The sequence below is a fragment of the Streptomyces virginiae genome (assembly GCF_000720455.1).
In the GTDB taxonomy this organism is placed as follows: domain Bacteria; phylum Actinomycetota; class Actinomycetes; order Streptomycetales; family Streptomycetaceae; genus Streptomyces; species Streptomyces virginiae.
In genome coordinates, this window is the sequence record NZ_JOAK01000004.1 from 1 (window position 1) to 55632 (window position 55632).

Sequence of the window (55632 nt, forward strand, 5' to 3'; positions counted from 1 at the left end):
CCCGAAGCCCCGCCCCGCCGACACCCCGCCGCGCCCCCGCCCGGCAGCCGAGACCCCCCGCCTCAGCCCACCTCAGGGGGGCCCGGTCGGCCCCAGCCCGCCCCGGCCCGCCTCAGCTTCCCTCCGGCTTGGGTGCCTTCAGGACCTTGCTGACCCACTCCAGGGAGCCTTCCTTCATGCCCCGGACGTAGTGCCAGCCGTTGTGCTCGCCGTTCTGGATGTCGCGGATGGTCATCTTGACCGGGCCCTTGCCGTACTGCTGCTGGAACCTCACCATGCGGTCCTTGCCGGACTCCTTCGTGCCGACCTGGAAGTTGATGTAGACCTCCGGGCCCTTGGTGTCGATCAGCTTCTGCGCGAGCTTCTCCGGGTTGTTCGCGTCCATCTCCGCCTGGTGGCCCTTCCACAGCGGGGAGTCGGGGACGATCTCGCCGCCGCTGGCGATGACGGCCTTGAACTTGTCCGGGTGCTGCAGGACCGTCTTCATGCCGACGAAGGCGCCGGAGGACGAGCCCATGAAGGCCCAGCCGTCACGGGACTTGTAGGTGCGGAAGTTGGCCTTGGCGAAGGCCGGGACGTCCTCGGCGATCCACGTGCCCATCTTGGCCTGGCCCGGGATGTCGGAGCCGTCGTAGTAGTACTTCGCATCCGGGTTGAGCACCGGCATGATCACGATGTACGGGAGGCTGGTGCCGGCCTTGACGCCCTCGGTGATGGCCTTCTGGAGGCCGAGGCTGGTGTCCGCCCAGTAGTTGTTCGGGAAGCCGTTGCCGCCGGGGAGCGCGATGAGCACCGGGAAGCCGCTCTTCGCGTACTTCGGGTCGTCGTACTGCTTGGGCGCCCACACCCACACGTCGCCCTCGAAGCCGGACTTCTCGCCCGCGAGGCGGGTCTTCGCGATGATCGTGCCGTCGTCGAGCTTTGCGGTCTGCTTGAAGTCCGACTTCGGGCCGGTCGGCATGAGCACGTCCGGGTCACCGGAGGGCTTGGCCTCGGCGCTCGGCGTACCCGCGTCGGACGTGCCCGCGGCCGGGGGCGCGGGCGGGTTCTTGCCGAAGGTCACCGCCTCGCCGTTGCCCGAGAACCAGTCGAGCTTCCAGGCGGCAAACCCGCCGCCGAGGAGGAGTGCGAGGGCGACCACGGCGCTGATCCATATTCGGCGCCGGGACCGCTTGGGCTGCGGGGGCTCGGTGTCGTGCGGGTACCCGGCCGCGGTGGGCGGCTCACCGTACGGCGGCCGGCCCGGGTAGGGCGAGGGCGCCTCGTACGACGGCGCGTGCTGCTGTTGGTGCTGTTGGCCGCCATGCCCCTGGGGCGGTATGTCCTGGTACGACTGCTGGTCGTCAGGCCGCTGGCGCTGCGGGTACTGGTGCACGAACTTCGCTCCGAACGGTCTTGACTGCCCCCGAGGGCAGAGCGGCTGGTCTCCCCTAAGTCCTGATGAGCAAACCACCCGCACAGTTCCAAATTCGAGCAAAAAAAACATAGGTGGATCCGTGCGGGCGGAGAGGTCACCGCTCGGCGTCGAGCGCCTCCGCGCACCGCCCGAGCAGCTCGATGAGCAGCTGGCGCTCCTCCTCGGTGAACGCGGCGGCGAGCGCGCGCTCGACCCGTACCGCACCCGCGTCCGCGAGTTCCATCGCCGCGCGCCCCGCGTCGGTGAGCCGCGTCTCCAGCACGTTGCGGTGCCACTCGTGCGGGGTCCGCTCGATGAACCCGCGCTCCTGGAGGTTCTTCAGCACGGTGTTCATGGTCGGCGGCGTCACCCCGCACAGGCGGGCGAGCGCGGCGGCCGAGATGCCGGGCTTCTCGGCGAGCCAGAGCAGGGCGGCGTACTGCGGAACCGTTACTGCGGCGGGCTTGCAGGCCGCGTTCTTCGCCGCGAGAAGTGCCTGCTCGGCGCGCTTGACGTGAGAGCCGATGCGCTCCTCGGGGGCCATGGAGGTCATGGCCGCATCCTACGGCCCTTGCATGCATTAGAGCTCTAACATACATTCACCCTCACATGATCGGTAGAGCACATCGAATGAGGCATGTGATGATGCAGAAGCAGCAGAAACAGCAGCAGAAGGCGCAAAGGACGCAGAAAACGCAGAAGACGGCCAAGAGGGCCGCGGGGACGACGGCGACGACGGCGACGGCTCCCGGGATGCGGCCCGCCCTGGCGGCGGCGTCACTGGCCGGGGCCCTCGCACTCGCCCTCGCAGTCGGCGCGGCGGCGCCGGCTCCGGCCCTGGCCCTGACCGGGGCGCAGGCCCCGTCGGGCGGCGACGCCCGGATATCCACCGCCTTCGCCCTGCCCGGCGCGAAGGTCTATCCGGAGGGCATAGCGGCGGATCCCCGCACGCACACCGTCTACGTGGGCTCGTACGCGGACGGCACGGTCTACCGGGCCCGGCCCGGCCGGTCCGAGGCCGAGGTGTTCCTGCCCTCGGGCACCGACGGCCGCCGTACCGCCAACGGCCTGCGGGTCGATGCCCGCGGCAGGCTCTGGGTCACGGATTCCACCACGGGCGTGGCCGTCTACGACACCGCGACCGGGAGCCGGCTGGCCCACTTCGAAGTGGCCGCGGGGACCTCGGCGCGCTTCGTGAACGACCTAACCCTCACCCCGGACGGCACCGCGTACCTGACGGACAGCAGCCGCGGCGTGATCTACCGCGTGACCCCGCGGCAACTGGCCGCCGGCAGCGGCGTCCTGACCGAGGCCTACGACCTCGCCCCGGCCCTGCGCCCGCGCCCGGCCGGCTCCTTCAGCCTCAACGGCATCACCTCCGACCGCGCGGGCCGCTACCTCCTGACCGTCGACATGACGGCGGGCGACCTCTACCGCGTCGACCTGCGGACCGGCGCCGTCCGGCGGGTCGCCCTCACCGGCGGTGACCTCAAGGCCGCCGACGGTCTGGACCTGGCCCCGGACGGCACCCTGCGCGTGGCGCACAACGCCACCAACACACTGACCCGGTGGCAGGTCGGCGCGGACGGCACCCGCGCCAGGTTGACCCGTACGGTCACGGACCCGTCGCTGCAGATCCCCACGACCCTCGCGCGCGTCCCGGGGCGCACCCTGGTGGTCCGCTCGCAGTTCGACAAGGGTGGCCCCATGGACCCGGGCGCGGGCACGGGCGGCGCGGGCACCCCCACCACCTTCACGGTGGCCTCGGTGCGCGGGCTCTGAGCGGGGTGCGCCGTCAGGCGGCGGCCTTCCTCCTGGCCCGTACGTCGGCGACGGCGTAGGGCAGCCCGGGCAGCAGCAGGAGGGCCGCCGCCCACAGCGGCACCGTGAGCACGGCGGCGTCGCCGGCGAGCCGGCGGGTGAGGATCGCCGCGGGCAGGGCCACGCACAGACCGATCCCCCAGCTGCGGAGCATGCCCAGACTGCCCCGGCGCAGCTCCCAGACGACCGTGGCCACTCCGAGGACGGCCCAGAAGGCGATGTTGCCGGGGGTCACGGCCGACTCGGTGGTCCAACGGGTCAGGCAGGTCAGCAGCAGGAGGCAGCCGAGCACGAAGGCGCCCAGGCACACCATGCGCAGCACCCTGCGCGGGAGCGGGGAGCGGGCCCTCGCCCATGCGGCGGCGAAGGTGCGGACGTCGTGGCCGATGACGTCCTGCCCGGTGCGGCCGGCCGCCTCCGCGTCCGCCAGGTGCGCGGAGAGCTCGTCGAGCATCTCCCTAACGGACGCGTCGTCGATCCCGCGGTACTCCCAGTTGCTGCGGCAGGCCGCGAGTATCTGCGCGTTCGTCATGCCGTGTTCTCCCCCGTGGATGGCGTGGTGGTGGTCAGGATCCGGCCCACCGGTCCGGCGAAGGCCTGCCAGTCGGCGCGGCCCCGGCCGAGTGCGGCGTGCCCCGCCCCGGTCAGCCGGTAGTACTTGCGCGGGGCGCCGCCGCTCGGGGACGGGGCGCGGTACGAGGAGATGAGCCCCGCCCGCTCCATCCGGGCGAGCAGCGGATAGATGCTGCCGTCGCTGACGAGTTCCAGCCCGCCGGCCGCGAGTGCCTCGGCGAACTCGAATCCGTACCGGGGCCGTTCGGCGATCAGGGAGAGCAGGCACAGGTCGAGCACCCCGCGCAGGAGCTGGCTGCGCCGTTGGTCACCGGTCGTGGGCAGCTCCTTTGTCATGCGGCACAAGATAGTCGCGGACTACCTTGCGCCACAAGACAATGGGCGCCCGCCCCCTACCGGGAGGCGGCGATGCGGCGGGTGGCGGACCGCATGACGAGGGCCATCACCACTTCGAAGACGCCGAGCAGGACGAGCCACAGGCCCAGCAGACGCGTCAGGGCGACCGCGGAGTCCACCGGGAAGCAGAGGACGACGATTCCGGCGACGGTGCCGAGCGCGCCCAGGCCGAAGAGCAGCCCGCGGTGGAGGAGGAGCCGGTCGGCGATGGCGACGTACGCCGTGAGCACGCCGGTGATCAGCCAGAACACTCCGACGATCAGGGACAGCGCGCCGATGGTCTGCATCGGGTGGCGCAGGACGAGTACGCCCGCCAGGAAGGCCAGGATCGCGATCAGCACGCTCGCCAGCCGGCTGCCGCCGGCGTCGTTGCTGTGCGAGAAGGCCGACACGAAGCGGAACCCTCCCGCCACCAGGAGCTGCAGCCCGATGATCACGGCGAGGATGTGCAGCGTCTCGTCGGGCCAGACGAGCACGAGGATCCCCGGAATCAGGGTCGCGAGGGCGACACCGAGCGCCCAGTGCCACGAACTCCCGAGCTGGTTGAGCGTGTCCTCGGGATCATGCTGCGCGCGCTGCGGCGACGCGTCGGGCCGTACGGACATCACGCCTCCCGGAACCCACCAGAAGTACCTTTACCCTCACTTTATGCCGGTATGAACCAACCCGCGCTCCCCCTCATGGCGACGCCGGAGGCTTCTGCTGGCCCTCGCCGAGGAACTCCCGGGCCCCACGGAGCCTGGTGCTCAGTCGCCGCTGCGTGGCGCGGCTGTCGAGACGCACGTCGAGCGGCCCCGGCAGGCGCGTGTCCGCGCGGCGCCCGGACGGCAGCCTCGATGCGTCGAGCCCGTCACGCCGGGCGATGCGCACGCCGAGGTCGTAGCGGCTGAGGGCGTCGGGGCCGGCCAGGTGGAAGAGACCGGCCGCGTTGGACCGTGCGAGTTCCCACAAGGCGGCGGCCAGGTCCTCGACGTGCACGGGGCAGCGCACGTCGTCGCTGAAGAGGACGCCTTTGCCCGTTCCGGCGATCAGCGCGTGCGCCAGTCGTTCGTGTTCGGACCGCCCGTTCCCGATGATCAGCGAAGTGCGGGCGACGGCCGCGTCGGGACACAAGAGCCGCACAGCCGTCTCGGCGGCGGCTTTCGCGGCCCCGTACGGGGTGATCGGGTCCGGGGCGCAGGTCTCGTCGTAGTGGACCCGGCCGCCGGAGAAGACGGCGTCGCTGGAGACGTGCACCAGCCGGATCCCGAGCTTCGCGGTGGCCAGGGCGATGTGGACGGAACCGTCGGCGGTGACCTTCCAGTCGGCCCCGCCGCTCGTCACGTCGATCACGGCGTGCGGTGCGACCGCCGTCAGCACGGCCTGCACCGCTGCGGGATCGCGTACGTCCAGCTGATGCCAGGCGGCAGCCGCGGGGTCACCGGGACGGGAGTGGAACGTCGCAGCCGCCTCCCGACCCTCCGCACGCGCCGCGCCCAGCAACGCGGTCCCCAGGAACCCACTGCCTCCGATGATGAGCACCGTCATGCCCCAACACGCTAGGCGACGCCGCCGCGCCCCGACGCAGAATCGAAAACCCCCGGCGAGCACCGCGTCGTCCACACGATCGACAACAGGAGCGATCGTTGGCTCTCCGGCTTGAACCGCGGGCCGCTCCCGTGAGGCCATGACCGCACTGCCCGACTGGATGCGCCCGCCTCGCGCGGAAGGCTGGTTCGCGGAGGATCTGGACAGTCTCCCCGAGGCACCCCGCCACACTGAACTGATCGATGGGGCCCTCGTCTGTCTTCATGGTGTCGCCCCAGCGGTCCTGGCATGGCCGCCTCGTCACCGCCCTGACCAACACGCTCATGACGCAGGCGCCGGCCGGCTTCGAGGTTGAGCGCGAGATGACGATCCGCCTCGCCGCCCGCAACCGCCCCGAGCCGGACCTTCTGCTGACGAACCTGCCCTATGACCCCGACCGCACCTGGTACGCCCCGGAAGACGTCAAGCTCGTCGTGGAGACGGTGTCACCCGAGTCCGCGCATCGCGATCGCACAGTAAAGCTCCGCAAGTACGCGGAGGCCGGCATCCCGCACTACTGGTGCATCGAGGACGAGGACGGGGCAGCCGTCGCACACGTCTACGAGCTCGACGAACCCACGGGGGCCTACGCGCCCACCGGGATCTTTCGGCCCGCCCTCCAGCGCCCGGTGCCGTTCGAAGTCGGCCTGGACCTCGACAAGCTCACACCGCCCCGAAGCAGCTGAGAAGTCGGGGCGGGAACGCAGAAGGGGCCGGACTCGCCAGAGTCCGGCCCCTCGATTCGAAGCAGCTACACGTTGAAGCGGAACTCCACCACGTCGCCGTCCTGCATGACGTAGTCCTTGCCCTCCATGCGGGCCTTGCCCTTGGCGCGGGCTTCGGCCACCGAGCCGCAGTCGACCAGGTCCGCGAAGGAGATGACCTCGGCCTTGATGAAGCCGCGCTGGAAGTCGGTGTGGATCACGCCGGCCGCCTCCGGGGCCGTCGCGCCCTGCTTGATGGTCCAGGCGCGGGTTTCCTTCGGGCCGGCCGTCAGGTAGGTCTGCAGGCCCAGGGTGGCGAAGCCGACGCGGCCGAGGGTGGCGAGGCCCGGCTCGTCCTGGCCGACCGACTGGAGGAGCTCGAGGGCCTCCTCGTCGTCCAGCTCGGAGAGGTCCTGCTCCAGCTTGGCGTTGAGGAAGATCGCCTCGGCCGGGGCGACCAGCGCGCTCTGCTCCGCCTTGAAGGCGTCGTCCGTCAGCTCGTCCTCGTCCACGTTGAAGACGTAGAGGAAGGGCTTCGTGGTGAGCAGGTGGAGCTCGTGGAGGAGGTCGCCCAGCTCCGTGCCCTTGGTGATGCCCTTGGAGAAGAGGGTGTCGCCCGCTTCGAGGATCTTCTTGGCCTCGACGACGGCGGCGAGGACCGCGACCTTCTCCTTCTGGAGGCGGGACTCCTTCGTCAGGCGCGGCTCGGCCTTCTCGATCGACTGGAGGTCGGCGAGGATCAGCTCGGTGTTGATCGTCTCGATGTCGTCCTTCGGCGAGACCTTGCCGTCGACGTGGACGACGTTCTCGTCCTTGAAGGCGCGGATGACCTGGCAGATGGCGTCCGACTCGCGGATGTTCGCGAGGAACTTGTTGCCCAGGCCCTCGCCCTCCGAGGCGCCGCGCACGATGCCCGCGATGTCGACGAAGTCGACCGTCGCCGGGAGGACCCGCTGGGAGCCGAAGATGCCCGCGAGGACGGCCAGGCGCGGGTCCGGGACGCCGACGACGCCGACGTTCGGCTCGATGGTGGCGAACGGGTAGTTGGCCGCCAGCACGTCGTTCTTGGTCAGGGCGTTGAACAGGGTCGACTTGCCGACATTCGGCAGGCCGACGATTCCGATCGTGAGCGACACGTTGGCGACTTCCCGTAGCTGGAGGGGGCGGCGGCCCGGGAGTGGGCCACCGGACAGTTTACTTTCCGATGAGTGGCGGTGGATGTACGCGTGTCCGGGCCCGGATCCGGCCGCCCTCCCGCCTAATTTGGTGGGGTGGAGCAATACAGGACGCGACCGGCCCCTCACCCGCAGCGACCCCCTGCCCAGCGCAGGGGCCCGCGGCCCGCGGGCGTGCCCGCGCAGGGCGGCGCCCCGCGGCCGGCGCCCGTGCGCCGGATGCCCCGGCCCCGGCTGACGGGGCTGGGCGGCGGGCTGTTCGCGTGCACATCGATGGTGCTCGTCGCCGGCATCTGCTGGCTGCTCTTCGACTCTTCGCTCTTCGTCTACGGGCTGCTCTTCCCGCCCGTCGCGGCCGCCACCGCGCTCTGGGTGCGGCCGGCGGACCTGATCACCGCGCCGATCGGCGTCCCGATCGCCTTCGCCGCCGGAGTGTGGCCCATCTCGGGCGGCTCCGGCGGCTTCGGCGGTCAGCTGATGGGGCTGGTCTCCGCGCTGTCCCTGCACGCGGGCTGGCTGTACGCGGGGACGCTCGTCGCCGCGCTCATCGCGCTGGTGCGCAAGGCCGTGCTCATCGGCCGGCGCCGTCTCCCCCGCCGCGTCGCCTGACCGGCCGGAGGCACCTCCCTCCCCCTTCGCCGCCATCGCCGCTCCGACGATGCCCGCGTTGTTCTGCAGCCCGGCCGGGACGATCTCGGCCCGGACGCCTTCGATCAGGGGCAGGAACTTCTCCGGCTTGCGGCTGACGCCGCCACCGAGGATGAACAGGTCCGGGGAGAACAGCATCTCCACGTGCTGCATGTACTTGCTCAGCCGGTGCGCCCAGCGCTCCCAGGTGAGGTCCCCGTCCTCCTTGGCCTTCACCGACGCCCGCGTCTCCGCGTCGTGGCCCTTCAGCTCAAGATGGCCCAGCTCCGTGTTCGGGACCAGCCGCCCGTCCGTGAAGAGCGCGCTCCCGATGCCCGTGCCCAGCGTGAGCAGGAGGACCGTGCCGCCCCGCCCGCGTCCGGCGCCGTAGGTCACCTCCGCGACGCCCGCCGCGTCCGCGTCGTTCAGCACCGTCACGGGCCGGCCGCCGAGGCCGCGCGAGAGCAGGGCCGCCGTGTCCACGCCGATCCAGGACTTGTCCATGTTGGCCGCCGTGCGGGTGACCCCGCCCGTGACCACGCCCGGGAAGGTCACCCCCACCGGGCCGTCCCAGTCGAAGTGGCGCACCACCTCGACGACACAGCCGGCCACCCCGTCGGGGGTGGCCGGCTGTGGTGTCAGTACTTTGTGGCGCTCCTGCGCCAGGTCGCCCCGCTCCAGGTCCACGGGAGCGCCCTTAATCCCGGATCCGCCGATGTCCACGCCGAAGATCTGCATGGACATACCGTACGAAACGAGTTACTTGTCGGCGACCAGTTCCGCAGCCTCGGAACGCAGGTCGCGGCGGAGCTCCTTGGGCAGGGAGAAGGTGATCGACTCCTCCGCCGTCTTGACGATCTCCACGTCCGCGTAACCGCGCGCGGCCAGCCACTCCAGGACCTCCTCGACCAGGACCTCCGGCACCGAGGCGCCCGAGGTGAGGCCGACGGTGGTGACGCCCTCCAGCCAGGCCTCGTCGATCTCGCTCGCGAAGTCGACGAGGTACGCGGCCTTCGCGCCGGCGTCCTTCGCGACCTCGACCAGCCGGATCGAGTTCGAGGAGTTCTTCGAGCCGACCACGATGACCAGGTCGGAGTCCGCGCCCATGACCTTGACGGCGGCCTGCCGGTTCGAGGTGGCGTAGCAGATGTCGTCGCTCGGCGGCGAGACGAGCAGCGGGAACTTCGTCTTCAGCGCGTCGACCGTCTCCATGGTCTCGTCGACCGACAGCGTGGTCTGCGAGAGCCAGACGACCTTGGACTCGTCGCGGACGGTGACCTTCTCCACGTCGTGCGGGCCGTCGACGATGGTGATGTGGTCGGGGGCCTCGCCGGAAGTGCCGATGACCTCCTCGTGGCCCTCGTGGCCGATGAGGAGGATGTCGAAGTCCTCGTTCGCGTACCGGATGGCTTCCTTGTGGACCTTGGTGACCAGCGGGCAGGTCGCGTCGATCGTCGCGAGCCTGCCGCGCGCCGCCTCCTCGTGGACGACCGGGGCGACGCCGTGGGCGGAGAACATCACGATGTTGCCCTCGGGCACCTCCTCCGTCCGCTCGACGAAGATGGCGCCCTTCTTCTCCAGGGTCTGGACGACGTACTTGTTGTGCACGATCTCGTGGCGGACGTACACCGGCGCCCCGTACTGCTCAAGGGCTTTCTCGACGGCGATCACGGCTCGGTCCACGCCCGCGCAGTAGCCGCGGGGCGCGGCGAGCAGGACACGGCGGGAAGCGGGAGCAGGGGCGGGAGCAGTCATGTGCTCCATCGTACGGGGGTCTCCAGCAGGCCGGACGTCGCCCGTTCGGCACAGACTGACCGGGAGGCTCCGTAACAACGTCCCACCCGTCACCCGGAGGAATGATGGCGTCCGCCACGGATTCCAGCAGGGCCCCGGCAGCCGCGGCACTGCGGCGGAGTCTCGGCTTCCGGGACCTGGTCGTCTACGGGCTGCTGTTCATCGCCCCGATGGCCCCGGTCGGGGTCTTCGGCACGCTCGACGCCAAGTCGCACGGCGCCGTCGCGCTGGTGTACCTCGTCGCGACGGTCGCGATGGCCTTCACGGCCTTCAGTTACGCGCAGATGGTGCGGGTCGCCCCGCAGGCCGGTTCGGTCTTCACCTATGCCCGCAAGGGCCTGGGCGAGGGGCCGGGGCTGATCGCGGGGTGGATGGCGATGCTGGACTACCTGCTGATCCCGGCGGTCGCGTACCTCTTCTCGGGGATCGCGATGAACGCGCTGGTGCCGGAGGTGTCGCGGTGGGCGTGGACGGCCCTGGCCGTCGTGGTGACCACCCTGCTCAACCTGTGGGGCGTACGGGTGGCCGCGCGGGTGGGCTTCGCCGTGCTGGCCATGGAGATCCTGGTCCTGGCGGTGTTCGTGGTGGCGGCGGCGGTCGTGCTGGTCCAGGACGGGCCCCGGCGCGGCTGGCTCTCGCCGCTGACCGGTGACGGCTCGCTCGATTTCAGCACGGCCGCGGTGCTGGGCGCGGTGTCGGTGGCGGTCCTGTCCTACCTCGGCTTCGACGCCATCGTCTCCTTCGCCGAGGAGGTGACGGGGGGCTCGGAGCGCGTGGCGCGGGCGGTGCTGTTCTGCCTGGCGCTGGCGGGGACGCTGTTCGTCGTCCAGAGCTACCTGGCGGCGCTGCTGATGCCGGTGTCCGCGGCGGAGCTGGCGGCGGATCCGGTGCGGCAGGGCCCGGCGTTCTACACCGCGGTGGAGTCCTCGGTGGGTTTCTGGCTGCACGACCTGGTGGCGATCAGCAAGGCGGTCGGGGCGGCCTTCGCCGCCCTGGCGGGGCAGGCGGCGGCCGGCCGGCTGGTGTTCGCGATGGCGCGGGAGCGGCGGCTGCCGCGGGCGCTGGCGCGCACCTCGGACGGCACACCGCGGGCCGCCCTGCTGGTGACGGCGGCGGCCACGCTGGTCGCCGCCGTGTGGGCGGCCCGGCGTGACGACGGGCTCGACCACCTGGTGTCCGTGGTGGACGTCGGTGCGCTGGTGGCCTTCACCCTGCTGCACGCCTCCGTGGTGGGCTGGTACGTGGTCCGGCGGCGGGAGGGTGCGCCGAACTGGTGGAAGCACCTGGTGGTCCCGGTGCTCGGGGCGGCGGTGACCGTCACGGTGATCGTCGAGGCGTCCCGGACGGCGCAGCTGGTGGGAGCGGTGTGGCTGGCGGTGGGCCTGGGGGTGCTGTTCGTCCAGCGGGGCCGCCGATCCGGCGATCCGGCCGGGGCCGCGGGAGGGTCGGGGCACGACGGGTGAGCCTGGGCCGCGAGTGAGCCAGGGCCGCGAGTGAGCCAGGGCCGCGGGGGCGCCAGGGCCGCGGGGGCGCCGCGGCCGGGGAGGTGCGTGGCGGTCCGCCCTTCCGACACCGGCACGGGAGCCTGACGTACTGTCGGCGGCTCCGGATAGCCTGCGCACATGGGTCTGAATACGTCGGCCGAGGCGCCGCTGCCGGTGGGCCAGGTGTCCCGGCTCATCGGGGGCTGGATCGAGCGCCTCGGCCAGGTGTGGGTGGAGGGGCAGATCACGCAGCTCTCGCGGCGGCCGGGCGCGGGGGTGGTCTTCCTGACGCTGCGCGATCCGTCGCACGACATCTCGGTCAGCGTGACCTGCTTCCGCCAGGTCTACGACGAGGTCGCGGACGTCGTCTCGGAGGGCGCGCGGGTCGTGCTGCTGGCCAAGCCCGAGTGGTACGCCCCGCGCGGGCAGCTGTCCCTGCGGGCGACCGAGATACGGCCGGTCGGCATCGGGGAGCTGCTGGCCCGGCTGGAGCGGCTCAAGCGGTCCCTGGCCTCCGAGGGGCTCTTCGCGCTGGAGCGCAAGAAGCCGCTGCCCTTCCTGCCGCAGCTGATCGGGCTGGTCGTCGGGCGGGCCTCGGCGGCCGAGCGCGACGTCCTGGAGAACGCCCGGCGCCGCTGGCCGGCGGTCCGCTTCGAGGTGCGCAACGTCGCCGTCCAGGGCGTGCACGCCGTGCCGCAGGTGGTCCGGGCGGTCAAGGAGCTCGACGCCATGGACGAGGTCGACGTGATCATCGTGGCGCGGGGCGGCGGCAGCGTGGAGGACCTGCTGCCCTTCTCCGACGAGGAGGTCGTGCGCGCCGTCGCGGCGGCCCGTACCCCGGTGGTCTCGGCGATCGGCCACGAGCCGGACTCCCCGCTGCTGGACCTGGTCGCGGACCTGCGGGCGTCCACGCCCACGGACGCGGCGAAGAAGGTGGTCCCGGACGTCGGCGAGGAGCTGGAGCGGGTACGCCAGTTGCAGGGCCGGGGGCTGCGTGCGGTGAGCTCGATGCTCGACCGGGAGGAGCGGGGGCTCGCGCACGCCCTGGCCCGGCCGGTGTTCGTCCACCCGCAGCGCATGGTGGAGATGCGGGAGGACGAGCTGGACGCGCTGCTGGCGCGCAGCAGGCGCACGCTGGGGCACCTGCTGGACCGGGCGGACTCGGAGCTCGCCCACACGCTGGCCCGGGTGGTGGCGCTGTCGCCGGCCGCGACGCTGGAGCGCGGGTACGCCGTACTGCAGCGGGCGGACGGTCACGTGGTGCGTTCGCCGCAGGAGGTGTCGGCGCGGGAGGTGCTGCACGCCAGGGTGGCGGAGGGCACGTTCACCGTGGAGGTCGCCCCGGAGGGGGCTTCGGAGTAACGACACACCGCCGCAATCAAGTGGTCGCACTACACACATAGGGTGGAAAAGGGAATGACAGAGGCCGAGACGGCGCTGGGATACGAGCAGGCCCGCGACGAACTCATCGAAGTGGTCCGCAAGCTCGAAGCCGGAGGGACCTCGCTGGAGGAGTCCCTCGCGCTCTGGGAGCGCGGCGAGGAGCTGGCGAAGGTCTGCCGGCACTGGCTGGAGGGGGCCCGGGCCCGGCTGGACTCGGCGCTGGCGGCGCGCGAGGCGGCCGGGGAGGAGTGATCCCGGTCACGGCCACACCAGTTTAGTTGAAAATTCATCTAATTCGGCCGTAGAGTCGGGGACATCGCTTCACCTCCGTATGGAAGAAGGCTTTCCGATGTCTCTCGTACTTGACTCCGCCGCGCAGGACCTGCTGTTCCGCGAGGCCCGCACCGCCAACTCGTTCTCCGACGAGCCGGTGACCGAGGAGCAGGTCCAGGCGATCTACGACCTGGTGAAGTACGGCCCCACCGCTTTCAACGGCACGCCGCTGCGCATCACGCTGGTCCGCTCCGCCGAGGCCCGCGAGCGCCTCGTGCAGCACCTGGCCGAGGGCAACCAGGCCAAGACCCTCGCCGCGCCGCTGGTCGCGATCCTCTCCGCGGACAACGAGTTCCACGAGGAGCTGCCGCGCCTGCTGCCGCACTTCCCCCAGGCCAAGGACCTCTTCTTCGCCGAGCGCCCGGCCCGCGAGCAGTCCTCGCTGGTCAACGCCGCGCTGCAGGCCGCTTACTTCATCGTGGGCGTCCGCGCCGCCGGTCTGGCCGCGGGCCCGATGACCGGCGCCGACTTCGCCGGCATCCAGAAGGAGTTCCTGGACGACGACCACACCCCGATCATGGTCGTCAACATCGGCAAGCCGGGCGAGGACGCGTGGTTCCCGCGCTCCCCGCGCCTGTCGATCGACGAGGTCATCACCACCGTCTGAGCAAGGCCGCGGCCCCACGGCCGCAGCACGCGAAAAGGGCCGTGCGCCCCGGGATCCCGGGGCGCACGGCCCTTCTCGCCGTGGAGGCCGCGCACCGCCGCCCGCCACTGCGCGTCGGACGGCTGCGGAGGATGATCGTCCTGGGGCACGCCCCGGTCCGGCGGTTCATGGCCGGCGAGGGCCGGGCCGCCGAGGAGTAGCCGGTAGGGGGCGAGGCGGTAGGGCGGTAGCTCTACCGGCCCTGCTTGAACTCCAGCGCCGCCGCCAGCGTGCCGAGCTGCTCGAAGGAGGCCGTGCCGGTCACCACCGTGACGTGGCCCTGCTCCCGCCGTACGAGGGCGTCGTACTTCTCGCCCTCCCAGCGCTCCCAGGCCGCGTCGCCGACCTGCTGCGTCTGCCCGGAGGCCGTGGCGTTCCTGGTGACCCGTTCGAGGTACTTGACGGAGGTGTCGCTGGACTGCTCGACCGCCGCGTACTGCTGCTCCGGGTCGAGGAAGCCCAGGTGCCAGGCGTCGGCCTTCGTGCGCTCGTACGTCACCGAGGTCGCCCGCCACTGCTCCGGCAGGCCCACGGGGGCCGCCACCGGGTACGGGGCCGCGCGCCGGGCCGTGAGGGTCTCCACCCGGTAGTCGACCGTGCGCGTGGGATCGGCCTTGTCGTCATGCGGGACGAAGACGTAGATCCCGGCGACGACGACACCGATCACCGCCAGCGACCGGACCATGTCCCAGACCGTCTGCTTGCCTTTCATACCTGCCACGGCACCATCGTCCCGCATCACCGGGCGGCGATCACCGCCGGGGTCGCGCGGGCGCGCCGCACGGCGCACCCTTGAGTCGCCCGCCGAGTCCCCGAACGGGCGCGCAAGGCGTCCGCTCAGGACAATCGAATGACCGATATTCCGCTCATACGTGACCCGCCCTGCTCAATATGTCGACGTACCGATAGAGTTCCAGCACCCTCACTTCCCGGCCGTCGCCGTACAGAAAGGTGCGCTCCGATGACCGAGCACAACCTGCCGCCCCAGCTCGAAGTCTCCCCGGAGGCCCCCGACCGCAACCTCGCGCTCGAACTCGTACGGGTCACCGAGGCGGCCGCCATGGCCGCCGGCCGGTGGGTCGGCCGCGGCGACAAGATCGGCGCGGACGGCGCCGCGGTCAACGCGATGAGGACCCTGATCTCCACCGTCTCGATGAACGGCGTCGTCGTCATCGGCGAGGGCGAGAAGGACGAAGCCCCGATGCTCTTCAACGGGGAGCAGGTCGGCGACGGCACCGGAGCCGAGGTCGACATCGCCGTCGACCCGATCGACGGCACCACCCTGAACGCCAAGGGCATGCCGAACGCCATCGCCGTCCTGGCCGCCGCCGACCGCGGCACGATGTTCGACCCGTCCGCCGTGTTCTACATGGACAAGCTGGTCACCGGCCCCGAGGCAGCCGACTTCGTCGACATCAACGCCCCGGTCTCGGTGAACATCCGCCGGGTCGCCAAGGCCAAGGGCATGCACCCCGAGGACGTCACGGTCGTCATCCTGGACCGCCCCCGCCACGAGGGCATCGTCCGGGAGATCCGCGAGACCGGCGCGCGCATCAAGTTCATCTCCGACGGCGACGTGGCCGGATCCATCATGGCCGCCCGCGAGGGCACCGGCGTGGACCTGCTCCTGGGCATCGGCGGCACCCCCGAGGGCATCATCTCGGCCTGCGCCATCAAGTGCCTGGGCGGCGTGATCCAGGGCAAGCTGTGGCCGAAGGACGACGCCGAGCGCCAGAAGGCCATCGACGCCGGCCACGACCTGGACCGGGTGCTCACCACCACCGACCTGGTCTCCGGCGACAACGTCTTCTTCGTCGCCACCGGCATCACCGACGGCGAGCTGCTGCGCGGCGTGCACTACCGCTCCCAGACCGCGACGACGTCCTCGCTGGTCATGCGCTCCAAGTCCGGCACCATCCGGAAGATCGACTCCACGCACCGCCTGTCGAAGCTGCGCGCGTACAGCGCGATCGACTTCGACCGCGCCCAGTAGGGGCGGGGGCACAACGCGAGAGGGGCGGTCACCCTGTGCGGGGGTGACCGCCCCTCTCGCGTGTCCGCGTACGAGGCGTGGGGGACGTCCGGGACACCCACGGCCTGCCTGGGCACGGCACGCCTGGACGTGGCATGCGTGGACGTGGCGTGGCGTGGCTGGACGTGCGTGACGTGCGACGCGGACCGGGACCTGCCCGCCGGGGCGGCAGCCGGCTCAGCCCGCCGCGGCTATGGGTCCCGCTCCGGGGGCCTGCCGCAGCTCGGCGGAGCGGCGCCGCATCCGCGCCAGCACCACGCGGCGCTCGGCCGCGGTGAGCCCGCCCCAGACCCCGTACGGCTCGGGCTGCAACAGGGCGTGTTCGCGACAGGCGACCATCACCGGGCAGCGGGCGCAGACGCGCTTCGCGGCCTCCTCACGGGAGAGCCGGGCGGCCGTCGGCTCCTTGGACGGCGCGAAGAACAGCCCCGCCTCGTCGCGGCGGCACACCGCCTCCGCGTGCCATGGGCCGTCTTCCGCCGCCCTGGCCGGCACCCGCGGGCTCGGCACGGCCGACGGGCGTGCCCCAGGACCCTGAAGGCTCTTCACGGCGGCTACCTGCAGGGACTGATGCGGCGGATGCGGCACGGTCTACTCCTGACGACGTATACGTGAGCGAGAGACGACGCACCTGTCCCTACCCGCTGTACGCGCCCCTATGCACCGCGTGCCACGGGGCGCCCGGGGTTCGTCCGAAACGAGACCCTCCGCATCCGGATGCGCCGGCAGCGCGTTTCAGCCGCCGGCCCGCCGGCCTGTAGCCGCTAGCCGTCGAGGTTCTTGCGGAGCTTGCGCGCCAGGTCGACCAGGCGGGCGCCCGGCTTCGGCCGCGCCTCGATGTTGCCGAGCAGGGAGAACCCCCGGACGATCACCACCGGCGCCTGCGGGTCCGTCTCCCCGCGGCTCATGCCGCGCACCTCGAAATTGCCGAGGATCCCGCTGCCGTAGCCGCGCAGAGTGACGTTCTCCGGGACCAGGACCTCCACGTTGCCGAGGACGCAGGTCACGTTGATCTCGGTGACCTGCTGCTCGAAGACCGCCTGGGTGAGGTCGATGGTGATGTCGCCCATGACCGAGACCGCACGGGTGTGCGGGCCCGGCCGCCAGCGGCCCTTGCGGCTGGAGCTGCTGCACACGGCGACGATCGTCTCGGCGGCCGGGCCCGCCGCCCCCTCGTACGAGGACGCGGACGGGGACGGGGACGGGGCATGGGCGCCGCCGGGCGCGGGCAGATCCTGTACGAGCACTTCCAGCTCGCCGACCGTCTTGACGGCGTACAGCGTGTCCAGGCGCTCGGAGTGCTCCTCGGCGGTCAGCCTGCCTTCGGCGACGGCGTCCCCGAGGATCTGCGCGATCCGGTCCCGGTCGGCGTCGGAGGCGCGCAGCCCGGCGGGCGCGGGGGCGGGGGCGGCGGGGTGCTTTTCCAGGTCCACGACGCCAGCATAGCGAGACACGATAGATCGCGATACTACCGAGTGAGCCCTACCTCACAAACACACGCCGGGCGAGAGGTCCTACGCTGGTGGACTGCGCTGCCAATTTGGTCGTCAGTGCTGTCTGCCGAGTGAGGAATGGCCCCAATGCCGGAGTTCGCGTACACCGACCTGCTGCCCCTGGGCGAGGACACCACCCCCTACCGGCTGGTGACCGCCGAGGGCGTGTCCACCTTCGAGGCGGACGGCCGTACGTTCCTCAAGGTCGAGCCGGAGGCGCTGCGCAAGCTCGCCGAGGAGGCCATCCACGACATCCAGCACTTCCTGCGCCCCGCTCACCTCGCGCAGCTGCGCCGCATCATCGACGACCCCGAGGCCTCCTCGAACGACAAGTTCGTGGCCCTGGACCTGCTGAAGAACGCGAACATCGCGGCGGCCGGCGTCCTGCCGATGTGCCAGGACACGGGTACGGCGATCGTCATGGGCAAGCGCGGCCAGAACGTGCTCACCGAGGGCGGTGACGAGGCGGCCCTCTCCCGCGGCATCTACGACGCCTACACCCGCCTCAACCTGCGCTACTCGCAGATGGCGCCGATCACCATGTGGGAGGAGAAGAACACCGGCTCGAACCTGCCCGCGCAGATCGAGCTGTACGCGACCGACGGCGGCGCGTACAAGTTCCTCTTCATGGCCAAGGGCGGCGGCTCCGCCAACAAGTCCTTCCTCTACCAGGAGACCAAGGCGGTCCTCAACGAGGCCTCCATGATGAAGTTCCTGGAGGAGAAGATCCGTTCGCTCGGTACGGCGGCCTGCCCGCCCTACCACCTGGCGATCGTCGTCGGCGGCACCTCCGCCGAGCACGCGCTCAAGACCGCGAAGTACGCCTCCGCCCACTACCTGGACGAGCTGCCGCGCGAGGGCTCCCCGCTGGGCCACGGCTTCCGCGACGAGGCCCTGGAGCAGCAGGTCTTCGAGCTGACGCAGAAGATCGGCATCGGCGCGCAGTTCGGCGGCAAGTACTTCTGCCACGACGTCCGCGTCGTGCGCCTGCCCCGCCACGGCGCCTCGCTGCCCGTCGCCATCGCAGTGTCCTGCTCTGCGGACCGCCAGGCCACCGCGAAGATCACCGCCGAGGGCGTCTTCCTGGAGCAGCTGGAGCGCGACCCGGCCCGCTTCCTGCCGGACACCACGGACGAGCACCTGTCCGAGGCCTCGGACGTCGTCTCCATCGACCTGAACCAGCCGATGGACGACATCCTGGCGACCCTGACCAAGCACCCGGTCAAGACCCGCCTGTCGCTGTCCGGCCCGCTGGTCGTGGCGCGCGACATCGCACACGCCAAGATCAAGGAACTGCTGGACTCCGGCGCGGAGATGCCGCAGTACCTGAAGGACCACCCGGTGTACTACGCCGGCCCCGCGAAGACCCCCGAGGGCTACGCGTCGGGCTCCTTCGGCCCGACCACGGCCGGCCGCATGGACTCCTACGTCGAGCAGTTCCAGGCGGCGGGCGGCTCCAAGGTCATGCTGGCCAAGGGCAACCGCTCCCAGCAGGTGACGGACGCGTGCGCCGCGCACGGCGGCTTCTACCTGGGCTCGATCGGCGGCCCGGCGGCGCGCCTGGCCCAGGACTGCATCAAGAAGGTCGAGGTCCTGGAGTACGAGGAGCTCGGCATGGAGGCGGTCTGGAAGATCGAGGTCGAGGACTTCCCGGCCTTCATCGTCGTGGACGACAAGGGCAACGACTTCTTCCAGAACCCGGCTCCGGAGCCGACGTTCACGCACATCCCGGTGCGCGGCCCGGGTCTGTAGCCCCCAGCCCGTCCCGAGGGGTCCTCTGCCGAACGGCAGAGGACCCCTCGGGCGTTTCCGCCGATCGGCAGATGGAGTCGGGGGCGCCGGGCGGCGAGGCTTTTCCCGTAGCCGAACAGTCCTTGCTGACACGGGAGTTCACGATGAAGAGCCGTACGCGCGCCCTGGCCGTCGCCGGATCCGCCGCCCTGCTGGGCACCTTGGTGGCGGCCGCCCCCGCCCCGGCGGCGCCGGCCGCGCCGAAGGTCGCCTCGGTACACGGGGGCGGCACGGTGCGCTATCCCTACGTGCCCGCCTCGCACGACATCCGCTTCACGGTCGACGCGGAGTCGGTGCCGTGGAGCAGGCCGCTGAAGGGCGAGAACCTGGAGCGCGGTCTGCCGACGGACGCGCGCGGCCGGGTGACCGTCTACCACGCGATGCCGGACCAGAACTTCACCGGCGTCGCCGAGGCCGAGGTGGACTGCATGGTCACGGGCGGCAGGACGGCCACGATCACCGCGGTGGTCAAGAGCTCGAACGTCGGCTGGGAGGGCAAGCGGATCGGCCTGAGCGTCCAGGACGGCGAGCGCGGCGCGCCCGACCGCGTCGGCTTCTCCTGGGGCATCGTGAACGTCGACGCCAAGCCCGACGGCTCGGTCGCCGAGCCGACGGTGGGCACCTGCATGGCCCCGGCCCCCTTCACCGAGGTCACCAGGGGCGGCTTCAAGGTCACCCCGGCCCCGCTGTCCCCTCGCCCGCAGCCGTAGCACCGCCCACGGCCGTCAGGTACCGGGCCTCAACGGGGGTGGCCCGGTACCCCTCGGCCCGTGCGGCCACGACCTCGGCGAGGCTCAGCCCGTACACGCGGCGCAGCAACGCGATCGGCACGCCGTCGGGACCGCCGACCGCCAGGTGGACGGATCCCTCCCGGGCGAGGATGCGCTCCCGCACCCGCGGCGGCGGTACGCCTGCGCCTCGGTCGCATGCTTGGCCGCAGCACGGGCAGTGCGCGTTCGACTCCCAGCGCAGCTCGCCGTCCCGGACGAGCTGCCAGTCCTCCTCGACGCAGTCCTCGCAGGGGCCGCAGTGCGTCCACGCGTACATGTGCTGTTCCGCCATCCGGGCAGCATGCGGTAGCGGGGCGTTCCGCGCATGCGGATAACGTCGGGGGCATGACGCACACGCAGCTCCGTACCGACCGCGCCGTCCGGGTCGTCGCCCATCGCGGGGCCTCACACGAGCATCCCGAGCACACCCTGGCCGCCTACCGGCAGGCCATCGCGGACGGTGCCGACGCCCTCGAATGCGACGTACGGCTGACCGCCGACCACAAGCTGGTCTGTGTGCACGACCGGCGCGTGGAGCGGACCTCGGACGGGCGCGGGGTGGTGTCGGAGATGACGTACGAGGAGCTGTCCGCCCTGGACTTCGGCAGCTGGAAGGGCGAGGAGCACCGCGGGGCGCAGGTGCTGCTCTTCGAGGACCTGCTGAAGGAGGCGCTGGCCGCCGACCGGCCCGTCGGGCTGGCGGTCGAGACCAAGCACCCCACCCGGGCGGGCGGCCGGCTGGAGGCCGAGCTCGTGCGGGTGCTGAAGGACCACGGGCTGGCCGACGGCTCGGCGGGCCTGGTCGAGGTGATGAGCTTCTCCCGCAACGCCCTGATCAGGCTGAACCGGCTGGCGCCCGGTCTGCCGGCCGTCTACCTGATCGAGCGGCGGCTGCGGCCGGCCCGGCCGCCGTTCGCCGGGCACGCCGGACCGGGCATCGACCTGGTGCGCAAGGACCCGGGGCTGGTGGCCCGGCTCAAGGCGAAGGGGCTGCGGGTGCGGGTGTGGACGGTGGACGAACCGGAGGACGTGGAGCTGTGCCTGCGCCTCGGCGTGGACACCCTGATCACCAACCGGCCGCGCGAGGTGCGCGCACAGCTGGAGGCGGAGTAGACACGGCCGGCCCGGCTCCTCGGTGCGGAGCCGGGCCGGATCACCTCGTCCCGCTCAGCTGGGGTTCGGGTGGTAGTTCCAGGACGCGTTGTTGTTGTACGTCACGGAGAGGTTCCGCTTCGACTGGGCGGTGACCACGTCGTAGGGGCCCTTGTACCAGCTGTTGTAGTGCACCCGGACGGCCTGGGTAGCGTAACGGCTGTCGGCCGAAGCCGCGTTGTTCTTGATCTGCTGGCCCGCGCCGTTGCCGGTGCCCGGGCTGAACACGCCGGCGAAGTCCCAGGACGGCATGCCGTCGATGTGGTTCATCGTGGCGACGGCGCCGGCCTGGTTGGAGTTGAAGTAGACGCAGGCGAGGCCCGGGTAGCAGCGCTGGGTGGGCGCCGCCTCGGCCGCGGTCGGCAGTGCCATGACCAGCACTCCGGAGGCTGCGACCGCCGCGACGGCAGCACGCATGGACTTCATGGAAGTGATCCCCCTAGATGGTGGGTGCCCGGCTCCGGGTGGCGGAGCCGGGCGGACCGCAGCGGACGCGCGGACCTCAGCGGGTGGCGGGTGGCGGGCTGCTACTGGACGTGGGCCAGGGCGGTCTGCTTCGCCTTCTTGATGGCGTCCATCTCCTTCGCCTTGGCGTTGATCATCTTCTGCTGGATCTGCGCCTCGGCCCCGTGCCACACGTCGACGAGCTTCGTCTCGTTCTTGCAGGCCACGTCCGCGGTGGCGACGGCGATCTCCTCCGCGGAGACCGTCGGCACGGCGAACTTCGGGTCGTCGTTGGCCTGCATCGGGTCCTTGTAGGAGTACCCCTTGCCCTTCATGCAGGCGGACCAGGCCGCGAAGGCCTTGGTGACGCGGGAGTCCTTGACGGACTCCTTGTAGGACTGGCCGTTGATGTCCTGGGCGAGGTCGGCGTACAGCTGCTCGCCGCCGCCCGTGAGGGTGCGCGTGGACTCGGCGATGCAGCCGCCCGGCGGGATGTCCTTGCCCTGGACCTGGCTCGGCGCCGCCTGCTTGGCCTTGGCGAGGTCGCCGGCCTCCTTGGTGGTGCCCGTCATCGCGAGCCACTCGGCGTCGTTCAGCACGGGCTCGACCGCCGCGGAGGGGGCCGGGCCGTCGGCCGCGGCGGCCGCGGCCGGGCCGCCCGCCTTGGCGTTCTGCCGGGCCGCGACGAACGCCGGCTTGTAGCCGGTGCGGGCCGCCTGGGCGGCGTCGACCGTGCCGTACCGCAGGTCGGTGAAGGTCTCGCGCGGGTCGGCCGGGCCCTGCTCGGGCGCCTGGAAGGAGGCGAAGCCGAGGCCCTGCATGCACTTCTGCTGGAGCTTCCCGCCGGCCTGGCTCAGCTTCGCGAACTCCGCGGGCGTCGGCAGGTACTGCTCGATGGGCAGGGTGCGGACCTTGGCGGAACCGGCGATCGACGTCGCGTCGCCGCCTGCGGCGTCGGCGTCCGTACCGGCGGAGGCCGCGTAGCCCGCCATCACCGCTCCGGAGGCCACGGCCATCGCGAGGAGGGAAATACGAGTGCGCTTCATGTTCATTTCGCTCAGCATTCTCTCTCGGTCCTCAGACGCCGTTCGGGTGGTAGTTCCAGGACGCATTGTTGTTGTACGTCGCGTTCAGATTCCGCCTCGTCTGAGGCTCGACCACGTCGTAGGGGCCCTTGTACCAGCTGTTGAAGTGAACGCGAACCGCCTGGTTCCAATAGCGGCTGTCCGCAGAGGCGGCGTTGTTCTTGAGCAGCTCCGTGTCCCCGTTTCCGGTGCCGCGGTTGAACGTTCCCGTGAACAGGTACGCCGGGTAGTTCTCGATGTGGTACATCTGCGCCAGAGCGCCCGCCTGGTTCGAGTTGTAGTACAGGCAGGCCATTTCCGGATAGCACCGGCCGGTGGGCTCCGCCTGGGCCACGGACGGCAGCGCGAGAACCAGCACCCCGGACGTCGCGAGCGCCGCTACGGCAGCACGCATGGACTTCATGAAAGCAATCCCCCCTTGGATGGCACTCACGGGGGACGGTCAGACCCCCCGCAGTGCGACAACGCCGAGATCGTATGCACGGAATAGGGAAAAGGACACCCGATAACTTATCGACTGGCGCGTTTTCGGCCATGGCTAAAGCCGCGCATAAGGCGTGCGTAATGCGACACTAAAGCCGCGCATAAATACACCCGGCCGGGGTGCGCCGGCCGGGCGTGGGGGGATCGGGTGGAGCGGGGCGGTTTATGCGAAGCGCTGGTTCGCGGATCCGTTGCAGGCCTGGAGGCGCAGCGGGTCGTGGGCGGCGGCCACGGTCAGGCACATGCCCGGGGCGGCGGCGGGCCGCAGGGTGGCGCCGTCGCGGACGAACCGCTGGTTGGCTCCGCCGTGGCAGTTCCAGATGATCAGGCCGGTGCCGGGGCCGTAGTTGGCGCCGGGGGCGTCGAGGCAGCGGTCCTGGGTCAGTTCGATGTGGACGGACTTGCGGGCGGTGTCGTACCACCAGCCCTGGTTGCGGCCGTTGTGGCAGTCCCAGCCCACGATCTTGGTCTCGTTGGCGCTGGAGCCGCCGAAGGAGTCGAGGCAGTTGCCGGTGGCCTCGTTCTTGAGCGGCTTGAACTTGTCGTCCCAGGCCCCGGCCTGGAGGACGGGCGTGCCGGTGCTGGCGGGGTCGGCGCAGGAGGCCTCGCGCAGGCCCGAGTCGTAGAGCTGGGTCAGGCAGGACGCGAAGGCGCCGTGTCCGCGGTAGTTGGGGTGGAAGGACTGGCGGGCGGTGTTCTCGTCCCACGGGAAGTGGTCCCCGAGGTCCAGGTAGAGCCCGCGGGCCCAGGTGTCCTCCATGCACACCGCGTGGCCGTGGAAGAGCCGCGAGTTGTCGAGGTAGACCGCGCCGGAGGCCAGGGCCGCCGCGCGCATGCCCTTCTCGAAGGTGGGTACCGCGTAGTTGCGGCCCCAGGTGGCGTCCGAGTCGTAGCCGGCGCAGCCGCCGGGCAGCTTTCCGGGAAAGCCGGGGTTGTCGTGGAAGTCGGGGCCGATGGGGCTGGGGTAGCCCATCACGACGAGCTTGTAGTCGGCGTCGGCGTAGCCGGCGTCGCGCATGACCGTCCTGAGGTCGGCGACCGTGGCTTCGACCTTGGGCTTCAGGCCGTCGACGCGGGCCTGCCAGCCGGGGGCGTACTTGGGCTCGCAGGTGCCCTGGCTGAGGACCCAGCGGGTCACGCAGTCGGTCATGACGGGGCCGAACTGAAGGTCGTCGTTGGCTCCGGCGACCAGCAGGACCATCTTGATCCTGGTGTTGCGGGCCTTGATGGCGAGGTTGTCGCTCTGCACCAGCTCGTCGGCGTACTGCTTGCTGCCGCCGATCCTGATGTTTCCGGTGTAGCCGCCGGAGCAGGCGACGTTGAAGGTGAGGTCGGCCGGGATGCCGGTGCGGTGGATCGCCGCGTCGGGCGAGCGGTGGCACTGGTTGTTCGGTGTGTTGGTCGCCGGGTCGTAGTTGCCGACGCCCTCGCCCGAGATCTCGCTGTCGCCCAGCGAGATCAGGCCGGTCCTGCGGTCGGCCTGCGGGCGCACGGCCGGGTCGCCGTAGATCTTGACGGCTTCGGCGGCGCGGATCGCCTCCAGCTCGGGCGGGAGGGGTGTGACGACGCCGGTGGTGGTGGCCGCCTGGGCCATGGGGGTGACGGCGGTGACGCCCCCCAGGGCGGCCGCGATCGCCGCGACGGCGGCGAAGGTAGATCTGAGCATGGGTTTCGTACGGGCACGTGCCATGGACGCCTCCCCGGATGTCAGTGTTACCCACGGTATTTACTGGCCAGTAGGGGAGTTGGGAACACTTGCAACAAGAGAATTGCTCAACTTTTTGAGGAGGCAACAGACATGACAGACGATCAACAGGCCGACGGGTTCCGGACCGAGCACGACTCCATGGGCGACGTCCGGGTGCCCGTGCACGCCAAGTGGCGGGCGCAGACCCAGCGCGCCGTGGAGAACTTCCCCATCTCGGGACAGCGGCTGGAGCGGGCCCACATCGAGGCCCTCGCCCGGATCAAGGCCGCGGCGGCCCTCGTGAACGCCCGGCTCGGAGTGGTCGACCAGGACGTCGCCGACGCGATCCGGTCCGCGGCCGGCGAGGTTGCGGACGGCCGCTGGGACGACCACTTCCCCGTGGACGTCTTCCAGACCGGATCCGGGACCTCGTCCAACATGAACACCAACGAGGTGATCGCCACCCTGGCCACCGAGCGCCTCGGCCGGGACGTGCACCCCAACGACCACGTCAACGCCTCGCAGAGCTCCAACGACGTCTTCCCGTCGTCCATCCACATCGCCGCCACCGCCGCCGTCGCGGGCGACCTGGTACCGGCCCTGGAGCACCTCGCCGCCGCGCTGGAGCGCAAGGCGTCCGAGTTCGACCAGGTGGTCAAGGCCGGCCGGACCCACCTGATGGACGCCACCCCGGTCACCCTCGGCCAGGAGTTCGGCGGTTACGCGGCCCAGATCCGCTACGGCGTCGAGCGGCTGCGCTCGTCCCTGCCCCGCCTCGCCGAACTGCCCCTGGGCGGCACCGCGGTGGGCACCGGCATCAACACCCCGGCCGGCTTCTCGGCCGCCGTGATCGCCGAGGTGGCCGTCGCCACCGGCCTGCCGCTGACCGAGGCGCGCGACCATTTCGAGGCCCAGGGCGCGCGTGACGCGCTGGTGGAGACCTCCGGAATGCTCCGTACGGTCGCCGTCTCGCTCACCAAGATCTGCAACGATCTGCGCTGGATGGCCTCCGGACCGCGGACCGGATTGGCCGAAATCAGCCTCCCGGATCTCCAGCCCGGCTCCTCGATCATGCCCGGGAAGGTCAATCCGGTGGTCCCGGAGGCCGTCCTGATGGTCGCCGCTCAGGTCATGGGCAACGACGCCACCGTCGCGGTGGCGGGCGCCGCCGGCAACTTCGAGCTCAATGTGATGCTCCCGGTGATGGCCAGGAACCTCCTCGAATCGATCCGGCTGCTGGCCGCCGCGAGCCGGCTGCTCGCCGACCGCACGGTCGACGGGATCACCGCCGACGAGGCCCGGGCCAGGGAGTACGCCGAGTCCTCGCCCTCCGTGGTGACCCCGCTCAACCGCTACATCGGCTACGAGGAGGCCGCGAAGGTGGCCAAGAGGTCCCTCGCCGAGCGCAAGACGATCAGGGAGGTCGTCCTGGAGTCCGGCTACGTGGAGCGCGGCGCCCTCACCCTGGAGCAGCTCGACGAGGCCCTGGACGTCCTGCGCATGACGCGTCCCTGACCGCCCCTCCCGCACCCCCGGGCGGGGGCCGGATCCGGTCGTTCGTCGTCCCCGAATCGCCTGGTGACCTGCACCGCAGCGGGCGTACGGGCCCCCGCCCTAAGATCTGCGCATGACAGGTACTTTCAAGCCCGGGAGCGGCCGGGCGCCAAACGCGCCGACCGACTCCGCGCGCGCGACGCGCTGGGCGCCCGGGGACCAGATCCTCTGGCGCTACCGCGACCACGCCCCGGGACTGAAGGGCGCGGTGCACATCTGCCGCCCGGTGACGGTGGTGCAGGACACCGACGAGATGCTCGCCGTCTGGATGGCCCCGGGCACCGAATGCGTCAAGCCGGTGCTCGCCGACGGCACCCCCGTCCACGAGGAGCCGCTGGCCACCCGCTACACCGCGCCGCGCACCACCGTGCGCTCACGCTGGTTCGGCGGCGGCGTGCTGAAACTGGCCCGGCCCGGGGACCCGTGGTCCGTCTGGCTGTTCTGGGGGCCGGGCTGGCAGTTCAAGAACTGGTACGTGAACCTGGAGGAGCCGCGGTCGAGATGGGCCGGCGGAATCGATTCCGAGGACCACTTCCTGGACATCGCCGTCTACCCCGACCGCAGCTGGAAGTGGCTGGACGAGGACGAGTTCGCCGAGGCCCAGCGGTCCGGTCTGATGGGCCGTGAGCAGGCACGGCGGGTACGGGAAGCCGGCCGCGCGGCGGTCGCGCTGATCGAGGAATGGGGTGTTCCGTTCTCGGCCGGCTGGCAGGACTGGCGGCCGGATCCGGCCTGGCGGATTCCGGCCCTGCCCGAGGACTGGGACCGCACCCCGGCGCATATGACCTCATGAGACCCTTGATGCGCCCCCGGGGGTCAACCGTAGGATCGTCCTCCGCGAGGTCGCGCGCGCGGGACGGTGCGATCGGGCCGCACACCAGCAAGTGTCGTTCTGTACACGGGATCTGACCGGAGGTCGACACACGAGGAAGTTCGAGCGAGGAACCTCTGGGCGATGGTGCCCGGGCCGCTGAGCGGGTATACCGCGACTGACCGAGTTGAGTGCAGCGCACATCGAGCGCAAACGGACGGAATTCCACGCGTGACGGAGTACCCCACCTCCCAGGAGGGCCCGCAGCCCGTCGCCTCCGCCGGAGGTACGGACGAGGCCGGCCACGGCAAGGCGCCCATCGCCGCCACCGAGGCCGTACGCACGCATGCCGCGGGCGCCGGTACCGGCCCGGCGGCCGAGCCGGGCGCGGCGGCCGCCGCGGCGGCTTCCGACGTACGGGCCGCGCGCTCGGCCGCGGGCCCGGGATCGGGGCTCCCCCGGCCTCGCGCAGCGGCGTCGGCGGAGGTTCCCGCCGTCGGCTCCGGCCCGGGCCAGGACCACGACAACGCCCGTCCCCGCGACACCTCGGACGGCGCGGACGCCGTGGACGCCCACGACGCCGCCCGCGGCACCGGGGCCGGCCAGGCCGCCGCCGGTGCCGGGAGCGGCGCACCGGGCTTCCAGGGGGCCGGCGGGCCCGTGCCGGGCGCGGGCGCCCCGGACGCGACCGCCGCGCGCCGCGAGGGGGACCGGCTGCGTTTCGTCGGCGCCGCCACCCGGCGGATCGCCCGCGGCATCGACCTCGACGAGATCGTGCTCGGCCTGTGCCGGGCCACCGTCCCGACCTTCTCCGACGCCATCCTCGTCTACCTGCGCGACCCGCTGCCGGTCGGCGACGAGCGGCCCGTCGGCCCGGTCGTTTTAAGGCTGCGCCGCACCGACCGGCTCCGGCCGATCGACGACCTGACGGACATCAGCAGCACCATCGGCGCGGGGATGGACCTCGCCGGGGCCGCGGGGGCCACCGGCGAGCTCGACTTCAGCCAGTTGCCGCTGGTCGGCCCGCAGGGTGACCTGCCCGCGGCCGAGCTGTGCGAGATCCGGCCCGGCGGCGCGCTCGCCGAGGTGCTGCGCGGCGTACGGCCCGTCTTCGCGTCCTCCGCCGGCGCCCGGGCGGCCCTGCCCGAGCTGCTCGGGGTGGACCATCCGCTGCCGCGCGGCAACCGGGCGGTCCTGGCGCCGCTGCGCGGCCGGCGGCGGGTGATCGGCGCCGCGGTGTTCCTGCGCAGCCCGGAGCGTCCCGCCTTCGAGCAGAACGACCTGCTGGTCGCGGCCCAGCTGGCCACCCACACCGCGCTCGGCATCGACAAGGCGGTCCTCTACGGCCGCGAGGCGTACATCGCCGACGAACTCCAGCGCACCATGCTGCCCGACAGCCTCCCCCAGCCCACCGGGGTGCGCCTCGCCTCCCGCTACCTGCCCGCGGCCGAGACGGCCCGGGTCGGCGGCGACTGGTACGACGCCATACCGCTGCCGGGCAGCCGGGTCGCGCTCGTCGTCGGCGACGTGATGGGCCACTCCATGACCTCCGCCGCGATCATGGGGCAGCTGCGCACCACCGCCCAGACCCTGGCGCAGCTGGACCTGCCGCCCGCCGAGGTGCTGCACCACCTGGACGAGCAGGCGCAGCGGCTGGGCTCGGACCGCATGGCCACGTGCATGTACGCCGTCTACGACCCCGTCGCGCACCGGATCACCATCGCCAACGCCGGCCACCCGCCGCCGGTGCTGCTGCACCTGGGCGGCCGGGCCGAGGTGCTGCGCGTACCGCCGGGGGCGCCCATCGGCGTCGGCGGCGTGGACTTCGAGGCCGTGGAGCTGGACGCGCCCGCCGGGGCCACCCTGCTGCTCTACACCGACGGTCTGGTGGAGTCGCGCCTGCGGGACGTGTGGACCGGTATCGAGCAGCTCCGCGAGCGGCTGGCCACGACCGCGCAGCTGACGGGCCTGGACCATCCGCCGCCGCTGGAGGCTTTGTGCGACGACGTGCTGGACATGCTGGGACCGGGCGACCGGGACGACGACATCGCGCTGCTCGCGGCCCGGTTCGACGGCATCGCGCCCAGTGACGTCGCGTACTGGTTCCTGGACCCGGAGGAGACCGCTCCGGGCCGGGCCCGGCGGTTCGCCCGCCGCGCGCTGACCCGGTGGGGTCTGGAGGACCTGAGCGACTCGCTGGAGCTGCTGGTCAGCGAGGTGGTCACCAATGCCGTCCGGTACGCGGAGCGGCCCGTGACGCTGCGTCTGCTGCGTACGGACGTACTGCGCTGCGAGGTCGGGGACGACTCCCCGCAGCTGCCCCGCCAGCGCCGGGCGCGTGACACCGACGAGGGCGGCCGCGGTCTGTTCCTGGTCAACCGGCTGGCCCGCCGCTGGGGTGCGACCCGGCTCAGCAGCGGAAAGGTCGTCTGGTTCGAACTGCCGCTGCCGGGCGCCGGCGAGCGGCGCTGACCGCCCCTCCGGCGTCCGGCTTCCGGCTTCCGTCGGGAACACGAAAGAGCGCCGCCCCGCAGCCTTCTCGGCTGCGGGGCGGCGCTCTTGTTCAGTTGCCCGGGTGCTCACCCAGGATCGGCGGGTCCGGCGGCTTGGGGCCGTTGGTCTTGGTGGCCGTGGCCGTCGGGGACGTCGTCCCGGTGGGCGTCGGGCCCGTCTTGGTCGCGGTGGGCGTCGGCGACGTCGTCGGGGACTGCGTCGGGCTGTTGGTGGCGGCCGGCGGGCTGGAGGACTGGCTCGGCGTGGTCGTCGGCGAGGCGCTGCGGGACGGCGTCTGCACGGCGCCCATGTCGGCCTCGGACAGCTGGAACTTGCCGGCGTTGCCGCCCTTGAGGGCGGCGGTGGTGTACGCCTTCCAGATCGTGGCGGGGAAGCTGGAACCGCCCAGACGGCCGAGGCCGGCGGTGCCGGTCAGGGTGACCTGCTTGGCGGTGCCGGGCTCCTCACCGAAGATCGCGACCACGGTGACCAGCTCGGGGGTGTAACCGGCGAACCAGCCGGAGAAGTTGTTCTCGGTGGTACCGGTCTTGCCCGCTGCCTCGTAGGCGCTGCTGCGGACCTTGTTGCCGGACGCGCCTTCGTCGTTGACGACGCCCGTGAGCACCTTGGTGACGGTGTCGGCGGTACGGCGGCTGATGGCCTGCGTGCCGATCGGCTGGACGGGCTCGACCTCGCGGTCCTTGTGCTCGGCCTTCTTGATGATGGTCGGCGTGACCTTCTTGCCGTGGTTGTCGAGGGTGGCGTAGACGGCCGCCATCTCCACGGTGTTGGCGCTCATCGTGCCGAGGGCCATGGCCGGCCTGTCGGCGGGCCAGCCCTCACGGTCCTTCATGCCGATCTGGAGCGCGGTCTTCTTCACGTTGGGCGGCTCGACGTCCACGATCATCTGCGCGTAGACGGAGTTCACCGAGGAGTTGGTCGCGTCCTGGACCGTCATCATCGGGTCGCCGAAGTTGCGGTTCTCCTGGTTCTGCGGGGCGAACGGGATGTCGCTGCCGACGACCGGGCGCTTGCTGGTGCCGTCGTAGAGCGCGTTCGGGGTGATCGGCTTGCCGTCCTGGGTCTTCGACACGTTCTCCAGGGCGGAGGCCAGCACGACCGGCTTGAAGGTCGAGCCCGGCTGGTAGTCCTTGCGCAGGGCGTTGCTGGACCAGTGGTCCTTCAGACCGGTGCCGCCGTACATGGCGACGATGTGCCCGGTCTTGGGGTCCACGGAGGTGGCGCCTGCCTGCACGCTCTGGTCCTGGGGCCGATCCTTGGTGTTCTTGCGGTCGAGCTTGGACTCCAGCTCCTCCTGGACGGCCGTCTCGAGCGCTTCCTGCTTCTTCGGGTCGATGTTGAGCGTGAACGTCCAGCCGCCGGCGTCGATCAGCTTGCGCTCCACGCCCTGGGCGTTGAGCTCGGCCTCGGCCGCCTGGACCAGGTAGCCCTTCTGGCCGTCCATGCCCATCGGGGGCTGCGGGGGCATCGGCTCCGCGAACTTCATCCCCTGGCGCTTGGTCTCGTCCAGCTTCTTCATGTCGACCATGTTGACGAGCGTCGCGTCGTAGCGGATCTTGATCCGCTTCTTGGTGTCGTCGCTGGCGGTCGACCAGTCGTACTGGCTGGGCGCCTGCACGAGGGTGGCCAGGTAGGCGCCCTGTTCCAGCGTCAGCTTCTCCGCGTCGACGCCGTAGTACGCCTGGGCGGCGGCCTGGATGCCGTAGGCGCCGCGGCCGAAGTAGCTCGTGTTGAGGTAGCCCGCGAGGATCTCGGGCTTCTTCATGCTCTGGTCGACCTTGAGGGAGATCACCAGCTCCTTGAGCTTGCGGGTCGGCGTCTGCTCCTGCGTCAGGTAGTAGTTCTTGACGTACTGCTGGGTGATCGTGGAGCCACCCGCCTTGCCGCGGCCGGTGGCCGTGTTCCACAGACCACGGGCCAGGCCCTTGAAGTCGACACCGCCGTCGCTGCGGAAGGACTTGTTCTCGATCGCGATGAACGCCTCCTGGACGTCCATCGGGATCTTGTCGATGGGCAGGATCTCGCGGTTGACCTTGCCCTTGGTGGCCATGATCGTGCCGTCTGCGTACTTGTAGACGTTGCTCTGCTGGAGCGCCTGCTTGTTGGGGTCCGGCTCGTCCACGTAGAAGTACAGGCCGACCAGCGCGCCCATACCGAGCAGGGCCAGCGCGAAGAACGTGCCCAGGATCTTCTTCCAGGTGAAGAAGCGGCGTATGCCGGTGCGCTTGCCGGTACCCCCGCTCCCCTTGGCGCCCTTCGCGCGTCCGCTCGGCGCCCGCCGCGCACCGCGCTGCTGCGCCTTACGCACTTCTGCTCGGCCCATCGCTCCCGCTCCGCTCGATTACCCCCCCGACGTCAACTCAGAAAGCTAACACCGCAGGCTGTGACAAACTTTGGTCAATTCGGAGGAATTCCGGTCATTTCGGACGTGAGAATCAGCACCCACGTCACAGGAACCGACGCTCAGATAAGCGGATGGGTTGCCATTGCGCAATAAAGTGATATCACTTTGCTAGGCGGTCCGACCGGCCGCGCGCAGAGAAACGGGGCGAACCATGACGAATCACATAGCCACTCCAGACGGAGTACGGGAGTTCACCGCGCGCAGCATGGGCGGCGGGCTGGCGCTGCTGCTCGGCCTGGCCGGCCTGCTCGCGGGCGCGGGGCTGGTCGTGGCCGGCGCGGTGGCGGCCGCGACCGGGGCCAAGGTGGCACTGATCGCCATCGGCGTGCTCCTCGGCCTCGCCTCCGTGATCGCGATGAGCGGCCTCAACACGGTGGCGCCGGGCGAGGCCCGCGTCGTCCAGCTCTTCGGCCGCTACCGCGGCACCATCCGCACCGACGGCCTGCGTTGGGTCAACCCGCTGACCTCGCGCGAGAAGATCTCCACCCGCGTGCGCAACCACGAGACGGCCGTCCTGAAGGTCAACGACGCCTACGGCAACCCGATCGAGCTGGCGGCGGTCGTGGTCTGGCGGGTCGAGGACACCGCGCGCGCGGTCTTCGAGGTCGAGGACTTCACCGAGTTCGTCGAGACGCAGACCGAGGCCGCGGTCCGGCACATCGCGATCGAGTACCCCTACGACGCGCACGAGGAGGGCGGCCTGTCGCTGCGCGGGAACGCCGAGGAGATCACCGAGAAGCTCGCGGTCGAACTGCACGCACGGGTGGAGGCCGCCGGGGTGCAGATCATCGAGTCCCGCTTCACGCATCTCGCGTACGCTCCTGAGATCGCCTCCGCGATGCTCCAGCGCCAGCAGGCGGGGGCCGTCGTGGCGGCCCGCAAGCAGATCGTGGAGGGCGCGGTGGGCATGGTCGAGCTCGCCCTGACCCGTCTGGCGGAGGAGGAGATCGTGGACCTCGACTCGGAGCGCAAGGCGGCCATGGTCTCGAACCTGATGGTCGTCCTGTGCGGCGACCGCGCCGCCCAGCCGGTGCTCAACACGGGCACCCTCTACCAGTGACCCCCTCCGGCGAGGAGAAGCCGGCGGGCCGGCAGGCGCGCAAGCAGGTGCTCCTGCGACTCGACCCGCAGGTGTACGACGCGCTGGCCCGCTGGGCGGGCGAGGAGCTGCGCAGCGCCAACGCGCAGATCGAGTTCCTGCTCCGCCGGGCCCTCGCCGAGGCCGGCCGGCTCCCCTCCGCCCCGGGCCCCATTCCCCGCCGGGGCCGGCCTCCGAAGCCCTCGGACTGACCGCCGCCCCCGTGCCGCGCACGGGGGCGGTTTTCGCGTTTCCGCAGCCCAGCACCTCTATACACTCCGCGTATACACACGATGTATAGTCGGCGGCATGTCCATCGGTCACACCCTCCTGGGCCTCCTAGAGGCCGGCCCGCGCCACGGCTACGACCTGAAGCGGGCCTTCGACGAGAAGTTCGGCCACGACCGCCCCCTCGCCTACGGGCAGGTCTACTCGACCATGTCCCGCCTCCTGAAGAACGGCCTCGTCGAGGTCGAGGGCATAGAGGCGGGCGGCGGTCCCGACCGCAAGCGGTACTCCATCACGGACGCCGGGATCACCGACGTCGAGGCCTGGCTCTCCCAGCCCGAGAAGCCGGAGCCGTACCTCCACTCGACCCTCTACACGAAGGTCGTCCTCGCGCTGCTCACCGGCCGCCGCGCCGACGAACTGCTGGACACCCAGCGGGCCGAGCACCTGCGCCTCATGCGCATCCTCACCCAGCGCAAGCGCAAGGGCGACATCGCCGACCAGCTCATCTGCGACCACGCCTTGTTCCACCTCGAAGCGGACCTGCGGTGGCTGGAGCTCACCGCGGCCCGGCTCGACCAGCTCGCGCGGGAGGTCCGCCGATGATGACCCCGGCCGGCTCCCTTCTCGTCGCCACGGACCTGCGCAAGGCGTACGGGACCACCAACGCCCTGGACGGCGCCGAGTTCTCCATCCACGCCGGTGAGGTCGTCGCCGTGATGGGCCCCTCCGGCTCCGGCAAGTCCACCCTGCTGCACTGCCTCGCCGGGATCGTCCCGCCCGACTCCGGCTCCATCAGCTACGCCGGCCGTGAACTCACCGCCCTGAGCGACGCCGAGCGCAGCGCCCTGCGCCGCACCGAGTTCGGCTTCGTCTTCCAGTTCGGGCAGCTCGTACCGGAGCTGACCTGCGTGGAGAACGTCGCCCTCCCGCTGCGCCTGACCGGCGTCAGGCGCAAGGAGGCCGAACGCACCGCCCTGCACTGGATGGAGCAGCTCCAGGTGGAGGACCTCGGCGCCAAGCGGCCCGGCGAGATATCCGGCGGCCAGGGGCAGCGCGTGGCCGTCGCCCGCGCCCTCGTCACCGGCCCGCGGGTGATCTTCGCCGACGAACCCACCGGAGCCCTCGACTCCCTCAACGGCGAACTCGTCATGCAGCTGCTCACGGAGGCCGCCCGGTCCGCGAACGCCGCCGTCGTCCTCGTCACGCACGAGACGCGCGTGGCCGCCTACTCCGACCGCGAGATCGTCGTACGCGACGGGAAGTCCCGCGACATGGAGCGGATCGTATGAGCCGGCTCCAGGTCTGGACCCGCGACCTCGCGATGGGTGCCCGCTTCGCCTTCGGCGGCGGCCGCGAGGGCTGGATCCGCACCCTGCTCACCGGCGTCGGCGTCGGTCTCGGCGTCGCGCTGCTGCTGATCAGCACCGCGATCCCCGGCGCCCTCACCGCACGGTACGAGCGCGGCGACGCGCGGTCGACGATGCACTCCGACACCGCCGACGCGCCGGGACCCGACACCCTGCTGATCGCCCGGATCGGGCAGACGTACCACCACAAGGACATCGAGGGGCACGTGGTGCGGGCCGAGGGCCCGAACGCCCCGCTGCCGCCCGGCCTGAAGAAGATCCCGGGCCCGGGCGAGATGGCCCTCTCCCCCGCCCTGGACGAGTTGCTGAAGTCCTCCGAGGGCGCCCTGCTGCGCGAGCGGCTCGACGCGCGGGTCAGCGAGGTCGTCGGCGACCCGGGCCTGGTCGGCCCCGGCGAGCTGCTCTTCTACCTGGGCAGCGACACCCTCCGCAAGAACGGCCCCGAGGACTACCGCGTCGAGCGCGTCACCGGCTTCGGCTACGAGGCGGACCGCGAGAACCTCGACCCCGTCCTCATGCTGATGGTCGTCCTGACCTTCGTCGCCCTGCTGATGCCCGTCGCCGTGTTCATCGCCACCGCCGTCCGCTTCGGCGGGGATCGGCGCGACCGCCGGCTCGCCGCACTGCGGCTGGTCGGCGCGGACAGCAGGATGGTGCGCCGGATCGCGGCCGGCGAGGCGCTCGCCGGCTCCCTGGTCGGACTGCTCCTGGGCACCGGCTTCTTCGCCGTCGGCCGCTCCCTCGTCGGCAGCGTCAGCCTCCGGCAGCGCAGCGTCTTCCCCGCCGACCTCGACCCGGCGCCCTGGCTGGCCGTGCTGGTCGCCCTCGCGGTGCCCGCGGCGGCCGTGGCCGTGACCCTGTTCGCGCTGCGCGGTGTGGTCATCGAGCCGCTGGGCGTCGTCCGCACGGCCAGGCCCTCCCGCCGCCGCATCTGGTGGCGGCTGCTGCTGCCGCTGGTCGGGCTCGGTCTGCTGGTGCCCCTGGACGGCCGCGGCAACAGCCACGGCAGGTTCAACCAGTGGCAGGTCAGCGCCGGCGTGGTGCTGCTGCTGGTCGGGATCACCGTGCTGCTCCCGTGGCTGCTGGAGCGTTTCGTCGGGAAGATGTCCGGCGGCCCGGTCTCCTGGCAGCTGGCCGTGCGCCGGCTCCAGGTCAACACCGGCAGCGCCGCCCGCCTGGTCAACGGCATCGCCGTGGCCGTCGCGGGCGCCATCGCCCTCCAGATGCTCTTCGCGGGCGTCGAGGGCGACTACACCGAGTCGACCGGCCAGGACCCCGGCAGGGCCGCCGTCGCCGTCATGGTCAACCGCGAGTCGGACGCCCCCATGGACGAGCTCGCGCAGCGGATCGCCGCCGTGCAGGGCGTCACCCGCGCGGTCCCGCTGACCTCCGCTCAGGCCGCCCACCGGATGCCCGCGGAGGAGGACACGGTCCAGGTGACCGTCGGCACCTGCGACGCGCTCGGGGAGGTCGCCACGCTCGACTCCTGCGAGGAGGGCGACGCCTTCGTCCTGACCGGGCCCTCCTCCACCGGGTTCTACGGGGGTACGGCGAAGCCCGGCGACGAGCTGTTCGTCGGCAACGTGCGGCGGTACGAGTTCGAGACCACCGACAGCCCCGCTCCGGTGAAGTGGCAGGTCCCGGCGGGCGCCCGTACCGTCCCCGCCCGGGAGGACCCCACCGGGCAGCTGCGCAGCGGCCTGCTGGTGACCCCGTCGGCGGCGCCGAAGGAGCTGGGCGACTTCCCGGACGCGCGGATCTTCGTCCAGGTCGACGAGTCCGGTCCGGACGCGCTCGACCGGGCGCGGAACGCCGTCTTCAAGACGGATCCGTTCGTCACGGCGATGACGCTGCGGGACAGCACGCAGGCCGCCGGCTTCTCCTCGATCCGCACGGGGCTGTTCTTCGGCGCGGCCGCCGTGCTGGTCTTGATCGGCGCCAGTCTGTTCGTGTCGCAGCTGGAGCAGCTGCGCGAGCGCCGGCGGCTGCTCTCCTCCCTGGTCGCTTTCGGCACCAAGCGGTCCACGCTGAGCCTGTCGGTGCTGTGGCAGACGGCCGTGCCGATCGTGCTGGGCCTGGTGCTGGCGGCCTTCGTGGGCACCGCGCTGGGCGCCGTCCTGATGGGGATGGCCGCGCAGCCGGTCCGGATCGACTGGCCGTCGGTCCTCGGGATGACCGGGGTGGGCGCGGGCGTGGTCGCGGCCGTGACCCTGCTCAGCCTGCCGCCGCTGCTGCGGCTGATGCGCCCGGACGGCCTGCGCACGGAGTGACCCCGGCCGCCCCGCCCGGACCCCGTACGCCCGCTCCCCCGCGGCCGCCGACACCCCCTAGTCGGTGGGCCAGACGGGGAGGGGGCGTACGGCTTCGCGGAGGGCGGCGGCGATCGCCTCGAACTCCTCCTGGCGCGCGGTCCCCGTACGCATGGCCAGGGCGATCCGTCGTGAGGGGGCGGGCTCGGCGAAGTAGCCGGTGGACAGGTACTCGTTGCGGGCGGTCTCCAGCCGCAGCGCGGTGCGCGGCAGCAGGGTCACTCCGAGGCCGCCGGCGACGAGCTGCACGAGCGTGGACAGGCCGGCGGCGGTCGTCGTGACGTCGGCCCCGGTGGTCCGCCCGGCCTCCCGGCAGATGTCGAGGGCCTGGTCCCGCAGGCAGTGCCCCTCGTCCAGCAACAGCAGCTGCAGGTCGCGCAGTTCGTCGAGCGGAATGTCCCGACGTCCGGCCAGGGCGTGCTCGCGGGGGGCGAGGAGGACGAAGTCCTCGTCGAAGAGGGGCAGTTCGGTGACACCGGGGACTCCGAGGGGCACCGCCAGCAGGAGCAGGTCCAGGCGCCCGGCGGCCAGCCCCTCCAGCAGCGAGCCGGTCTGCTCCTCGTGCACCTGGAGGTCCATCCGCGGGTAGCGGCGGTGGAACAGCCCCAGCACGGTCGGCAGCAGGTACGGCGCCACGGTGGGGATCACCCCGAGCCGCAGTATGCCGGTGAAGGGGGCCCGTACCGCCTCGGCCTCCTCCAGCAGTCCGCCGACGGCGTCGAGCACCACCTGGGCCCGGGCGGCGATCCGCTCGCCCGCCGGGGAGAGGAGCACCTTGCGGGTGGTGCGCTCCAGCAGCTGCACGCCGAGGGCCTCCTCCAGCGCGGACACGGCGCCGGAGAGCGCCGGCTGGCTCATGCCGATGGCCGCGGCCGCGTCGCGGAAGTGCAGGTGCTCGGCGACGGCCGCGAAGGCGCGCAGCTGAGCGAGGGTCGGTTGCTTCGCTCCCCTATTACCGACAGCCACTGATAGGTACCTCCGATCACCCGCAGCAAGACTAGCTATTTCCATAATCAATGCAGGTTGTGCCAGCATGTGAGACACGTCCAACCCCATCGGAAAGCCCCCAAAAGGGGTCTATTTCCATTGATCAAGGAGAGCGCGTGCTCACTGTTGGTGACAAGTTCCCCGCCTTCGACCTGACCGCCTGCGTCTCGCTCGAGGCCGGAGCCGAGTTCGCGCAGATCGACCACAAGACCTACGAGGGCAAGTGGAAGGTCATCTTCGCGTGGCCTCTGGACTTCACCTTCGTGTGCCCGACGGAGATCGCCGCCTTCGGCAAGCTGAACGACGAGTTCGCCGACCGTGACGCGCAGGTCCTCGGCTTCTCCCTCGACTCCGAGTACGTGCACCACGCCTGGCGCAAGGACCACGCCGACCTGCGTGACCTGCCCTTCCCGATGATGTCGGACATCAAGCGCGAGCTCTCCGCCGAGCTGGGCATCCTCGGCGAGGACGGCCTGCCGATGCGCGCCGTCTTCGTCGTCGACCCCAACAACGAGATCCAGTTCTCGATGGTGACCGCCGGTTCCGTGGGCCGTAACCCCAAGGAGGTCCTGCGGGTCCTCGACGCCCTGCAGACCGACGAGCTGTGCCCCTGCAACTGGAACAAGGGCGACGCCACGATCGACGCCGGCGCGCTGCTGGCCGGTGAGTGACGGATGTCCCTCGACTCCCTGAAGGGGTCCGTCCCGGACTTCGCCAAGGACCTGAAGCTGAACCTCGGTTCGGTCATAGGCAACAGCGACCTCCCGCAGCAGCAGCTGTGGGGCACCGTCCTGGCCTGCGCGATCGCCGCCCGCTCCCCGCGCGTCCTGCGTGAGCTGGAGCCGGAGGCGAAGGCGAACCTCTCTCCGGAGGCGTACACCGCCGCCAAGTCCGCCGCCGCGGTCATGGCGATGAACAACGTCTTCTACCGCACGCGGCACCTGCTCTCCGACCCGGAGTACAACACGCTGCGCGCGGGCCTGCGGATGAACGTCATCGGCAACCCGGGCGTGGAGAAGGTCGACTTCGAGCTGTGGTCGCTCGCGGTCTCCGCGATCAACGGCTGCGGCCAGTGCCTGGACTCGCACGAGCAGGTCCTGCGCAAGGCGGGCGTCGACCGCGAGACGATCCAGGAGGCCTTCAAGATCGCCTCGGTGATCCAGGCCGTCGCGGTCACCCTCGACGCCGAGGCCGCCATCGCCGGCGAGTAGCGCCACCCCGTACGACGACCAGGGCCCCGCGACCGGAAACGGTCGCGGGGCCCTTGCGTCGTCAGTCCTTGCGCAGCGCGGCCATCAGTGCCCGCGCGTCCTCGACCGCCGCCGCCGTGAGGGTCTCCGGATCGGGCCGCGCCGGTGACGTCGCCTGCGGGTCGGGCGCCTCCTCCATCCGGTCGAAGAACATCAGCTCGAAGGTGAACACCGCGCCGCCGTCGCGGACTCGCAGCCGCAGACCGTCACTGATCTCGGACGAGCCGACCAGGGTCTGCTCCCCCAGGCCGGGCACCTCCTCCCACCGCAGGTCGTCATCGAAGGCCCGGGAGTAGAGGGAGCCCAGCGCGAACTCGGGCGCCGGATCGGTCTTCTTGTGCAGCTCGGCCACGGCCACGACGGAGAACCCGCCGGAGCCGTCGGCGCGGTCACCGCTGTGGTTGCACGACGCCCAGTCCAGAGCCGGATGCCGGCCTCCCTTGCGCGGGTCGGAGACCTTGAACCCGCCCAGCGCCGCCGCGAGGGCCGGGGCCCTGAACTGCCCGCACAGGTCGTCCGTGACCGCGTACCGGACCTCCGGCTCCGCCGCCGGCCACCCCCCGAAGGCGTACAGCCCGCCCGCCCACAGCGCGGAGGTGGCCGCGACCGCGGCGGCGATCGCCCACCACGGCCGCGACGGTCCCCGCGGGCGGGCGGTCTCGTCCTGTGCGACCTCCACCGGACGCGCCGACTCCCACGCCCCGTCGAGTTCGGGTTCGCTGATCATCACGCCCCCTACTTCTTCAGCGCCGCCATCAGCTCGCGGGCGTCCTCGATCATCGCCGTCTGGAGCGCGGCGGAGTCGGCCGGGGTGTTCCCCCCGGTGCCGTTGCCGTAGGTCTCGAGCGTGAACACCGCACCGTCGTCCAGCACCCTGAGCTGGACCACCTCGTCCCCGGGCGCCACGAAGACCACGGCGCGCTCGCCGAGGCCCTGGACCGACTCGGTGCGGCCCTTGCCCACGTCGGCGGCGAGCCAGAGCGACGGTACGTCGAACTCGGGCCCGGGGTCGGTCTTCTGGTGCAGGTCGACCTGCGTCCGCACGGTGAGGGTCGACTGCGTCTCACCGTTCTGCAGCACGCAGATCGCGCCGCGCACGGCCGGGTGGTGGTTCTGCTGGTTCATCGGCCGGTACCGGTGCAGGTCTCCCGCGATCTTGGCCAGCGCCCGCGCCCGGAAGTCCTCGCACAGGTTCTCCGTCGCCCGGTACGAGATGCCCGGCGCGGCGAGCCTGTCCCCGAAGGCGTAGAGCCCGCCCGCCCACACCGCCGAGGCGATCACGGCCCCGCCCAGCGCCCACAGCCACGGCCGGCGCGCCCCCGCGGCGCCGTCCGCCCCTCCGCGCGGCGCGAGTTCCTCCGCCTCCTGCGCCCGCTCCCCCGCGTGGCCGGTCTCCCACGCGCCGTCGAGTTCCGGATCGGTGATCATGTCTGTCCCCCTGTCGTCCCGCTGCGGACGCCACCGGCGGCGCCCGCCCGTTCACGCCCCGGCCTGGTCAGGGCCTGGGTCGCTCCTCGTCGCCGGGCCCCACGCCCAGCGCCGTCGCGCCGTGCGGCGCGGGGCCGACCATCCCGGCCCCCAGGTGGTGCTGGTCCCGTGAGTACGCCCTCAGGTACCCGACCACCGTGTTGGTGACGGCCACCAGCGGAACGGCGACCACCGCCCCTCCGATGCCCGCGATCATCCCGCCGGCGGCCACCGCGAGGACCACCGCGAGCGGGTGCACCCGGACCGCCCGGCCGAGGATGAAGGGCTGGAGCACGTGCCCTTCGATCTGCTGCACCGCCAGGACCACCAGCAGCGTCATCAGGGCGGTGAACACGCCCTGGGTCACGAGCGCCACGACCACGGCGAGGGCGCCCGAGATCACCGCGCCGACCAGCGGGATGAAGGCGAAGAGGAAGATGAACACGGCCAGCGGCACCGCCATCGGCACGTCCAGGAAGTACAGCCCCAGGCCGATGAAGATGGCGTCGATGAGGGCGACGATGACCGTGCCGCGGACGTACGCGGTCAGCGTGCGCCAGGCGCGCGGACCGGCGCCGGCGACTCCGGCGCGGGCGGCGGCCGGGACCAGGCCGAGCGCCCAGTTCCAGATGCGCTTGCCGTCGTAGAGCAGGAACAGCGTCGAGAACATCGCGAGCAGCATGCCCGTGAGGATCTCGACGAGGACCGTCACGCCCTGGAGTCCGGCGGAGGTGATCTGCTCGGTGTTGGTGCCGATGGTCTCGCTGAGGTTCTTCGCGATGTCGTTGATCTGCTTCTCGGTCACGTGGAACGGACTGTCCAGTGCCCAGAGTTTGAGTTCGTTGATGCCGTCGCGGACCCGGTCGGAGAGGTCGTCGAGGTTCTCCATGACCTGCCAGACGACGAACCAGCCGACGAGCCCGATGACGACGAAGCCGAGGACGGCCGTGACGGCCGTGGCCAGACCGCGCGGCAGGCCCAGTCTGCGCAGCCGGACGACGAAGGGCTGGAGCATCGCGGTGACGAGCATGGCGGCCGCGAAGGCGAGGACGACCAGGCGGACTTCGCTGATCACCTTCATCAGCACCCAGAGCATCCCGGCGAGCAGCAGCAGCCGCCAGCTGGCCTCGGCGGCGACGCGCATCCCCCACGGGACCACGCTCGCCGGATCGGGCCGCTCAGGGCGTTCGTAGCGCACGGGAGCGGCCGTCGCGGCCGCGTGCCCCTGCGTCGGTGCGTCGGGCTTCTCGGCGGCCGCCGGAGCCTCCTGCGCCGGGCGTGAGCGCCCGGGCAGATCGCCTCCGGTCTCGGCCTCGACTTCGGCACGCCGCTCGTTGAGCCGCGCCTCCATCGCGTTCAGCCTGTTGCCCAGCCGGCCGAGCCAGCCTTCCCTCTTCGCCATGTCAGTTTCCTTCCCCCGCCCCCCGGTCTACGGGCACACCCCGATGACCGTACACGCGAGTAGCCCCGCACCGTACGACGGTGCGGGGCTACCCGGGGACGAGCTGTGCGCCGCGATGCGGCGGCGGCCGTCAGTACCAGCCGTTGGCCTGGTGGAAGCTCCACGCGGCGCAGGGGCTGCCGTAGCGGTCTTCCATGTAGTTCAGGCCCCACTTGATCTGCGTGGCGGGGTTGGTGCGCCAGTCCGCGCCGGCCGAGGCCATCTTCGAACCGGGGAGCGCCTGGACCAGGCCGTAAGCCCCGGAGGACTTGTTCACGGCCAGGTAGTTCCAGGTGGATTCCTGGTTGATGATGTTCGAGAAGCACTGGAACTGGCCGGCCGGGACCATCTGCTGGGCGATGGCCTTGACCTGAGCGACCGTGTAGGAGCTCTGGACGGCGAAGTCACCGGCGTCGCGGGCGGCGGAACGGCTGGCGACTTCCTTCGCCTCGCGGTCCTTCTTCGCCTTCTCGTCGGCGGCCTTCTGCGCCTCGGCCTTCTTGGACTTGGCGTCCTCGGCGGCCTGGAGGCGGGCGGCCTCTTCGGCCGAACGCTTGGCGTCGGCGTCGGCGGCGTGGGCGATGGTGTCCGCCTGCTGCGTCAGGGACGCGCTCTGGACCTGCGCCTGGTCGCCGACCGGAATGTCTGCGAGGAGGGTCGCCCCGGACGCGGTCGTCTCGAGATCGTTCGTGGGGTCGCCGGTGGCAACGCCCACGACTGCGCCGACGGTGGTGACCGCGGTGGCCGAAGCCACTGCGAACCCCCGGACCGAGATCCGGCTCACACGGTGTCCTTCCAGCAGCGTCCGCAGTGACCGCGCGGGCGCAAAAGTGCCCTCGACTCTGGCCTCCGTGGTTCTACGGTCACTGGAGGCGCGGGCCCGTGGGCAACTCCCCTGCGGGGGCTGCCGCGTGTAACTGCGGGCGGCATACGGCCATCGGCTGTGGAGTTGTGGTGCTGCGCGTACCTCACGGGAGATACAGGTGTGCCGTATGCGGGGCCTGACGGAAACCAGACTCTGCCGGACCTCGACACCGCAAGGCAATTCTCCGTTGCGTGGGAAAGGTCACACCTGGCATGTCGCCGTCGATTTGCTCAAAGGGCTGTGCAGCACGACGCCGCCCGGCTAGGCTCTCGGGCCTTTGCCGGGCGGCGCCAACTCGCCTTCCCGCTATGGGGTTTTTGACCGGTTCCGCCACCCTGACGGGCGGCCTCTCTGGCTCACCCGGGTCAGAGGGTCTCCAGCATCTCGGTGACCAGAGCGGCGATCGGGGAGCGCTCGGATCGCGTCAGCGTGACGTGGGCGAAGAGCGGATGCCCCTTCAGCTTCTCGACCACGGCGACCACTCCGTCGTACCGGCCGACCCGCAGGTTGTCCCGCTGGGCGACGTCGTGGGTCAGAACGACCCGCGAATTGGCCCCGATCCGGGACAGAACGGTCAACAGGACGTTCCGTTCCAGCGACTGCGCCTCGTCCACGATCACGAAGGCGTCGTGGAGCGAGCGGCCGCGGATGTGCGTGAGCGGCAGGACCTCCAGCATCCCGCGGTTCAGCACCTCCTCGATGACCTCGCGTCCGGCGACCGACGAGAGCGTGTCGAAGACCGCCTGCGCCCAGGGACTCATCTTCTCGGAGGCGTCACCGGGCAGGTAGCCGAGGTCCTGGCCGCCCACCGCGTACAGCGGCCGGAAGACCATCACCTTCTGATGCTGCCTGCGCTCCAGCACCGCTTCCAGGCCGGCGCAGAGCGCCAGCGCGGACTTGCCGGTGCCGGCCCGGCCGCCCATCGAGATGATCCCGATCTCGGGGTCGAGCAGCAGGTCCAGCGCGATGCGCTGCTCGGCGCTGCGGCCGTGCAGCCCGAAGGCGTCGCGGTCGCCCCGTACGAGCTTGACGTTGCCGTCCGCGGTGACCCGGCCCAGGGCCTTGCCGCGCTCGGACTGCAGGACCAGTCCGGTGTGCACGGGCAGTTCCGCGGCCTCCGGGACGTAGAGCCGCTCCTCCGAGTAGAGGAGGTCAACCTGCTCCCCGGAGAGGCCGATCTCGCTCATGCCGGTCCAGCCGCCGTCGGTGATCGCGAGTTCCGCGCGGTACTCCTCCGCGATCAGCCCCACGGAGGAGGCCTTGATGCGCAGCGGGAGATCCTTCGAGACGACCGTGACGTCGTAGCCCTCGGCCTGGAGGTTGCGGGCGACGGCGAGGATCCGCGAGTCGTTGTCCCCCAGCCGGAAGCCGGCGGGCAGGACGCCCGGGTCGGAGTGGTTGAGCTCGACGCGCAGCGTGCCGCCCAGATCGCCCAGCGGGATGGGGGCGTCCAGGCGACCGTTGCGAACCCGGAAGTCGTCGAGCAGGCGCAGGGCCTGGCGCGCGAAGTAACCGAGTTCGGGATGGTGCCTCTTTGCCTCCAGCTCGGTGATCACCACGATCGGGAGCACGACCTCGTGCTCGTCGAAGCGGGAGATCGCATTGGGGTCTGCCAGCAGGACGCTGGTGTCGAGGACGTAGGTCCGCCTGTCTGACAGGCGGCGCTTAGTGCTGGTCACCACGGAAGGACGTACCCCCTCGGAAGAGGTCGGGCCATGAAGACCGGACCGGTCATCGGCACCCATGCCAGGGCCGATTTCCGGCCCTCCACTGCGTCCGTGCGAACCGCACGTGCGTCCTGGTGCAAAGGGCCTCCCGGGCGGACGGCCCCATGCCGTCCGCTGAGACTCGACACCCGTGGATCGGGCATCGACCTGAAAGGGATATTCCCCGAACAGGCCAGGACATGCCATGGCATATGACGGACGCTCGGTGAATCCCTGGTGAAGGCTTCGAGGGGAGGGGAGGACGGGGCTGAGGGGGCTCCCTCGCGCGGGAACCCCCTCAGGGGTGTCCTGTCGGCGTCAGGTGCCGTAGCGCCGGTGGCGGGCCGCGTAGTCGCGCAGGGCCCGCAGGAAGTCGACCTTGCGGAAGGCCGGCCAGAAGACCTCGCAGAAGTAGTACTCGGAGTGCGCGCTCTGCCACAGCATGAACCCGGACAGCCGCTGCTCGCCGCTGGTGCGGATCACGAGGTCCGGGTCGGGCTGGCCGCGGGTGTAGAGGTGCTCGGCGATGTGGTCGATGTCGAGGATCTCGGCGAGCTCCTCGAAGGAGGTGCCCTTCCGCGCGTGCTCCAGCAGCAGCGAGCGCACCGCGTCGGCGATCTCCTGGCGGCCGCCGTAGCCGACGGCGACGTTGACGAGTATCCCGTCGACGTCGTGGGTCGCCTGCTCGGCCTCCTTGAGGACCCGCTGCGTCCCGGCGGGCAGGATGTCCAGGTTGCCGACGTGGTGGACGCGCCAGCGGCCGTCCGCGGCGAGGCCCCGCACGGTGTTCTCGATGATGTTGAGCAGGGGGCGGAGCTCGACCTCCGGCCGGTCCAGGTTGTCGGTGGAGAGCATCCACAGCGTGACGACCTCGACGTCCGTCTCGGTGCACCAGCCGAGCATCTCGGAGATCTTGTCGGCTCCGGCCTGGTGGCCCTGCTCCGTCGTACCTCCGGACGCCTTCGCCCAGCGACGGTTCCCGTCCAGGATGACGCCGATGTGCTTGGGCGCCGCGTCGTGGTCGAGGCGGCCTTCCACCCGGCGTGCGTAAAGCCTGTACACCAGGTCGCGCAGCTTCACGATCTTCCAGCCCCTCCGTGCCTTGCCCCCGTGCGAAATGCGGTCCCTCCCCCGAGTCCGCCACATTACTGCGCGCCGGGATCGGGTACCCAACTCGGTCTGTCACAACTCCGTGATAGGGAGGACAACGTGACTGATACCAATCCCTATCGGGCAGAGCCCTCGCGCTACGACTCCATGGAGTACCGCCGCACCGGCCACAGCGGCCTCAAGCTCCCCGCCATCTCCCTCGGCCTCTGGCACAACTTCGGCGACGACCGGTCCCTGGAGTCGCAGCGGTCGATCCTGCGCCGCGCCTTCGACCTCGGCGTCACCCACTTCGACCTCGCGAACAACTACGGGCCGCCGCCCGGCTCGGCCGAGCTGAACTTCGGCAAGATCTTTTCGCAGGACTTCGCGTCCTACCGCGACGAGCTGATCCTGTCGACCAAGGCCGGCTACCTGATGCACCCCGGGCCGTACGGCGAGTGGGGCAGCCGCAAGTACCTGCTCAGCTCGCTCGACGCCTCGCTGAAGCGGATGGGCGTGGACTACGTCGACATCTTCTACTCGCACCGCTTCGACCCGCAGACCCCGCTGGAGGAGACCATGGGCGCGCTGGCGTCCGCGGTCCGGCAGGGCAAGGCGCTCTACGTCGGCGTCTCCTCCTACACGGCCGAGCAGACGGCCGAGGCCGTGCGGATCCTGCGCGAGATGGGCGTGCGCCCGCTCATCCACCAGCCCTCCTACTCCATGATCAACCGCTGGACGGAGGAGGACGGCCTGCTGGACGCCCTGGAGGACGCCGGCATGGGGTGCATCTCCTTCGCGCCGCTCGCGCAGGGCCTGCTGACCGACAAGTACCTCAAGGGGATCCCGGCCGACTCGCGGGCCGCCCAGGGCAAGTCGCTCAACCCCGACCTGCTCTCGGACGACGTGCTGCGCCGGCTGGCCGGGCTGAACGAGATCGCGTCCCGCCGCGGCCAGTCCCTGGCCCAGCTCGCGCTCACGTGGGTGCTGCGCGACGAGCGGATGACCTCGGCCCTGATCGGCGCTTCGAGCGTCCGTCAGCTGGAGCAGAACGTGGCCGCACTGGCCGGCGCACCGCTCTCCGAGGCGGAGCTGAAGGAGATCGACTCCTTCGCGGTGTCCACGCCCGGCACGAACATCTGGGCCCAGCGCGGCTGACCTGCGTTTTTGCCCCAACACCCGCGCGGGAGGCGGGTGAACGAAAAACGGGCCGGTCCGTGGGGGGGATACGGACCGGCCCGAGGGGGGGGTTCCACCATAACCCTTCGTAAAGCATGCTGCGTGCATCGGCGCGCCATGATTACGCTCCGAAACCACCCAGCAGCACTCCGGTGAGTGCTCCGGCCGCCATGAAGGGGCCGAAGGCGAAGCCCTGTTCACGGGTGGCGGAGCCGCGCAGGACCAGGGTCAGGCCGTACAGCGAGCCGTAGAGGAGCCCGAGGAAGGCCCCTGCGGCCCATACCCCCCACCCGTACCACCCAAGAGCGACCCCCAGCGAGAGCGCGAGCTTGACGTCGCCGAAGCCCATGCCGGCCGGGTTGATCAGATGGAGCACCAGGTACGCCGCCGCGAGCGCGCCCCCGCCGAGCAGGGCGAGCCGCCAGGACCCGGCCGAGCCCGGCAGCAGCGCGGCGAGCCCGAGCAGGGCGGCGGCCCCGGCGGCGAGCGGCAGGGTCAGTACGTCGGGCAGCCGGTGCACGGCCCGGTCGACGAGGGCGAGCAGGACGAGGAGCGGGGCGAGTGCCGCGTACGCCGCCGCCTCGGGCCGCGCCCCCACGGCCGCCGCGATCAGGGCGCAGACGCCCGCGGTGAGGAGGGCCGGGAGCACGGCCCGCGGCCCGTAGACGTGCGCCGGACCGTACGCCGCCCCCCGGCCGGCGGGCTCCGTCCCGGGCGGGCGGCAGCGGGCCGGGCCGAGCCAGCCGCGCAGCCGGTGCCCCTGCGGGCAGTGCTCGCGCCAGGGGTCCCCTGGTTCCACGGACAGCCGGTAGGCCGCGCGGGGCAGGAGCAGCCCGGCGGCCACTCCGTAGCCGGCGGCGAGAACGATCACGACCACACCCATCCGGCGAAGGTAGGCGGTCCCCTAGGGTGGCCGCCATGGCGCACTGGCATGACGGGCCCGCCGCGTTGCGGGTCGGCACGGACCCCACGCGGATCCCGCTGGAGGTTGCCGCCTCGTACCGGGCGAGGACGCGCGGCCTGCTCGGCCGGGACGGGATCGAGGGGGCGATGCTGCTGACCCCCGCGGCGAGCGTGCACACCTTCCGGATGCGGTTCGCGATCGACGTGGCGTACCTGGACCGGAACCTGCGCGTGCTCGACGTGGTCACCATGGCTCCCGGCCGGATCGGACTGCCCCGGCCGCGCGCCCGGCACGTCCTGGAGGCGGCGGCCGGCGCCATGGCCGGCTGGGGGCTGACGGCCGGGACCACGCTGGATGTGGACACCGCCTAGGAGGAGCTCGCCGCCCGCAGTAGGTTGGGGCGGTTGAGCTGGGGCAACAGGGGAGCGGCATGACGGAGAACGCGCGGATCAAGGCGCTGGAGCAGATCATGCCGGCGACGCACGGCGCCGACGAGGACGTCGACTGGCCCGCGGCCGAGGCGGCCTGGGGGACCCGGTTCCCGGCGGACTTCATCGCGTTCATGGGCCGTTTCGGCGCCGGCTCCATCAACGGCGAGGCCAGCGTCCTGCTGCCGCTGCCCAAGCCCGGACTCCAGTGGGACCCGGCCGAGATGGCCGAGGAGACGGACAACGCCCGGCAGGCGTGGGAGGCGGAGGGCGGCCGTTCGGCCTTCGACGTGGACCCGGAGTCGATCATCGCCTGGGGTGTCACCGGCGGCTCGGACATCCTGTGCTGGCTGACCTCCGACCCCGATCCGGACCGCTGGCCGGTCCTGGTGTGCGGCCGGCACACCGCCGACTCCTTCGCCGTCTACCCGTACGGCATGGCCGAGTTCCTCTACCGGCTCTGCTCCGACGAGTTCGACGTGAGCCCGGTCAGCATCACCTTCTGGGACGGCGGCCACCTGAGCTTCGTGCACTGGCGCAAGGCGCAGCGGCGCTGGCAGGAGGGCCGCAACCCGGAGACGGGCGAGCCCGACCCGTACGCGGGCGAATTCGCCGACTGACCGGCCGTTCGCGCCACCACCCCCGAAAAGCCCGTTTCCCGACCGGAAACGGGCTTTTCGGCATGTCTACGCGCGTCCGCATCGCCGACCGCATATCGGAAAACACCATTGGAAAAAGCGCCGGTTGGAGCATTGAACACAAGTGCGGACCCAATGGAATCAACCACCCCTCCCACAGGAGAGAATTCCGGCCAACGGGCCATCGCGGGATCAGCCGGCCCGGAGCAACCCATAAGTAACAACGGGACACAAAAGAAATTCAGGGGAATAGACCCGTGCGACGGAGAATTTACGGCACGACCGCCACCGCGGTCGTGCTCGGTCTGCTGATACCACTGTCCGGATGCGGCGCTTCGGGAGACGACGCAGGTGACGGCGGTACGCTGCAGCTGGTCGCCGCCGAATACGGCGACAGTCCGGCCACCAGTTCCAAGCCCTTCTGGGACAAGGTGACGACTGATTTCACCAAGGAAAACCCGGGAATCAAGGTCGAGGTCAAGCTCCTGCCGTGGGCGGACATCGACCGCGAGGTCTCCCGTATGGTCAAGGCCGGCAAGGCGCCGGACATGGCGCTCATGGGTTCTTACTCGGACTTCGCGGCCCGGGGCGAGCTCTATCCTGCGGACGAACTCCTATCGGTCACCGCCGAGGCGAATTTCCTCCAGCCGCTGGCCGACGCCGGCTCGGTGGGCAGCACCCTCTACGGCCTGCCCTTCGTGGCGAGCAGCCGCCTCCTCTTCTACAACGAGGCGCTGTTCGGCAAGGCCGGCATCAAGGAGGCCCCGAAGACCTGGTCCGACCTCAAGGCCGCCGCCAAGGCGCTCAAGGACAAGGGCGTGAAGTACCCGTACGCCCTGCCGCTGGGGCCCGAGGAGGCGCACGCCGAGGCGATGATCTGGGAGCTGAGCAACGGCGGCGGCTACGCCGACAGCAGCGGCAACTACAGCCTGGCCTCCGACCAGAACATCAAGACCTGGGAATGGGTCAGGACCAACATGGTGGCGACCGGGTACACGGGCCCCACGGCCCCGTCCCAGCTGAACCGGGCCGACGCCTTCGCCGCGTTCACGCGCGGCGAGGTCGGGATGCTCAACGGCTACCCCTCCCTCGCCCACGAGGCGCGCGCCAAGGGCATCAGCGTCGTCACCACGGCCATGCCCGTCTCGGACGACCTCGGCACCGGTGAGACCCCGCCGGCCGTCGGCGTGGCCGACTGGATGATGGCCTTCAAGCAGAACGGCAAGCGCGCGGAGATCGGGAAGTTCCTGGACTTCGTCTACCAGGACAAGAACCTGTCGGACTTCGCCAGCCGCTACCACCTGCTGCCTTCCACCGTGACGGCCTCGCGCACGCCGGCCGGCGGCGGGCTCGACAAGAACGACCAGCAGTTCCTGAACGCGCTGCGCGGCGCCCAGCTCTACCCGGTCAACGACCCCGCCTGGGTGACGGTCAGCGACACCATCAAGCGCAACATCGGACGCGCCGTGGAACCGACGGGCGATCCCAAGGCCGTCCTGGAGGACATCGCCGCGCAGGCCTCCCAGGCCTCCAAGAAGCACTGAGCGCCCCGAACCCACCGGAAGCACCGAAGTCCCGAAGTCCCGAAGTCCCGCACGACACGGGACCTTCGACCCGGGCCGCAGACCACCCCGTGCGGCACCATGGCCACCACGGCACTTGATCCAAGGCCGCGGCCCAGTCGCCCGCCGAGCACTCACGAGGTGCGCGGGGCGGCCGGTCCCCGACGGGAGCGTCAGCGCTGCTTCCCGTGGTCCTGGGAGAACGCCGTCCGGTACTGCTCGCAGCTGGAGTCCCAGCGCAGGGACCCCTTGAGCGTCCCGTAGCCCGAGCGCGTCACCGACCACTCCACCGTGTACTCACCGGTGTCGCAGGCGATCCGCCTGCCGCCCGCGACCTTCTCGCGTCCCGTCGCCGGCTTCCCCGTCAGTTCCTTGCGCACTTCGGCCACCGCGGACCGGTCCGCGCGACGCAGTACGGCGTGCACGACGATCGGGTGCTCGCCCTCCTTGACCGTCACCGCCTTCTTCACCACGGTCGAGTCCGACACCGACCAGGCGAACTCGTACGAGGGCTGCCACGCCAGCGTGCCGGGGTCGCCGACCTTGCGCTCGTAGTCCGGCGCGGCCGCGTGGCTGGGGCGGCTGACCGTCTTGTACTGGACTCCCGGGTGGAATCGGAACTGCCCCTCCACCTTGTGCATTTCGTCCTCGGTCCACATCGACTTCATCGTCTTCTCGCCGCCCGCCGGGTCCTGGAGGTACGTGCCCTCCGCGGCCGTGGCCTGCTGGACGAGGACGGGGGCGAGGGCCGCGGCGGCGGTGGCGAGGGCGAGAGCGGCGGTGCGGGTGCGCTTCATGCCGGGACCAACGCCGCCCCGGCGCGGGCCGGAACGACACGGCGCGGCCTTTCACCCGTACGGGAGTCCCCGGTCTCCGGAATATCCGGTGATCCACTTCGGTTCGGGAGCTGCGGAACGACGGTCCGATCCGAGGGGGATGCGATGGGCGGGAACGGTGTGAACGGTGTGAACGGCACGGTGGCGGCCGGGTGGGAGCGGGTACGGGAGGAGTTCGAGGCGTTCGCGGCGGCGGAGCCGCATTCGCCCGAGGCCCAGCTCGCCGTCCACCACCGGGGCCGGCGCGTCGTGGACCTGTGGGCCGGCGAGGACACCGACGCGGACACGCTGAGCGGGGTCTTCTCGATCACCAAGGGTGCCGCGCACCTGGTGGTGGCGCTGCTCGTGCAGGACGGCACGCTGGAGCTGGACCGGCCGGTGTCGGCGTACTGGCCGGAGTTCACCGGCTACGGCAAGGAGCGGCTGACGCTGCGGCAGCTGATCAGCCACCAGTCGGGGCTGATCAACGTGGACGAGGGCTTCGACTACGAGGAGATCGCGGACGACGCGCTGATCGCCTCCCGGCTGGCGGGGCAGAAGCCGTACTGGGAGCCGGGGACGGCGTACGGCTACCACGCCTTCGTGATCGGCGCCCTGACCGGCGAGGTGGTGCGGCGCGCGACGGGCAGGTCGATCCAGGAGGTGTACGAGGAGCGCGTGCGCGCCCCGTACGGACTGGACCTCTACATGGGGCTCCCGGCCTCGCAGGAGGGCCGCTGGAAGCCGGTCCTGGAGATGCTGCCGACGCCCGAGCAGGCCGCGGCGCAGGCGGCGGCCGGACCGGTGCCCGAACTGCTGGCGGTGGCCTTCAACTGGCACCGGGAGCCGCCGATGGACCTGGTCACCCACGCCAACCACCCGCGGACGCGGGAACTCGGCCCGGCCTCGGCGGGCGGCATCGGCTCGGCGCGCGGCGTCGCGGCCCTGTACGCGGCGGCGATCGGCGAGGTGGAGGGCCGGGCCGCGCTGCTGAAGCCGGAGACGGCGACGGAGTTCGCGCGTCTGCAGACGCCCGGCCAGGAGGTCCTGACCGGGGAGTGGGACCACTTCGGGCTGGGCTTCGAGCAGCAGCACGCGGTGGGGCCGCTGGCCTTCGGGCACTGCGGCGCGGCGGGCGGGCAGGGGTTCGCCGACCCGGTGTCCGGGATCGCGTACGGGTACACGCGCCGCCGCTTCGGCTTCCCGGGCGGGATCGCCCCGGAGAACGGGCGCCTGACAGCGGCGGTGCTGGAAGTGGCGCGGGGGCTCTGAATCAGGCCTGGCCGGTCTCGAAGCGGCTGATGCGGCCGCCGCCGGGGGCGATGGTGAAGCGCCAGGCGGTGCGCATCTCGCCCCAGGTGTCGTTGCGGTAGTTGACGACGAGGGCGCGGCCCCCGTCGGACTCGGACTGGACGTCCATGTGGCCGCTGGAGTCGAAGATCTCCCGGTCGATCCACTCGTGGAGGTCGCGGTCGGAGCCGTCGTCGGACATGGTCGCGTCGGCGGTCAGGAGCTTCAGGAAGGCGTCCTTGTCGTGCGCGTTGACGGCGGCGACGAGGGCGCCGACCACGGGGTCGGACAGTTTGGCGGGGGCGATGGCCACAGGAGCCTCCTGGTCGGGCGTACGTGCGTCCGTGCCCGACCAGGTAACAACGCGGGCGGGTCCGCGTCGTCGACCCTCACCCGTTCGCCCGGCGGACGGCGTGTCAGCAGCGGGCGGACGGCGCGTCAGGACCGGCTCGGCGGCGCGCGCGTCAGGACCGGGTGCGCGGGCGGTCAGGATCGGGGCGGCGCGCGCGTCAGGACCGGGTGGGCGGGCGGTGGCTCACGGGGTGTCGGGGGCGGTGCGCACCGGGAAGCCGGTGGGGCGGCCCTGGTCCCGGAGCCAGGCCAGCACCTGGTCGAGGGCCTCGACGGTCTGGGCGCGGTTGCCGCCGCCGTCGTGGAAGAGGACCGTCGGGCCGTTGCCCATCTCGCGCTTGACGGCCTCGACGATGGCGGCCGTGCCCGGCTTCTGGAAGTCCTTGGTGTCGACGTTCCAGCCGAGCGGGCGCATCCCGTTCGCGGCGGCGATGCGCCGGCTCTCGGGGGTGAAGGCGCCGCCGGGGGCCCGGTAGTACTCGACCTTCGCGCCGTTGCCGGCGGCCTCCTCTATGAGCCTCTTGGCGTCGAGTATCTGCCGTTCCTGGTAGTCGACGGGCTTCTTGTCCATGGTCGTGTCGTGGTCCATGGTGTGGTCGCAGAGCCGGTGGCCGTCCGCGACCACCTTCTTGACGAGGTCGGGGTGGGCCTTGGCGCGGGGGCCGACCATGCAGAAGGTCGCCTTGACGTCGTGCTCGCGCAGGACGTCGAGGATCTTGGGGGTCCAGCGGGGGTCGGGGCCGTCGTCGATGGTGATGTTGACGGTGTTCCCGCCGCTCTCCGAGGCGTGGGCTATGCCCTCGGGTATCCCCTGCGGCTGCTGTCCCGGTCCACCCGCCCGGCCGTGGCCGGAGTTGTCCGTTCCGTTGGGCTGGGACACGTTCTGGCGGGAAGCGGCGCCGGCACCACCCGGTTCCACGAGGGTCGCCACCCCCCAGACCGTCGCCGCCACGGCGACGGCCGACGCGATGACGGCCGCACCGGCCCGGACGCCGTTCTTGTTCGTGTGCGCCATGAATCCCATGAACCGTCCACTCCCCATCCGCTGTGCGAGCGTTCCGTGGATCAGGACGTTCGTCGCCTCAGAGGAGTTCCAGCCAAATCACCCATAAATTCCCCGTAATGGGACTGACAGGACCGATGGGGCTGATGGGACGTCGGTCCTCGATCGCCCGGATCTCCTTCCCGAACGGACCGCGGGGAAAACGGGCCGGCCCCGGCGAACGTGTTCGTCCGCCGGGGCCGGGATCGTGCTGTGTGCGGCGTCAGTGCGCGACGGACTCCTGTGCCACGGGGGCGGACTTGCCGTCGGCCGGGGCCGCGGCGGGGGCCGGGCCGGCACCCCGCAGCGGGACCTCCTTGACGAACCAGGCCGCCAGGAAGCCCAGTACGGCGACGCCCGCGCCGAGCAGGAACGCGGAGTGCGTGCCGGCGGCCACCGCGTGCTGGTAGGCCTCGCGCACGACCTCGGGCAGCTTGGCCAGGCTCGCCGCGTCCAACTGGGCGGAACCGGCGGCTCCGGCGGCCTCCGGGCCGAGGCGCTCGGACATGGTGTCCGTGACCCGGGAGGTGAAGAGGGAGCCCATCAGCGCCACGCCGAAGGAGCCGCCGAGCGTACGGAAGAGGGTCGCCGACGAGGACGCGACGCCCATGTCCTTCATGTCGACGCTGTTCTGCGCGACCAGCATGGTGATCTGCATCAGGAAGCCGAGTCCGGCGCCGAGGACGGCCATGTAGACGCCGGACACGAGGCGGGAGGTCCCCGTGTCCATGGTCGCGAGGAGGAACATGCCGACGACCATGAGCGCGCCGCCGACGATCGGGAAGATCTTGTACTTGCCGCTGTTGGTGGTGACGCGTCCGGCGATCAGCGAGACGAGCATCATCGAGAGCAGCATGGGCAGGAGCAGCAGGCCCGAGTTGGTGGCGGAGGCGCCCTGCACCGACTGCTGGAACAGCGGGAGGTAGAGCACGCCGCCGAACATGGCGAAGCCGACCAGGAAGCCGATCACGGACATGAGGGTGAAGTTGCGGCTGCGGAAGATGTGCAGCGGCATGACGGGCTCGGCCGCCTTGGTCTCGACGTAGAGGAACGCGGCGGTCGACAGCACGCCGACGGCGACGAGGCCGAGGATCTGGGCGGAGCCCCAGGCGTATTCGTTGCCGCCCCACGTCGTGACGAGCACGGTGGAGGTGATCGCGACGGTGAGGAGGGCCGCGCCGAGGTAGTCGATCTTCGGCCGCTGCCGCTCGGCGTGCTTGGGCAGGTGCAGTACGGCGGTCACCATGGCCAGGGCCACCGCGCCGAGGGGCAGGTTGATGTAGAAGGACCAGCGCCAGCCCATGTGGTCGGTGATGGTGCCGCCGACGAGCGGGCCGCCGATCATGGCGAGGGCCATCACGCCGGCCATCATGCCCTGGTACTTGCCGCGCTCGCGGGGCGGGATCAGGTCGCCGATGATCGCCATGACGCCGACCATCAGACCGCCGGCACCGAGGCCCTGGATCGCGCGGAAGCCGATGAGCTGGCCCATGTCCTGCGCCATGCCGCTGAGCG

Annotated in this window: 55 protein-coding genes and 2 pseudogenes (1 of these 57 only partly in view); 27 read left to right on the forward strand and 30 right to left on the reverse strand. The window is 71.2% G+C overall.

What is annotated here, in order from left to right:
- Positions 1 to 112: 112 nt before the first annotated feature.
- Together IG86_RS0108240 and IG86_RS0108245 are read right to left on the reverse strand one after the other, a co-directional pair.
- On the reverse strand, positions 113 to 1156 hold the full coding sequence (locus IG86_RS0108240; RefSeq protein ID WP_107056218.1) for an alpha/beta hydrolase: 1044 nt from the start codon (positions 1154 to 1156) through the stop codon (positions 113 to 115).
- Positions 1157 to 1511: 355 nt separating this feature from the next.
- Positions 1512 to 1949 (reverse strand): MarR family winged helix-turn-helix transcriptional regulator, encoded by a 438-nt coding sequence (locus IG86_RS0108245; RefSeq protein WP_173429240.1) that lies wholly within the window; start codon positions 1947 to 1949, stop codon positions 1512 to 1514.
- A gap of 89 nt (positions 1950 to 2038) precedes the next feature.
- Between IG86_RS0108245 and IG86_RS0108250 the strand changes: the two genes are divergently transcribed.
- A complete protein-coding gene (locus tag IG86_RS0108250) occupies positions 2039 to 3178 on the forward strand; it encodes an SMP-30/gluconolactonase/LRE family protein (protein ID WP_244305820.1) in 1140 nt (379 codons plus the stop codon).
- 13 nt (positions 3179 to 3191) lie between these two features.
- Here IG86_RS0108250 and IG86_RS0108255 read toward each other — a convergent pair whose 3' ends face one another.
- The 4 genes from IG86_RS0108255 to IG86_RS0108270 form a co-directional block, all read right to left on the reverse strand.
- On the reverse strand, positions 3192 to 3749 hold the full coding sequence (locus IG86_RS0108255; RefSeq protein WP_030829669.1) for a hypothetical protein: 558 nt from the start codon (positions 3747 to 3749) through the stop codon (positions 3192 to 3194).
- Positions 3746 to 4126, reverse strand: coding sequence for a PadR family transcriptional regulator (locus IG86_RS0108260; protein WP_045937509.1), 381 nt, complete (start codon positions 4124 to 4126; stop codon positions 3746 to 3748). Before IG86_RS0108260 ends, IG86_RS0108255 begins: the two co-directional genes overlap by 4 nt.
- Positions 4127 to 4182: 56 nt before the next feature.
- Complete coding sequence (locus IG86_RS0108265; RefSeq protein WP_030829674.1) at positions 4183 to 4791, reverse strand: HdeD family acid-resistance protein; 609 nt, start codon at positions 4789 to 4791, stop codon at positions 4183 to 4185.
- Positions 4792 to 4864: 73 nt separating this feature from the next.
- Positions 4865 to 5713 (reverse strand): SDR family oxidoreductase, encoded by an 849-nt coding sequence (locus tag IG86_RS0108270; protein WP_037942157.1) that lies wholly within the window; start codon positions 5711 to 5713, stop codon positions 4865 to 4867.
- A 139-nt stretch (positions 5714 to 5852) separates the two neighbouring features.
- On the opposite strand from IG86_RS0108270, the pseudogene IG86_RS38510 reads away from it, so the two are divergent.
- Positions 5853 to 6438: pseudogene (locus IG86_RS38510) on the forward strand (Uma2 family endonuclease).
- A gap of 65 nt (positions 6439 to 6503) precedes the next feature.
- Here IG86_RS38510 and ychF read toward each other — a convergent pair.
- Entirely contained in the window at positions 6504 to 7592 is a 1089-nt protein-coding gene (ychF, locus tag IG86_RS43535; protein ID WP_030829680.1) for a redox-regulated ATPase YchF, read from the reverse strand.
- Between the two features lie 312 nt (positions 7593 to 7904).
- Here ychF and IG86_RS44220 point away from each other — a divergent pair, with 312 nt between their 5' ends.
- Complete coding sequence (locus tag IG86_RS44220; RefSeq protein ID WP_420894077.1) at positions 7905 to 8240, forward strand: DUF6542 domain-containing protein; 336 nt, start codon at positions 7905 to 7907, stop codon at positions 8238 to 8240.
- Between the two features lie 21 nt (positions 8241 to 8261).
- Here IG86_RS44220 and ppgK read toward each other — a convergent pair.
- Positions 8262 to 8996 (reverse strand): annotated as a pseudogene (gene ppgK, locus IG86_RS43540) (polyphosphate--glucose phosphotransferase); the annotation flags it as partial.
- Between the two features lie 21 nt (positions 8997 to 9017).
- Positions 9018 to 10022: a 4-hydroxy-3-methylbut-2-enyl diphosphate reductase gene (locus IG86_RS0108295; RefSeq protein ID WP_030829689.1), complete on the reverse strand. Its 1005-nt coding sequence runs from the start codon at positions 10020 to 10022 to the stop codon at positions 9018 to 9020.
- A 92-nt stretch (positions 10023 to 10114) separates the two neighbouring features.
- Between IG86_RS0108295 and IG86_RS0108300 the strand changes: the two genes are divergently transcribed.
- From IG86_RS0108300 to IG86_RS42915, 5 genes are all read left to right on the forward strand, one after another.
- On the forward strand, positions 10115 to 11515 hold the full coding sequence (locus tag IG86_RS0108300) for an APC family permease (RefSeq protein ID WP_030895989.1): 1401 nt from the start codon (positions 10115 to 10117) through the stop codon (positions 11513 to 11515).
- A gap of 159 nt (positions 11516 to 11674) precedes the next feature.
- Positions 11675 to 12898: an exodeoxyribonuclease VII large subunit gene (gene xseA / locus IG86_RS0108305; RefSeq protein ID WP_030895991.1), complete on the forward strand. Its 1224-nt coding sequence runs from the start codon at positions 11675 to 11677 to the stop codon at positions 12896 to 12898.
- Between the two features lie 54 nt (positions 12899 to 12952).
- Positions 12953 to 13171, forward strand: a complete 219-nt coding sequence (locus tag IG86_RS0108310) for an exodeoxyribonuclease VII small subunit (RefSeq protein ID WP_030029069.1) — start codon at positions 12953 to 12955, stop codon at positions 13169 to 13171.
- Positions 13172 to 13268: 97 nt separating this feature from the next.
- Positions 13269 to 13859 carry a malonic semialdehyde reductase gene (locus IG86_RS0108315; protein WP_030829698.1) on the forward strand — a complete coding sequence of 197 codons (591 nt, stop codon included), beginning with the start codon at positions 13269 to 13271 and terminating at the stop codon, positions 13857 to 13859.
- 41 nt (positions 13860 to 13900) lie between these two features.
- On the forward strand, positions 13901 to 14059 hold the full coding sequence (locus IG86_RS42915; RefSeq protein WP_157854793.1) for a hypothetical protein: 159 nt from the start codon (positions 13901 to 13903) through the stop codon (positions 14057 to 14059).
- A gap of 32 nt (positions 14060 to 14091) precedes the next feature.
- Here IG86_RS42915 and IG86_RS0108325 read toward each other — a convergent pair whose 3' ends face one another.
- A complete protein-coding gene (locus IG86_RS0108325) occupies positions 14092 to 14610 on the reverse strand; it encodes a DUF4245 domain-containing protein (RefSeq protein WP_234316186.1) in 519 nt (172 codons plus the stop codon).
- A gap of 249 nt (positions 14611 to 14859) precedes the next feature.
- Between IG86_RS0108325 and glpX the strand changes: the two genes are divergently transcribed.
- Positions 14860 to 15891, forward strand: a complete 1032-nt coding sequence (glpX, locus tag IG86_RS0108330; protein ID WP_030829704.1) for a class II fructose-bisphosphatase — start codon at positions 14860 to 14862, stop codon at positions 15889 to 15891.
- Positions 15892 to 16107: 216 nt separating this feature from the next.
- Here the strand turns inward: glpX and IG86_RS0108335 are convergent, their stop codons facing one another.
- Positions 16108 to 16518 carry a WhiB family transcriptional regulator gene (locus IG86_RS0108335; RefSeq protein WP_385873408.1) on the reverse strand — a complete coding sequence of 137 codons (411 nt, stop codon included), beginning with the start codon at positions 16516 to 16518 and terminating at the stop codon, positions 16108 to 16110.
- A 176-nt stretch (positions 16519 to 16694) separates the two neighbouring features.
- Positions 16695 to 17363 (reverse strand): DUF1707 SHOCT-like domain-containing protein, encoded by a 669-nt coding sequence (locus IG86_RS0108340; RefSeq protein ID WP_030829709.1) that lies wholly within the window; start codon positions 17361 to 17363, stop codon positions 16695 to 16697.
- Positions 17364 to 17510: 147 nt separating this feature from the next.
- On the opposite strand from IG86_RS0108340, the gene IG86_RS0108345 reads away from it, so the two are divergent.
- The gene (locus IG86_RS0108345) at positions 17511 to 19175 is read left to right on the forward strand and encodes a fumarate hydratase (RefSeq protein ID WP_030829712.1); all 1665 of its coding nucleotides are present in this window, start codon (positions 17511 to 17513) and stop codon (positions 19173 to 19175) included.
- A gap of 143 nt (positions 19176 to 19318) precedes the next feature.
- On the forward strand, positions 19319 to 19924 hold the full coding sequence (locus IG86_RS0108350; RefSeq protein WP_037849289.1) for a hypothetical protein: 606 nt from the start codon (positions 19319 to 19321) through the stop codon (positions 19922 to 19924).
- Here IG86_RS0108350 and IG86_RS0108355 read toward each other — a convergent pair.
- Positions 19887 to 20276, reverse strand: a complete 390-nt coding sequence (locus IG86_RS0108355; protein ID WP_030829719.1) for a hypothetical protein — start codon at positions 20274 to 20276, stop codon at positions 19887 to 19889. The two genes, IG86_RS0108350 and IG86_RS0108355, sit on opposite strands and share 38 nt — an antisense overlap.
- A gap of 53 nt (positions 20277 to 20329) precedes the next feature.
- Here IG86_RS0108355 and IG86_RS0108360 point away from each other — a divergent pair, with 53 nt between their 5' ends.
- Positions 20330 to 21097 carry a glycerophosphodiester phosphodiesterase gene (locus IG86_RS0108360; RefSeq protein WP_030829722.1) on the forward strand — a complete coding sequence of 256 codons (768 nt, stop codon included), beginning with the start codon at positions 20330 to 20332 and terminating at the stop codon, positions 21095 to 21097.
- 54 nt (positions 21098 to 21151) lie between these two features.
- On the opposite strand, the gene IG86_RS0108365 is transcribed toward IG86_RS0108360, so the two are convergent.
- The 4 genes from IG86_RS0108365 to IG86_RS0108380 form a co-directional block, all read right to left on the reverse strand.
- Entirely contained in the window at positions 21152 to 21562 is a 411-nt protein-coding gene (locus IG86_RS0108365) for a peptidase inhibitor family I36 protein (RefSeq protein WP_030829726.1), read from the reverse strand.
- A 101-nt stretch (positions 21563 to 21663) separates the two neighbouring features.
- Positions 21664 to 22632: a hypothetical protein gene (locus tag IG86_RS0108370; RefSeq protein WP_157854794.1), complete on the reverse strand. Its 969-nt coding sequence runs from the start codon at positions 22630 to 22632 to the stop codon at positions 21664 to 21666.
- 25 nt (positions 22633 to 22657) lie between these two features.
- The gene (locus tag IG86_RS0108375; RefSeq protein ID WP_053667180.1) at positions 22658 to 23059 is read right to left on the reverse strand and encodes a hypothetical protein; all 402 of its coding nucleotides are present in this window, start codon (positions 23057 to 23059) and stop codon (positions 22658 to 22660) included.
- 252 nt (positions 23060 to 23311) lie between these two features.
- Positions 23312 to 24814 carry a ricin-type beta-trefoil lectin domain protein gene (locus IG86_RS0108380; protein WP_420894075.1) on the reverse strand — a complete coding sequence of 501 codons (1503 nt, stop codon included), beginning with the start codon at positions 24812 to 24814 and terminating at the stop codon, positions 23312 to 23314.
- 132 nt (positions 24815 to 24946) lie between these two features.
- On the opposite strand from IG86_RS0108380, the gene IG86_RS0108385 reads away from it, so the two are divergent.
- The 3 genes from IG86_RS0108385 to IG86_RS38515 all read left to right on the forward strand — a co-directional run bounded on the left by IG86_RS0108385 (position 24947) and on the right by IG86_RS38515 (position 29672).
- The gene (locus IG86_RS0108385) at positions 24947 to 26350 is read left to right on the forward strand and encodes a class II fumarate hydratase (protein WP_030829738.1); all 1404 of its coding nucleotides are present in this window, start codon (positions 24947 to 24949) and stop codon (positions 26348 to 26350) included.
- Positions 26351 to 26462: 112 nt separating this feature from the next.
- Positions 26463 to 27182: a cytidylyl-2-hydroxypropylphosphonate hydrolase gene (gene fomD / locus IG86_RS0108390; RefSeq protein WP_030896008.1), complete on the forward strand. Its 720-nt coding sequence runs from the start codon at positions 26463 to 26465 to the stop codon at positions 27180 to 27182.
- A gap of 249 nt (positions 27183 to 27431) precedes the next feature.
- Positions 27432 to 29672: a SpoIIE family protein phosphatase gene (locus IG86_RS38515; protein ID WP_208864252.1), complete on the forward strand. Its 2241-nt coding sequence runs from the start codon at positions 27432 to 27434 to the stop codon at positions 29670 to 29672.
- A gap of 91 nt (positions 29673 to 29763) precedes the next feature.
- Here IG86_RS38515 and IG86_RS0108400 read toward each other — a convergent pair whose 3' ends face one another.
- Positions 29764 to 32037: a transglycosylase domain-containing protein gene (locus tag IG86_RS0108400; protein ID WP_030896012.1), complete on the reverse strand. Its 2274-nt coding sequence runs from the start codon at positions 32035 to 32037 to the stop codon at positions 29764 to 29766.
- 232 nt (positions 32038 to 32269) lie between these two features.
- Here IG86_RS0108400 and IG86_RS0108405 point away from each other — a divergent pair, with 232 nt between their 5' ends.
- The 5 genes from IG86_RS0108405 (at position 32270) to IG86_RS0108425 (ending at position 37064) form a co-directional block, all read left to right on the forward strand.
- Entirely contained in the window at positions 32270 to 33178 is a 909-nt protein-coding gene (locus IG86_RS0108405) for an SPFH domain-containing protein (RefSeq protein ID WP_030658699.1), read from the forward strand.
- A complete protein-coding gene (locus IG86_RS0108410; RefSeq protein WP_030658696.1) occupies positions 33175 to 33408 on the forward strand; it encodes a type II toxin-antitoxin system antitoxin in 234 nt (77 codons plus the stop codon). The genes IG86_RS0108405 and IG86_RS0108410 overlap by 4 nt, the downstream gene beginning before the upstream one ends.
- 97 nt (positions 33409 to 33505) lie before the next feature.
- Positions 33506 to 34030, forward strand: a complete 525-nt coding sequence (locus tag IG86_RS0108415) for a PadR family transcriptional regulator (protein WP_030658692.1) — start codon at positions 33506 to 33508, stop codon at positions 34028 to 34030.
- Positions 34030 to 34716 carry an ABC transporter ATP-binding protein gene (locus IG86_RS0108420; protein ID WP_030829747.1) on the forward strand — a complete coding sequence of 229 codons (687 nt, stop codon included), beginning with the start codon at positions 34030 to 34032 and terminating at the stop codon, positions 34714 to 34716. The genes IG86_RS0108415 and IG86_RS0108420 overlap by 1 nt, the downstream gene beginning before the upstream one ends.
- Positions 34713 to 37064 carry an ABC transporter permease gene (locus IG86_RS0108425; protein WP_030829750.1) on the forward strand — a complete coding sequence of 784 codons (2352 nt, stop codon included), beginning with the start codon at positions 34713 to 34715 and terminating at the stop codon, positions 37062 to 37064. Before IG86_RS0108420 ends, IG86_RS0108425 begins: the two co-directional genes overlap by 4 nt.
- A gap of 57 nt (positions 37065 to 37121) precedes the next feature.
- Here IG86_RS0108425 and IG86_RS0108430 read toward each other — a convergent pair whose 3' ends face one another.
- Positions 37122 to 38069, reverse strand: coding sequence for a hydrogen peroxide-inducible genes activator (locus IG86_RS0108430; protein ID WP_030829753.1), 948 nt, complete (start codon positions 38067 to 38069; stop codon positions 37122 to 37124).
- Between the two features lie 137 nt (positions 38070 to 38206).
- Here IG86_RS0108430 and IG86_RS0108435 point away from each other — a divergent pair, with 137 nt between their 5' ends.
- On the forward strand, positions 38207 to 38761 hold the full coding sequence (locus tag IG86_RS0108435; RefSeq protein WP_030658686.1) for a peroxiredoxin: 555 nt from the start codon (positions 38207 to 38209) through the stop codon (positions 38759 to 38761).
- A gap of 3 nt (positions 38762 to 38764) precedes the next feature.
- Positions 38765 to 39301, forward strand: a complete 537-nt coding sequence (locus tag IG86_RS0108440) for an alkyl hydroperoxide reductase (protein WP_030829757.1) — start codon at positions 38765 to 38767, stop codon at positions 39299 to 39301.
- A gap of 61 nt (positions 39302 to 39362) precedes the next feature.
- On the opposite strand, the gene IG86_RS0108445 is transcribed toward IG86_RS0108440, so the two are convergent.
- From IG86_RS0108445 to IG86_RS0108470, 6 genes are all read right to left on the reverse strand, one after another.
- Positions 39363 to 40067 carry a hypothetical protein gene (locus tag IG86_RS0108445; protein ID WP_030829766.1) on the reverse strand — a complete coding sequence of 235 codons (705 nt, stop codon included), beginning with the start codon at positions 40065 to 40067 and terminating at the stop codon, positions 39363 to 39365.
- Between the two features lie 8 nt (positions 40068 to 40075).
- A complete protein-coding gene (locus IG86_RS0108450; RefSeq protein ID WP_030829768.1) occupies positions 40076 to 40768 on the reverse strand; it encodes a hypothetical protein in 693 nt (230 codons plus the stop codon).
- A 67-nt stretch (positions 40769 to 40835) separates the two neighbouring features.
- A complete protein-coding gene (locus IG86_RS0108455) occupies positions 40836 to 42209 on the reverse strand; it encodes an AI-2E family transporter (protein WP_037849296.1) in 1374 nt (457 codons plus the stop codon).
- 130 nt (positions 42210 to 42339) lie between these two features.
- On the reverse strand, positions 42340 to 43032 hold the full coding sequence (locus tag IG86_RS0108460) for an aggregation-promoting factor C-terminal-like domain-containing protein (RefSeq protein WP_030658679.1): 693 nt from the start codon (positions 43030 to 43032) through the stop codon (positions 42340 to 42342).
- Between the two features lie 446 nt (positions 43033 to 43478).
- Positions 43479 to 44795, reverse strand: a complete 1317-nt coding sequence (locus IG86_RS0108465; RefSeq protein WP_030029710.1) for a PhoH family protein — start codon at positions 44793 to 44795, stop codon at positions 43479 to 43481.
- A gap of 342 nt (positions 44796 to 45137) precedes the next feature.
- A complete protein-coding gene (locus IG86_RS0108470) occupies positions 45138 to 45899 on the reverse strand; it encodes an isoprenyl transferase (RefSeq protein ID WP_030829772.1) in 762 nt (253 codons plus the stop codon).
- A 129-nt stretch (positions 45900 to 46028) separates the two neighbouring features.
- On the opposite strand from IG86_RS0108470, the gene mgrA reads away from it, so the two are divergent.
- The gene (gene mgrA, locus IG86_RS0108475; RefSeq protein ID WP_030829774.1) at positions 46029 to 47066 is read left to right on the forward strand and encodes an L-glyceraldehyde 3-phosphate reductase; all 1038 of its coding nucleotides are present in this window, start codon (positions 46029 to 46031) and stop codon (positions 47064 to 47066) included.
- A 142-nt stretch (positions 47067 to 47208) separates the two neighbouring features.
- Here mgrA and IG86_RS0108480 read toward each other — a convergent pair whose 3' ends face one another.
- The gene (locus IG86_RS0108480; RefSeq protein WP_030829776.1) at positions 47209 to 47970 is read right to left on the reverse strand and encodes a prepilin peptidase; all 762 of its coding nucleotides are present in this window, start codon (positions 47968 to 47970) and stop codon (positions 47209 to 47211) included.
- A gap of 35 nt (positions 47971 to 48005) precedes the next feature.
- On the opposite strand from IG86_RS0108480, the gene IG86_RS0108485 reads away from it, so the two are divergent.
- The 3 genes from IG86_RS0108485 (at position 48006) to IG86_RS0108495 (ending at position 50601) form a co-directional block, all read left to right on the forward strand.
- A complete protein-coding gene (locus IG86_RS0108485) occupies positions 48006 to 48362 on the forward strand; it encodes a DUF192 domain-containing protein (protein WP_030829779.1) in 357 nt (118 codons plus the stop codon).
- A 59-nt stretch (positions 48363 to 48421) separates the two neighbouring features.
- Complete coding sequence (locus tag IG86_RS0108490) at positions 48422 to 49039, forward strand: SMI1/KNR4 family protein (protein WP_030829782.1); 618 nt, start codon at positions 48422 to 48424, stop codon at positions 49037 to 49039.
- A 275-nt stretch (positions 49040 to 49314) separates the two neighbouring features.
- Entirely contained in the window at positions 49315 to 50601 is a 1287-nt protein-coding gene (locus tag IG86_RS0108495) for an extracellular solute-binding protein (RefSeq protein WP_045936971.1), read from the forward strand.
- Positions 50602 to 50792: 191 nt separating this feature from the next.
- Here the strand turns inward: IG86_RS0108495 and IG86_RS0108500 are convergent, their stop codons facing one another.
- Positions 50793 to 51416: a hypothetical protein gene (locus tag IG86_RS0108500; RefSeq protein WP_030896018.1), complete on the reverse strand. Its 624-nt coding sequence runs from the start codon at positions 51414 to 51416 to the stop codon at positions 50793 to 50795.
- Between the two features lie 144 nt (positions 51417 to 51560).
- Between IG86_RS0108500 and IG86_RS0108510 the strand changes: the two genes are divergently transcribed.
- Positions 51561 to 52706 (forward strand): EstA family serine hydrolase, encoded by a 1146-nt coding sequence (locus IG86_RS0108510; protein WP_030829791.1) that lies wholly within the window; start codon positions 51561 to 51563, stop codon positions 52704 to 52706.
- A gap of 1 nt (position 52707) precedes the next feature.
- On the opposite strand, the gene IG86_RS0108515 is transcribed toward IG86_RS0108510, so the two are convergent.
- The 3 genes from IG86_RS0108515 to IG86_RS0108525 form a co-directional block, all read right to left on the reverse strand.
- Positions 52708 to 53037, reverse strand: a complete 330-nt coding sequence (locus IG86_RS0108515; RefSeq protein ID WP_030658658.1) for a nuclear transport factor 2-like protein — start codon at positions 53035 to 53037, stop codon at positions 52708 to 52710.
- Positions 53038 to 53259: 222 nt separating this feature from the next.
- Positions 53260 to 54090, reverse strand: a complete 831-nt coding sequence (locus tag IG86_RS0108520) for a polysaccharide deacetylase family protein (protein ID WP_045936976.1) — start codon at positions 54088 to 54090, stop codon at positions 53260 to 53262.
- Between the two features lie 250 nt (positions 54091 to 54340).
- Positions 54341 to 55632 carry the 3' portion of an MDR family MFS transporter gene (locus IG86_RS0108525; protein WP_030829797.1) on the reverse strand. Its footprint extends 298 nt past the window's final position, so only the last 1292 of its 1590 coding nucleotides appear in the window; its start codon lies beyond the right edge, outside the window; it ends in the stop codon at positions 54341 to 54343.

Coding starts and splice junctions, on each gene's coding strand:
- IG86_RS0108265 (WP_030829674.1), bottom strand. CDS start 4,791: ATGTCCGTACGGCCCGACGCGTCGCCGCAGCGCGCGCAGCATGATCCC.
- IG86_RS0108490 (WP_030829782.1), top strand. CDS start 48,422: ATGACGGAGAACGCGCGGATCAAGGCGCTGGAGCAGATCATGCCGGCG.
- IG86_RS0108250 (WP_244305820.1), top strand. CDS start 2,039: ATGATGCAGAAGCAGCAGAAACAGCAGCAGAAGGCGCAAAGGACGCAG.
- glpX (WP_030829704.1), top strand. CDS start 14,860: ATGACCGAGCACAACCTGCCGCCCCAGCTCGAAGTCTCCCCGGAGGCC.
- IG86_RS44220 (WP_420894077.1), top strand. CDS start 7,905: ATGGTGCTCGTCGCCGGCATCTGCTGGCTGCTCTTCGACTCTTCGCTC.
- IG86_RS0108445 (WP_030829766.1), bottom strand. CDS start 40,067: ATGATCAGCGAACCCGAACTCGACGGGGCGTGGGAGTCGGCGCGTCCG.
- IG86_RS0108295 (WP_030829689.1), bottom strand. CDS start 10,022: ATGGAGCACATGACTGCTCCCGCCCCTGCTCCCGCTTCCCGCCGTGTC.
- IG86_RS0108480 (WP_030829776.1), bottom strand. CDS start 47,970: ATGGGTGTGGTCGTGATCGTTCTCGCCGCCGGCTACGGAGTGGCCGCC.
- IG86_RS0108345 (WP_030829712.1), top strand. CDS start 17,511: ATGCCGGAGTTCGCGTACACCGACCTGCTGCCCCTGGGCGAGGACACC.
- IG86_RS0108440 (WP_030829757.1), top strand. CDS start 38,765: ATGTCCCTCGACTCCCTGAAGGGGTCCGTCCCGGACTTCGCCAAGGAC.
- IG86_RS0108415 (WP_030658692.1), top strand. CDS start 33,506: ATGTCCATCGGTCACACCCTCCTGGGCCTCCTAGAGGCCGGCCCGCGC.
- IG86_RS0108355 (WP_030829719.1), bottom strand. CDS start 20,276: ATGGCGGAACAGCACATGTACGCGTGGACGCACTGCGGCCCCTGCGAG.
- IG86_RS0108450 (WP_030829768.1), bottom strand. CDS start 40,768: ATGATCACCGATCCGGAACTCGACGGCGCGTGGGAGACCGGCCACGCG.
- IG86_RS0108380 (WP_420894075.1), bottom strand. CDS start 24,814: ATGCTCAGATCTACCTTCGCCGCCGTCGCGGCGATCGCGGCCGCCCTG.
- IG86_RS0108375 (WP_053667180.1), bottom strand. CDS start 23,059: ATGCGTGCTGCCGTAGCGGCGCTCGCGACGTCCGGGGTGCTGGTTCTC.
- IG86_RS0108420 (WP_030829747.1), top strand. CDS start 34,030: ATGACCCCGGCCGGCTCCCTTCTCGTCGCCACGGACCTGCGCAAGGCG.
- IG86_RS0108360 (WP_030829722.1), top strand. CDS start 20,330: ATGACGCACACGCAGCTCCGTACCGACCGCGCCGTCCGGGTCGTCGCC.
- xseA (WP_030895991.1), top strand. CDS start 11,675: ATGGGTCTGAATACGTCGGCCGAGGCGCCGCTGCCGGTGGGCCAGGTG.
- IG86_RS0108245 (WP_173429240.1), bottom strand. CDS start 1,949: ATGACCTCCATGGCCCCCGAGGAGCGCATCGGCTCTCACGTCAAGCGC.
- IG86_RS0108520 (WP_045936976.1), bottom strand. CDS start 54,090: ATGGCGCACACGAACAAGAACGGCGTCCGGGCCGGTGCGGCCGTCATC.
- fomD (WP_030896008.1), top strand. CDS start 26,463: ATGACAGGTACTTTCAAGCCCGGGAGCGGCCGGGCGCCAAACGCGCCG.
- IG86_RS0108325 (WP_234316186.1), bottom strand. CDS start 14,610: ATGAAAGGCAAGCAGACGGTCTGGGACATGGTCCGGTCGCTGGCGGTG.
- IG86_RS0108365 (WP_030829726.1), bottom strand. CDS start 21,562: ATGAAGTCCATGCGTGCTGCCGTCGCGGCGGTCGCAGCCTCCGGAGTG.
- IG86_RS0108500 (WP_030896018.1), bottom strand. CDS start 51,416: ATGAAGCGCACCCGCACCGCCGCTCTCGCCCTCGCCACCGCCGCCGCG.
- IG86_RS0108510 (WP_030829791.1), top strand. CDS start 51,561: ATGGGCGGGAACGGTGTGAACGGTGTGAACGGCACGGTGGCGGCCGGG.
- IG86_RS0108455 (WP_037849296.1), bottom strand. CDS start 42,209: ATGGCGAAGAGGGAAGGCTGGCTCGGCCGGCTGGGCAACAGGCTGAAC.
- IG86_RS0108425 (WP_030829750.1), top strand. CDS start 34,713: ATGAGCCGGCTCCAGGTCTGGACCCGCGACCTCGCGATGGGTGCCCGC.
- IG86_RS0108270 (WP_037942157.1), bottom strand. CDS start 5,713: ATGACGGTGCTCATCATCGGAGGCAGTGGGTTCCTGGGGACCGCGTTG.
- IG86_RS0108315 (WP_030829698.1), top strand. CDS start 13,269: ATGTCTCTCGTACTTGACTCCGCCGCGCAGGACCTGCTGTTCCGCGAG.
- IG86_RS0108310 (WP_030029069.1), top strand. CDS start 12,953: ATGACAGAGGCCGAGACGGCGCTGGGATACGAGCAGGCCCGCGACGAA.
- IG86_RS0108350 (WP_037849289.1), top strand. CDS start 19,319: ATGAAGAGCCGTACGCGCGCCCTGGCCGTCGCCGGATCCGCCGCCCTG.
- IG86_RS0108300 (WP_030895989.1), top strand. CDS start 10,115: ATGATGGCGTCCGCCACGGATTCCAGCAGGGCCCCGGCAGCCGCGGCA.
- IG86_RS0108485 (WP_030829779.1), top strand. CDS start 48,006: ATGGCGCACTGGCATGACGGGCCCGCCGCGTTGCGGGTCGGCACGGAC.
- IG86_RS0108385 (WP_030829738.1), top strand. CDS start 24,947: ATGACAGACGATCAACAGGCCGACGGGTTCCGGACCGAGCACGACTCC.
- IG86_RS0108260 (WP_045937509.1), bottom strand. CDS start 4,126: ATGACAAAGGAGCTGCCCACGACCGGTGACCAACGGCGCAGCCAGCTC.
- IG86_RS0108400 (WP_030896012.1), bottom strand. CDS start 32,037: ATGGGCCGAGCAGAAGTGCGTAAGGCGCAGCAGCGCGGTGCGCGGCGG.
- IG86_RS0108255 (WP_030829669.1), bottom strand. CDS start 3,749: ATGACGAACGCGCAGATACTCGCGGCCTGCCGCAGCAACTGGGAGTAC.
- IG86_RS0108405 (WP_030658699.1), top strand. CDS start 32,270: ATGACGAATCACATAGCCACTCCAGACGGAGTACGGGAGTTCACCGCG.
- IG86_RS0108370 (WP_157854794.1), bottom strand. CDS start 22,632: ATGAACATGAAGCGCACTCGTATTTCCCTCCTCGCGATGGCCGTGGCC.